The organism is Gardnerella bivia (assembly GCF_049262715.1).
GTDB lineage: Bacteria > Actinomycetota > Actinomycetes > Actinomycetales > Bifidobacteriaceae > Bifidobacterium > Bifidobacterium vaginale_A.
The window spans coordinates 1,326,444-1,384,114 of record NZ_CP058399.1; the positions used below are offsets into that span (position 1 = coordinate 1,326,444).

General features: G+C 38.4%; 48 protein-coding genes and 1 tRNA gene (2 of these 49 cut by a window edge). 5 read left to right on the plus strand and 44 right to left on the minus strand.

From position 1 onward, the window contains the following. Nucleotides 1-252 carry the start of a heat-inducible transcriptional repressor HrcA gene (gene hrcA, locus HXT27_RS05260; protein WP_103043059.1) on the minus strand. It extends 1,089 nt beyond the left edge of the window, so 252 of the gene's 1,341 nt are visible here — the first part of the coding sequence; its start codon is at nt 250-252; the stop codon falls past the left edge of the window. A gap of 294 nt (nt 253-546) precedes the next feature. Here hrcA and tkt point away from each other — a divergent pair, with 294 nt between their 5' ends. Both tkt and tal read left to right on the plus strand, forming a co-directional pair. Continuing rightward, nucleotides 547-2,646 (plus strand): transketolase, encoded by a 2,100-nt coding sequence (gene tkt / locus HXT27_RS05265; protein ID WP_103043060.1) that lies wholly within the window; start codon nt 547-549, stop codon nt 2,644-2,646. A gap of 222 nt (nt 2,647-2,868) precedes the next feature. Then, nucleotides 2,869-3,972, plus strand: a complete 1,104-nt coding sequence (gene tal, locus HXT27_RS05270) for a transaldolase (RefSeq protein ID WP_103043061.1) — start codon at nt 2,869-2,871, stop codon at nt 3,970-3,972. A 489-nt stretch (nt 3,973-4,461) separates the two neighbouring features. On the opposite strand, the gene HXT27_RS05275 is transcribed toward tal, so the two are convergent. From HXT27_RS05275 to HXT27_RS05410, 28 genes are all read right to left on the minus strand, one after another. Then, on the minus strand, nt 4,462-5,292 hold the full coding sequence (locus tag HXT27_RS05275; RefSeq protein ID WP_103043062.1) for an HAD hydrolase family protein: 831 nt from the start codon (nt 5,290-5,292) through the stop codon (nt 4,462-4,464). A gap of 57 nt (nt 5,293-5,349) precedes the next feature. Next, on the minus strand, nt 5,350-5,598 hold the full coding sequence (gene secG, locus HXT27_RS05280) for a preprotein translocase subunit SecG (RefSeq protein WP_075523332.1): 249 nt from the start codon (nt 5,596-5,598) through the stop codon (nt 5,350-5,352). A 53-nt stretch (nt 5,599-5,651) separates the two neighbouring features. Further along, the gene (gene tpiA, locus HXT27_RS05285; protein WP_103043063.1) at nt 5,652-6,437 is read right to left on the minus strand and encodes a triose-phosphate isomerase; all 786 of its coding nucleotides are present in this window, start codon (nt 6,435-6,437) and stop codon (nt 5,652-5,654) included. Nucleotides 6,438-6,551: 114 nt separating this feature from the next. Beyond that, a complete protein-coding gene (locus HXT27_RS05290) occupies nt 6,552-7,757 on the minus strand; it encodes a phosphoglycerate kinase (RefSeq protein ID WP_103043064.1) in 1,206 nt (401 codons plus the stop codon). Nucleotides 7,758-8,044: 287 nt separating this feature from the next. Continuing rightward, nucleotides 8,045-8,983: a DNA-binding protein WhiA gene (whiA, locus tag HXT27_RS05295; RefSeq protein ID WP_075523335.1), complete on the minus strand. Its 939-nt coding sequence runs from the start codon at nt 8,981-8,983 to the stop codon at nt 8,045-8,047. A 177-nt stretch (nt 8,984-9,160) separates the two neighbouring features. Beyond that, nucleotides 9,161-10,096: an RNase adapter RapZ gene (gene rapZ / locus HXT27_RS05300; protein WP_082266249.1), complete on the minus strand. Its 936-nt coding sequence runs from the start codon at nt 10,094-10,096 to the stop codon at nt 9,161-9,163. A gap of 80 nt (nt 10,097-10,176) precedes the next feature. Beyond that, nucleotides 10,177-11,397: a shikimate dehydrogenase family protein gene (locus HXT27_RS05305; RefSeq protein WP_103043065.1), complete on the minus strand. Its 1,221-nt coding sequence runs from the start codon at nt 11,395-11,397 to the stop codon at nt 10,177-10,179. Nucleotides 11,398-11,408: 11 nt separating this feature from the next. Continuing rightward, nucleotides 11,409-14,201, minus strand: a complete 2,793-nt coding sequence (locus HXT27_RS05310; protein ID WP_103043066.1) for a primosome assembly protein PriA — start codon at nt 14,199-14,201, stop codon at nt 11,409-11,411. Nucleotides 14,202-14,232: 31 nt separating this feature from the next. Further along, nucleotides 14,233-15,465: a methionine adenosyltransferase gene (gene metK / locus HXT27_RS05315; protein ID WP_103043067.1), complete on the minus strand. Its 1,233-nt coding sequence runs from the start codon at nt 15,463-15,465 to the stop codon at nt 14,233-14,235. Nucleotides 15,466-15,577: 112 nt separating this feature from the next. Next, nucleotides 15,578-15,862 carry a DNA-directed RNA polymerase subunit omega gene (gene rpoZ / locus HXT27_RS05320; RefSeq protein ID WP_075523339.1) on the minus strand — a complete coding sequence of 95 codons (285 nt, stop codon included), beginning with the start codon at nt 15,860-15,862 and terminating at the stop codon, nt 15,578-15,580. Between the two features lie 155 nt (nt 15,863-16,017). Beyond that, nucleotides 16,018-16,626 carry a guanylate kinase gene (gene gmk, locus HXT27_RS05325; protein WP_075523340.1) on the minus strand — a complete coding sequence of 203 codons (609 nt, stop codon included), beginning with the start codon at nt 16,624-16,626 and terminating at the stop codon, nt 16,018-16,020. A gap of 200 nt (nt 16,627-16,826) precedes the next feature. Then, complete coding sequence (pyrF, locus tag HXT27_RS05330; protein ID WP_075523341.1) at nt 16,827-17,723, minus strand: orotidine-5'-phosphate decarboxylase; 897 nt, start codon at nt 17,721-17,723, stop codon at nt 16,827-16,829. Between the two features lie 27 nt (nt 17,724-17,750). Next, nucleotides 17,751-21,137: a carbamoyl-phosphate synthase large subunit gene (gene carB, locus HXT27_RS05335; protein WP_075523342.1), complete on the minus strand. Its 3,387-nt coding sequence runs from the start codon at nt 21,135-21,137 to the stop codon at nt 17,751-17,753. Between the two features lie 19 nt (nt 21,138-21,156). Further along, on the minus strand, nt 21,157-22,380 hold the full coding sequence (carA, locus tag HXT27_RS05340; RefSeq protein ID WP_103043068.1) for a glutamine-hydrolyzing carbamoyl-phosphate synthase small subunit: 1,224 nt from the start codon (nt 22,378-22,380) through the stop codon (nt 21,157-21,159). A gap of 171 nt (nt 22,381-22,551) precedes the next feature. Next, nucleotides 22,552-23,046, minus strand: a complete 495-nt coding sequence (gene nusB, locus HXT27_RS05345; RefSeq protein WP_103043069.1) for a transcription antitermination factor NusB — start codon at nt 23,044-23,046, stop codon at nt 22,552-22,554. Nucleotides 23,047-23,288: 242 nt separating this feature from the next. Continuing rightward, nucleotides 23,289-23,852, minus strand: a complete 564-nt coding sequence (gene efp / locus HXT27_RS05350; protein ID WP_004130995.1) for an elongation factor P — start codon at nt 23,850-23,852, stop codon at nt 23,289-23,291. A gap of 130 nt (nt 23,853-23,982) precedes the next feature. Next, the gene (locus HXT27_RS05355) at nt 23,983-24,987 is read right to left on the minus strand and encodes a hypothetical protein (RefSeq protein ID WP_103043070.1); all 1,005 of its coding nucleotides are present in this window, start codon (nt 24,985-24,987) and stop codon (nt 23,983-23,985) included. Nucleotides 24,988-25,065: 78 nt separating this feature from the next. Further along, nucleotides 25,066-25,764 (minus strand): orotate phosphoribosyltransferase, encoded by a 699-nt coding sequence (pyrE, locus tag HXT27_RS05360; protein WP_103043071.1) that lies wholly within the window; start codon nt 25,762-25,764, stop codon nt 25,066-25,068. Nucleotides 25,765-25,807: 43 nt separating this feature from the next. Beyond that, nucleotides 25,808-26,776: a dihydroorotate dehydrogenase gene (locus HXT27_RS05365; RefSeq protein WP_103043072.1), complete on the minus strand. Its 969-nt coding sequence runs from the start codon at nt 26,774-26,776 to the stop codon at nt 25,808-25,810. Nucleotides 26,777-26,785: 9 nt separating this feature from the next. After that, nucleotides 26,786-27,682 (minus strand): dihydroorotate dehydrogenase electron transfer subunit, encoded by an 897-nt coding sequence (locus HXT27_RS05370; RefSeq protein WP_103043073.1) that lies wholly within the window; start codon nt 27,680-27,682, stop codon nt 26,786-26,788. A 180-nt stretch (nt 27,683-27,862) separates the two neighbouring features. Next, complete coding sequence (gene pyrF / locus HXT27_RS05375) at nt 27,863-28,897, minus strand: orotidine-5'-phosphate decarboxylase (RefSeq protein ID WP_103043074.1); 1,035 nt, start codon at nt 28,895-28,897, stop codon at nt 27,863-27,865. A gap of 30 nt (nt 28,898-28,927) precedes the next feature. Further along, nucleotides 28,928-30,340 carry a dihydroorotase gene (locus HXT27_RS05380; RefSeq protein WP_103043075.1) on the minus strand — a complete coding sequence of 471 codons (1,413 nt, stop codon included), beginning with the start codon at nt 30,338-30,340 and terminating at the stop codon, nt 28,928-28,930. A 60-nt stretch (nt 30,341-30,400) separates the two neighbouring features. Next, entirely contained in the window at nt 30,401-31,588 is a 1,188-nt protein-coding gene (gene pyrB, locus HXT27_RS05385; RefSeq protein WP_075523457.1) for an aspartate carbamoyltransferase, read from the minus strand. Nucleotides 31,589-31,760: 172 nt separating this feature from the next. Further along, a complete protein-coding gene (locus tag HXT27_RS05390; protein ID WP_103043282.1) occupies nt 31,761-34,907 on the minus strand; it encodes a bifunctional [glutamine synthetase] adenylyltransferase/[glutamine synthetase]-adenylyl-L-tyrosine phosphorylase in 3,147 nt (1,048 codons plus the stop codon). A 57-nt stretch (nt 34,908-34,964) separates the two neighbouring features. Next, nucleotides 34,965-35,282, minus strand: a complete 318-nt coding sequence (locus HXT27_RS05395; RefSeq protein WP_103043076.1) for a hypothetical protein — start codon at nt 35,280-35,282, stop codon at nt 34,965-34,967. Nucleotides 35,283-35,343: 61 nt separating this feature from the next. Next, nucleotides 35,344-36,111, minus strand: coding sequence for a trimeric intracellular cation channel family protein (locus tag HXT27_RS05400; RefSeq protein WP_103043077.1), 768 nt, complete (start codon nt 36,109-36,111; stop codon nt 35,344-35,346). Between the two features lie 51 nt (nt 36,112-36,162). Beyond that, nucleotides 36,163-37,314 carry a branched-chain amino acid aminotransferase gene (locus HXT27_RS05405; RefSeq protein WP_369803153.1) on the minus strand — a complete coding sequence of 384 codons (1,152 nt, stop codon included), beginning with the start codon at nt 37,312-37,314 and terminating at the stop codon, nt 36,163-36,165. Nucleotides 37,315-37,490: 176 nt separating this feature from the next. Continuing rightward, nucleotides 37,491-38,108, minus strand: coding sequence for a 50S ribosomal protein L25/general stress protein Ctc (locus tag HXT27_RS05410; protein ID WP_103043078.1), 618 nt, complete (start codon nt 38,106-38,108; stop codon nt 37,491-37,493). A gap of 326 nt (nt 38,109-38,434) precedes the next feature. Between HXT27_RS05410 and HXT27_RS05415 the strand changes: the two genes are divergently transcribed. Next, nucleotides 38,435-40,474, plus strand: a complete 2,040-nt coding sequence (locus HXT27_RS05415) for an AMP-dependent synthetase/ligase (RefSeq protein ID WP_103043079.1) — start codon at nt 38,435-38,437, stop codon at nt 40,472-40,474. A 92-nt stretch (nt 40,475-40,566) separates the two neighbouring features. Here HXT27_RS05415 and era read toward each other — a convergent pair whose 3' ends face one another. The 6 genes from era to HXT27_RS05445 form a co-directional block, all read right to left on the minus strand. Beyond that, the gene (gene era / locus HXT27_RS05420) at nt 40,567-41,562 is read right to left on the minus strand and encodes a GTPase Era (protein ID WP_233186124.1); all 996 of its coding nucleotides are present in this window, start codon (nt 41,560-41,562) and stop codon (nt 40,567-40,569) included. A 293-nt stretch (nt 41,563-41,855) separates the two neighbouring features. Continuing rightward, complete coding sequence (locus HXT27_RS05425; RefSeq protein WP_369803154.1) at nt 41,856-43,232, minus strand: hemolysin family protein; 1,377 nt, start codon at nt 43,230-43,232, stop codon at nt 41,856-41,858. 233 nt (nt 43,233-43,465) lie between these two features. Beyond that, on the minus strand, nt 43,466-44,005 hold the full coding sequence (gene ybeY, locus HXT27_RS05430; RefSeq protein WP_103043081.1) for an rRNA maturation RNase YbeY: 540 nt from the start codon (nt 44,003-44,005) through the stop codon (nt 43,466-43,468). Nucleotides 44,006-44,091: 86 nt separating this feature from the next. Continuing rightward, entirely contained in the window at nt 44,092-45,291 is a 1,200-nt protein-coding gene (locus HXT27_RS05435; protein WP_103043082.1) for a PhoH family protein, read from the minus strand. Nucleotides 45,292-45,294: 3 nt separating this feature from the next. After that, nucleotides 45,295-45,657, minus strand: coding sequence for a histidine triad nucleotide-binding protein (locus tag HXT27_RS05440; RefSeq protein WP_103043083.1), 363 nt, complete (start codon nt 45,655-45,657; stop codon nt 45,295-45,297). Nucleotides 45,658-45,748: 91 nt separating this feature from the next. After that, nucleotides 45,749-46,546, minus strand: a complete 798-nt coding sequence (locus HXT27_RS05445) for a 16S rRNA (uracil(1498)-N(3))-methyltransferase (protein ID WP_075523358.1) — start codon at nt 46,544-46,546, stop codon at nt 45,749-45,751. 87 nt (nt 46,547-46,633) lie between these two features. On the opposite strand from HXT27_RS05445, the gene HXT27_RS05450 reads away from it, so the two are divergent. Further along, nucleotides 46,634-47,707 carry a succinate dehydrogenase/fumarate reductase iron-sulfur subunit gene (locus HXT27_RS05450; RefSeq protein ID WP_103043084.1) on the plus strand — a complete coding sequence of 358 codons (1,074 nt, stop codon included), beginning with the start codon at nt 46,634-46,636 and terminating at the stop codon, nt 47,705-47,707. A gap of 88 nt (nt 47,708-47,795) precedes the next feature. On the opposite strand, the gene HXT27_RS05455 is transcribed toward HXT27_RS05450, so the two are convergent. The 5 genes from HXT27_RS05455 to HXT27_RS05475 form a co-directional block, all read right to left on the minus strand. Continuing rightward, entirely contained in the window at nt 47,796-48,530 is a 735-nt protein-coding gene (locus tag HXT27_RS05455) for a TIGR00730 family Rossman fold protein (protein ID WP_082266251.1), read from the minus strand. Between the two features lie 98 nt (nt 48,531-48,628). Then, a complete protein-coding gene (locus tag HXT27_RS05460) occupies nt 48,629-49,942 on the minus strand; it encodes a Na+/H+ antiporter NhaA (protein ID WP_103043085.1) in 1,314 nt (437 codons plus the stop codon). A 202-nt stretch (nt 49,943-50,144) separates the two neighbouring features. Further along, nucleotides 50,145-50,218, minus strand: a tRNA-Arg gene (locus HXT27_RS05465). Nucleotides 50,219-50,364: 146 nt separating this feature from the next. Further along, nucleotides 50,365-51,063, minus strand: a complete 699-nt coding sequence (locus HXT27_RS05470; protein WP_075523362.1) for an ATP-dependent Clp protease proteolytic subunit — start codon at nt 51,061-51,063, stop codon at nt 50,365-50,367. 5 nt (nt 51,064-51,068) lie between these two features. Beyond that, nucleotides 51,069-51,680 (minus strand): ATP-dependent Clp protease proteolytic subunit, encoded by a 612-nt coding sequence (locus tag HXT27_RS05475; RefSeq protein ID WP_103043086.1) that lies wholly within the window; start codon nt 51,678-51,680, stop codon nt 51,069-51,071. 205 nt (nt 51,681-51,885) lie between these two features. Between HXT27_RS05475 and HXT27_RS05480 the strand changes: the two genes are divergently transcribed. Next, complete coding sequence (locus HXT27_RS05480) at nt 51,886-52,800, plus strand: hypothetical protein (RefSeq protein WP_103043087.1); 915 nt, start codon at nt 51,886-51,888, stop codon at nt 52,798-52,800. An 84-nt stretch (nt 52,801-52,884) separates the two neighbouring features. Here the strand turns inward: HXT27_RS05480 and HXT27_RS05485 are convergent, their stop codons facing one another. The 4 genes from HXT27_RS05485 to HXT27_RS05500 form a co-directional block, all read right to left on the minus strand. Continuing rightward, the gene (locus tag HXT27_RS05485; RefSeq protein WP_103043088.1) at nt 52,885-54,309 is read right to left on the minus strand and encodes a chloride channel protein; all 1,425 of its coding nucleotides are present in this window, start codon (nt 54,307-54,309) and stop codon (nt 52,885-52,887) included. A gap of 233 nt (nt 54,310-54,542) precedes the next feature. Next, the gene (tig, locus tag HXT27_RS05490) at nt 54,543-55,901 is read right to left on the minus strand and encodes a trigger factor (RefSeq protein ID WP_103043089.1); all 1,359 of its coding nucleotides are present in this window, start codon (nt 55,899-55,901) and stop codon (nt 54,543-54,545) included. A 51-nt stretch (nt 55,902-55,952) separates the two neighbouring features. Further along, on the minus strand, nt 55,953-57,458 hold the full coding sequence (locus HXT27_RS05495; RefSeq protein WP_103043090.1) for an HRDC domain-containing protein: 1,506 nt from the start codon (nt 57,456-57,458) through the stop codon (nt 55,953-55,955). A gap of 182 nt (nt 57,459-57,640) precedes the next feature. Continuing rightward, nucleotides 57,641-57,671, minus strand: the 3' portion of a protein-coding gene (locus tag HXT27_RS05500) for a hypothetical protein (protein ID WP_103043091.1). 344 nt of this gene lie beyond the right edge of the window; the window shows 31 of its 375 coding nt (coding positions 345-375); its start codon lies off the right edge, out of view; its stop codon occupies nt 57,641-57,643.

Here is a 57,671-nt window from a genome sequence, read left to right on the forward strand (position 1 = left end):
AGAAAGAGGGATAATCGAAGCCAAACCGTCAACAAAATATCTATATCCTTTTTCAGTAGGAATTCTACCTGCAGATGTATGAGGCTGAACTAAATATCCTTCTTCCTCTAAAGCAGACATATCGTTGCGAATAGTTGCAGAACTAACACCTAAATGATGATTCTTAGTCAAAGATGCAGAGCCAACAGGCTCTTGAGAACGAATATAATCTTCAACGACCGCTCGAAGTACCATCATGCGTCGTGATTGCATTGACTTTCCTCTCATATTCAATTAGGTAATATAACTTCGCTTTTATTATGTTAGCAAAAAATACTACTATTTACAGTCACTAACTGTAAGTTAATAGAGTAAATAAATTCCAATAGATTATAACCAAATTATAATCAGATTATAATCATTAAAAGCAATCGTAAGAAATATTTCTTGACACACTTTATAACCTTTAGTCTGATGCAAAAGATAGGATGAAATCGCAATGTGAGGGTAAAAAGCCAGCGTGAGCTGTGCTTAAAAACCCGAATTATTGGAAGGAAAGTAGATCACATGACCGATTTCAACTGGTCTGCATTAGACGAGCGCGCCGTAAAAATGGCGAAGGTTCTCTCGGCTGATGCTGTTGAGCGAGCAGGACATGGACATCCTGGCTCCCCTGTTTCATTAGCACCAATTGCGTACACCTTGTACCAGCATTTCATTAAGCATGATCCAGCTGACCCAAAGTGGGCCGGACGCGATCGTTTTATTCTTTCTGGTGGTCACGCTTCACTTACGCAATACGTGCAATTGTTCTTCTCTGGATACGGCTTAACTCTTGATGATCTCAAGTATTTCCGTGGCGGTGCAGACACACGTACTCCAGGTCACCCAGAATATGGTTTAACTCCAGGAATTGAAATGACTACTGGTCCTCTTGGACAAGGTCTTGCTTCTGCTGTTGGCTTTGCTTATGGTCAACGCTTTGAGCGCGGACTTCTTGATCCACAAGCTCCAGCAGGCACTTCCCCATTTGATCACAAAGTTTGGGTTATTTGCGGCGAAGGCGATGTTGAGGAAGGCGTTTCTTCTGAAGCTGCTTCCTTAGCTGGAAACCAAAAGCTCGGTAACTTAACTGTTATTTTCGATGCAAACCACATTCAGATTGAAGGAGATACAAAGCTCACCTTCTCTGAAGATATTCTTGCTCGTTACCGTGCATACGGTTGGTACACTGATGAAGTTAGCTTCATCCAGCCAGACGGCTCCTACAAGGAAGACGTTCAGGCTTTGGCTGCAGCTATCGAAAAGGCTCAGGAAGTTACCGATAAGCCTCACTTCATTAAGGTTAATACTTTGATTGCTTGGCCAACACCAGGCAAGACTAACAACGAAGCTTCACACGGATCCAAGCTTGGCGAAGAAGCTGTGAAAGGCTTGAAGGAACTTTGCGGTTTCGACCCAGAAGTTTCGTTCCCAATCGACGAAGAAGCTTTGGCTCACGCTCGCAAGGTTGCAGAGCGCGGCTTGGCTGCTCATAAGGCTTGGGATGAAGCTCTTGCAAAGTGGGCTGCTGCCAACCCAGATAAGGCTGCTCTTTACGAGCGCATTAAGGCTGGCAAGCTTCCTGAAGGCTTCGACAAGGCTATTGACGACTTGGTTGCTGGCTTCGAAGTTGGCTCTAAGGTTGCTACCCGTAAAGCTTCCGGCGCAGTTCTTAACGCAATTGCTGCTGTTATGCCAGAACTTTGGGGCGGTTCCGCTGATTTGGGCGGCTCCAACAACACCAACATTAAGGGCGCTGACTCCTTCGGTCCATCCGAAGACGCAACCCGCACTTGGCCAAACGTTTCCGAGCACGGCCGTCAGCTTCACTTCGGCGTGCGCGAGTTCGCAATGGGTGCTATTACCAACGGTATTTTGCTTGGTTCTGACACTCGCCCATTCAACGGCACCTTCTTCCAGTTCTCTGACTACGAGCGCCCAGCAGTTCGCTTGGCTGCTTTGATGGAGATTCCAAACCTCTACGTTTGGACCCACGATTCCGTAGCTTTGGGCGAAGACGGTCCAACTCACCAGCCAATCGAACACTTGGCTGCTTTCCGCGCTATTCCTCAGCTTGAGGTTGTGCGCCCAGCAGACGAGTACGAAACTGCTGAAGCTTACCGCTACTTCTTCGAAAAGAAGAACAACTACCCAACTGCCATGATTTTGACCCGCCAGAGCGTTCCAACCCTCGCGCAGACTGCTGAAAAGGCTCGCGAAGGCGTGAAGCACGGCGCTTACGTTTTGGTTGATTGCGAAGGCACTCCAGACGTAATCATCATGGCTACTGGCTCTGAGGTTCAGTGGGCTGTTGCAGGCGCCAAGACTTTGGCTGCTGAAGGCATTAAGGCTCGCGTTCTTTCCATGCCATCCCTCGAATGGTTCGAAGAGCAGGACGAAGAGTACAAGGAAGCAATCCTTCCAAAATCCGTCAAGGCTCGCGTTTCCATCGAAGCTGGCTTGGCATTGCCTTGGTACAAGTATCTTGGCGATTGTGGCAAGGCTGTTTCTATCGAACAGTACGGCTTGCAGGGTGACGGCGGTCAGAACATGATTGACTTGGGCATTACTGCTGAGCACGTAGTAGAAGCTGCTAAGGCTTCTATCGAAGAAGCTCGCGCTTAAGCACAAGAAATATAAAATAAAACTTGATTTATCTACTATTTTGCTAATGCATTGTATTGATAAATCACAAAACTCGAAGTGCTAATTTAGCAACTTCACAAGAAGCAGCAAAGGCGTGTTGATGCCGAGCTACCGTTGGTTTGACATCAACCGCTGTTTCTTGTAAAAACGCCAAAATACCGACGTGCCCCAATTGGTGGAGCACAGTGTTAAGGAGATAACATGACTGAAGCAACGCAGCGCACTAGCGATTCCGGCGTTTCTATTTGGTTGGACGATTTGTCCCGCACCCGCATTGAATCCGGTTCTTTGCAGGATCTTATTGCTCACAAGAATGTTGTTGGCGTTACCACCAACCCATCCATTTTCCAGAAGGCTTTAAGCCAGGTTGGCCCATACGATGCACAGCTTAAGGAACTCGGCAAGGTAGACGTAGAAACCGCTATCCGCGAATTGACAACCACCGATGTTCGCAACGCAACCGATATCTTCCGCGAAATTGCTGAAAAGACTGACTTCGTTGACGGTCGCGTTTCTATCGAAGTTGATCCACGCTTGGCTCACGATACTGCTAACACAGAAAAGCAGGCTGAAGAGCTTTGGGCAAAGGTTGATCGTCCAAACGTTATGATTAAGATTCCAGCAACTTTGGAAGGTCTTCCAGCTATCACAGCTACCCTTGCTAAGGGCATTTCCGTGAACGTAACCTTGATCTTCTCACTCGAACGCTACGAGCAGGTTATCGATGCCTTCATCGAAGGTATTGCTCAGGCAGATGCTAACGGCCATGACTTGAAGCACATTGGTTCCGTAGCTTCCTTCTTCGTTTCCCGCGTTGATACTGCTGTTGATAAGCTCCTTGAAGCTAACGGCTCCGCTGAAGCTAAGGCTCTTGAAGGCAAGGCTGCTGTTGCTAACGCTCGCTTGGCTTACGAACTCTTCGAGAAGAAGTTCGCAGCTGACCCACGTTGGGCTGCTCTTGAAGCTAAGGGCGCAAAGAAGCAGCGTCCACTTTGGGCTTCTACTGGCACAAAGAACGCAGCTTACTCAGATTGCAAGTACGTTGACGAGTTGGTTGCTGAGCATGTTGTCAACACTATGCCAGAAAAGACTTTGAACGCTCTTGCTGATCACGGCAACGGCGCTCCTTCCATTAAGGGCACTTACGAAGAGAGCCACGCTGTTATGAACAAGCTTGCTGAGCTTGGCATCAACATCAAGGACGTTACCGACAAGCTCGAAGCTGACGGTGTTGCAGCATTCATCAAGTCTTGGGATTCCGTTATTGCTGACGTGCAATCTGGAATTGATCGCGTGAATGCATGATTTGATTAAATCATTAAATAAATAACAGAAGCCGCACATGCATTTGGATTTAATTCCATCGCATATGCGGTTTTTTGTTTAGCATTTGCGTCCAAAAAACAAGAAAACGTCCGTATTTTGTAGAACGCGTCCGATTCACTGCTATTTGCGTCTGATTTTGCACGTTTTCAGACATTCACTCAATACGGTTTCTGCGCGCGTAATATATGACACAGTTTATTCGTTACTTGCACAGTTTGTCTTTTGTAGATGCGGAAGTATGAGAACGTGCCTAACGCAATTTCTTTGTCGCTTGCTTAAAACTGTCGAAAACACCAAATCATCTGATGAAATAAACAAAAAGCAAGCCTAAACTGTCGAAAACACCAAATCGACCGATGTTTTCGACATTTTCTATCAACTGAGTAAGCGCACACGACAACCTGCTTTCACCCAGTAACAGCGTGTGCAAAAGATTCGTACGATTTTGATAATTAGGATAAATAGCCTCTAGAGTAATTCGTTTTGAAGCCAGCTAGCAACACCATCGTTGTTATTGGAATCGCAAACTTCGTCTGCAATAGCAAGAAGCCGCGGATTACCATTCGACACCGCTACCCCATATCCTCCGGCACGGAACATGTCAATATCGATAATATCGTCACCAAAAACAACAGTCCGGCTAGGCTTTACGCTCAAACGCTCACAAATAACATTCAACGCGTGTCCCTTGTTTGCAAGAGGATTTGTAAGCATCCACAAAACATCTTCGCTAATATGCAATGAAAAATCCTCAGGAAGAGCACTTTCCAAACGCAATTTTTCACTATCTCGCGGAACAATAATTATTTTGTCTGCAATACCATCTGGAATATCGCGAAAATCAGTGCGAATAAAATTACTTGACTTCCACAACGTATGTAAATCGAAATTAGTGTATCGAATATCATTCATAACAATACCTATGCGTAACGTAGGTATTGCGCAAAGTAGACTCAAGCAAACTTCGCAAGCGCGCTTTGAAGAAAAACCAAATCGAACTACTGAATCAGACTGATTTTGAGAAGTCAAAACAGATTCGCTTGAATTGTTAGCATCAAAATCTATTAGCGCACCATTCAAATAAGCGCAAACGTCAGCATTAAGAGACTTTATTATGTTAAGAGCAGCACAAACTGGACGAGCAGTAATAATAGCAAAAGGAACTCGAGTTTTTCTTTTAACTTCAGAAACAGCATCAATAGTTTGCTGAGTTAAAAACCTATTCTCGAAAGCGTCTGCATCGTGCAGCATCGTGCCATCCAAATCCGCTACTATAAGAGACGGACCGAACATCAACATTAGCGCACCACTTTTTACAAAAAAGCGCGGCCGAAACCGCGCTATTAAAAAACAATCTTAAATCAACATGAATTTACTCATCAAATCCAGAGCCACAATAATTGCAACCCAGAATAAAGCAATAAATACAGTCCAACGGTTCAAATTCTTTTCAGCGACACCAGAACTACCAGCGTTCTTTGTTAAGCCGCCACCAAACATATCGGAAAGACCGCCGCCTTTACCCTTATGCATCAAAATTAACAGAGTGAGCAAAATGCTTGCGAGCACTAATAATACTTGCAAAACAATCTTGACAGCGTTCACAACTAACCTCCCGTTATAGAGTACTTTGATTGAGCATAATACTAACCATTGACCTATTTATTTACAATATTCACAATATCAGCAAGTTCATGTGCATCTAAAGCAGCTCCTCCAATAAGAAAACCATCTACATCATCTTCTTGTATCAGAGTAGATGCATTTTGAGAAGTAACGGATCCACCGTACAGAATTCGCACATTATTTGCGACTGTTTGCGAAAAAGTATTTCTTAAATCTTCGCGAATAGCATATGCAGCTTCTTGTGCAGATTGCGCGTTCGCAACCATGCCAGTTCCAATTGCCCATACAGGCTCATAAGCAATAATCAAACGTTCAGCCTGCTGAGAATCTAAATCACGAGTAACATCATGTACTTGTCCAACTGCAAAATCTAATTCAATACCTTGCTTACGCTCTTCAAAACTTTCGCCAACACAAAGAATCGGTTGCATTCCAGCAGCTAGAACAGCTCTAACCTGATCAACAATATTTGCATCATCTTCAGGATGATATTTTCTACGCTCAGAATGCCCAACAATCACAAACGAACATCCAAGACTTGCAAGCATATCTGCTGAAACATCACCTGTGAAAGCACCTTGTGCTGTTACAGATACTGCTTGAGCACCATAAAGTATAGGAAGTTTATTTGATTCAACTAATACTTGCACGCTTCTAATAGATGTAAAAGATGGCATTATAGCTACATCACATTTGCGATAATCAAAATGAAAATCATGTAAAAGTAAAGCAAACTTGTGAACAAAATAAGTAGCTTCACGATGATTAAAATTCATCTTCCAATTACCTACAACAAGCGGCTTTCTTCGTTGAATCATATTCACCCTTAATAGCAATTCTCAAAAATGCTTAAATGATTAAAAATTAACAGTGTGCCGACCCTATATTTAAGAGTCGACACACTATCTACAAATAACTTTATTACAAGAATACTAGTCGAGCACGCTCAAGCCTGGAAGAGTCTTACCTTCCAAGAACTCGAGTGAAGCACCGCCACCAGTTGAGATGTGAGAGAAACCATCTTCTGCAAATCCAAGATTACGAACTGCAGAAGCAGAATCGCCGCCACCAACAATAGTGAAAGTACCATTCTTAGTAGCATCAACCAATCCTTGAGCTACAGCGCGAGTGCCATCTGCGAACTCTGGAACTTCAAACACTCCCATAGGACCGTTCCAAACAACTGTCTTAGAATCAACAATCTTGTCGTGGAAAAGCTTCTGTGAATCTGGACCAATATCTAAGCCCATCTTGTCTGAAGGAATAGAATCAGCTGGAACTACTTCTGGAGCAACTGGAGTATCGCCTGCTGGGAAACCTGCGTTCACAACAATATCAGTTGGAAGAACAAGCTCAACGCCATTTGCTTTAGCTGTTTCAATATATCCTTTAACTTTCTCAAGCTGATCCTCTTCAAGCAAAGAAGTACCAACTTCATAGCCTAAAGCCTTCAAGAATGTGAATACCATACCTCCGCCAATAACTAAACGATTAGCTTTAGAGAGCAAGTTCTCAATAACACCAAGCTTGTCGGAAACTTTAGAACCACCAAGAACAACAGTCAAAGGACGCTCTGGATTTTCAGTTGCACGAGAAAGTGCCTTAACTTCCTTTTCAACAAGCAATCCTGCAGCTGAAGGAAGATCTGCAGCAACATCGTAATTAGAGCCCTGAGCACGGTGAACAACACCAAAACCATCAGAAACAAATACTTCACCAAGAGACGCAATCTTCTTAGCGTAAGCTGCACGCTCGGAAGTATCCTTGCTGGTTTCTTCTGCGTTAAAGCGCACGTTTTCAAGCAAAACAACGTCACCGTTGTTCATTGCGGCAACTTTAGCTTGAGCATCTTCACCATAAGTGTCTGCAGCCAAAGCAACTTTCACGCCAAGAAGCTCACCTAAACGATCTGCAACTGGAGCTAAAGAAAGCTCAGGAACAACTTGTCCCTTTGGACGTCCAAGATGAGCCATCAAAATAACTTTTGCATTCTGCTTGCGCAAAGCATTGATTGTTGGCAAAGCTGCACGAATACGGCCGTCATCGGTGATAGTCGTACCCTTGAGAGGAACATTAAAATCAGCACGAACTAAGACGCGCTTACCGCTCAAATCTCCCAAATCCTTAAGTGTCTTCATTGGTATCCTTTCAAAACCATGATGCAAGTAATATAAATCGAAGCATGTTTAATTTGCCTCGAAAATCTACAAATGCCAAGTGTGATTATATCGCATAAACCCAACAAAAAAGCATTTTTATTTGTAATAAAAAACGAATACACATTGCAATTGCATCACAATAAAATATATAAAATTGGGGTTACAAGCATTTCGCTTATAACCCAATAATTTTTGTGTCTTTACGCTCGAACACAGAAATAATTTGTAAGATCATTTACAAATCACGTGCAAATTTAAGAACTATCTTAAGAACGAGATTTTTCAACTTTATCTGAAAGCTGCAAAAGTCTTCTAATACGTCCTGCAATAGCATCCTTAGTAATAGGAGGATTAGCTAAATGTCCAAGCTGTTCCAAAGTTGCATGAGCATGCTCTAAGCGCAAACGTCCAGCCATCAACAAATTATCTGGAATATCATCGCCTAAAATATCAAATGCATGACGCACTTTCTTACAAGCTTCAGTCGCAGCACGAGCACTTCTACGCATATTAGCATCATCAAAATTAGCTAAACGATTAGCTTTTCCGCGTGCTTCACCATCAGATCGCTTACCAGTCCATTCTCTAGCAGAATGTGGAGCTCCAATAAGATTCAACATACGCTCAATAGCATCTGAATCTCTTAAAGTAACTCTTTCAGAACTACGAACTTTACGAGCTTTGGCACTAATTCCTAAACGAGCTGCCATTGTTTGCAAAGCTGTAGCAGCTTCAGCTGTAGGGCAAACAATTTCTAAATAACTCGCTTTACCAGGATCTGAAATAGCACCGTGAGCCAAAAAAGCTCCTCGCCAAGCTGCTTTAACTTGAGCAATACTTCCACCAACAATCTCAGGAGCTAATCCAGCAACAATACGCATACGACGATCTAATAAACCAGATTGCAATGCTAATGCTGTAGCGCCATGTTCAACAAGAACGTCATAACGAATTACAGATCCGTTAGGTGTTTGACGAGTGACCTGAGAAACACTAGCATCACGCTTGCACTGTATTCGTAAAACATCGACAAGCCACTGAGCAGCGCTCAATGAGTCGAATTGGGCACGAATTACAGCCTTATTATTAACTGGTCGCAAACCGCCAGCAAAGCGCATCATCGCAGCCGCTTGAGCCATAATGACAGTCGGGAGCTCGTTGTCGTTTGATACGAGTTCATTTTTGACGTCGTCAAGAAGAGCCAAGAGACAACCTCCTACTTTTGTTCTTCTTCAAGTATGCGTTTTTTGATTCGTGCATGATGCGCAAAACATCGACATGCTCGGCTTTCTGTGATACCGAATGACTTGGACATTTTCGAACAAATCTCAATAATTTGCACATCAATAATTGCTATGCATCAAGATATTACAACACTATTGTTATATTCTACGTGCTAACTCGCGAGCAGAAACAGTAACTTGTAAACCATGAATACGCAATCTTCTTGCTAACTCAATGCTTACAGCTACAGAACGATGTTGACCACCAGTACATCCAACAGCAATCGTAACATAATGTTTATCTTCTTTTGCAAAACCATCAATTGCAGTACGCAATGCTTTTTCATAAGAATCCAAAAAAGAAACAGCTTGAGGATTAGATAACACGTAATCTTGCACAGCTTTATCTTTACCTGTTAAATCTCTTAATTCTGGAACCCAGAAAGGATTTGGCAAAAATCTCATATCAGCTACAAAATCAGCATCCATAGGCATTCCATATTTAAATCCAAAACTAAAAATATGAACCGATACAGTGGATAAGCCTTTTCCAAGAAGACTTTCATAAAGTTTTGTGGAAAGCTGATGAATGCTTAAAGTTGAAGTATCAATAATAATATTCGCACAATCTTTCAAATGACTTAAAAGCTCTCGTTCTTCACGAATACCATCAATAAGACGTCTACCACGTTGTAAAGGATGTGGTCTACGAACTGATTCATAGCGCTTAATAAGAACATCATCATGAGCATCTAAAAACAGTATTTGAGTCTTAACACCCAACTCATCAACATGAGCTAAGACAGCGAAAAGATCGTCAAAATATCCTCGAGATCTAACATCTATAACAGCAGCAAGTTTATGAACTTTAGAGCCAGAAGAAGTCATCATATCTACTAAAGGAATAAGCAGCTTAGGCGGTAAATTATCAATAACATACCATCCCATATCTTCTAAAGCATTTGCAGCATGAGATCTTCCAGCACCACTCATTCCAGTTATTAGCATTACTTCAAAATCAGCTAAAGAACTATTACGTGCATGATTATGCGGAGTAAAAGAATGATTTACAAAATCATCTTCATTATTTTTAATATTAGCTGGAAAATTTTCACTCTTAACACTATCGCTATGCATATCAACATCATGGCAATCATTAAGCAATGAATCATCATTCATAATGCTTCCTCCAACTCTTTACGCATATAACTGCTTAGCTTATCGTAATCTGTAGCCTTGTCAGAATCTTTTTTTGAAGCATTTGCAAAACAATTGTCGCCACAATTTGCAAAACGATTTGCAAAATTTTCTTTAGAATTCCGGTAAGCAGATGTCATAAGCTTTACTTGCTCTAACGCTTGGTATAAAAGCATTTCTTCGCCGCCAATTGCCAATCCGTATTGACTAAAAGCACTAAGAAGCATACTTGGGCGAGGATCATACACAACGTCAAGCAATACTCCCAGACTTTTTACGCACCTATTTTGGCAGTAAGCTTTTAGAGCTAGAGCTATTAAATCTGCAACGTGCGCTGGAACAGTGCTTATTACTATGTCTGCTTCTGATATTGCTCGAATTGCGTCTAGTGAACTTAAAGATTGCAAAATAAGAGATTCATCATATTCAGATAATTTTTCCGCGCACAATTTTTTCGTACTATAGTCAGCAAATTTCGCTGTAACATCTTCACTAAATATTGGGAATTCAATGCCTTGAACCGATTCGTAGTTTGCATTATTTTCGTTACGTTGAATTCCTCCAGGTTGAATCTCGTTACTCTTAAACTCGTTACTTTCTAAGCACGGCTCTATGTTTCTGCTATTTGGAAAATCAGCACAATAGGTACGCAAAATATTATTAAAACGTTCAACGCCTTTTACACTACCATTATTGTCAGTTCTAGCAACAACTTGCACTTTTTCAAGTTTTGAAGCTTGCGCGATTTCTATAAGTGCAGCCATTGCAGATGATGCAGTATTACCACTACCAATAATAACAGCCTTTTTTACTTGACTTATGCGCTCTCGCAAAGCTCGAATAAAAACTGTAATTATGCCATTTACATCAGTGTTGCACAGTTCAATTTGAGAGGGTGAGGCTGTTGCAGGATTTGTTGTAAAAATCGCTGTGTTTGCGACTCTAAGTGCGCTAGACCAATAATCGCAAGGAGTGCCGAGTTTCATTACGGCTTTTTTAAGCGGCATTGTAAGGCTTAAGCCTTTCCAAGAATCGTCAAGTTTTAAAATAAAATCAGCTAACTCTGTTTCACTCACTTTTTCTTTGCTATATTGCCAATTTGTTAGACCTAAAGCTTTATAAGCAGCGTTGTGCAATACAGGAGAAAGTGAGTGAGAAATAGGATCTCCTAATACTGCACAATGAAAAATCTCACACATATTCTCTCCTATCAATAAGCCAATAAATCCTTAGCGTCAAAACTAAAACGCAATTCTCCTTTATAATTAAATGCGCTATGTTCAGATAACTCTTTACGCAATCTTCTAACTAATTCCCCTCTAAATTCTAAAGGAACTCTTACTACTGCTTTAACACGATCATGCAATTCTTCGAAATGCAAATTGTGATCGCTAACAGGCGTATGCATAGGTACTATTCCAAGCAAAGGCGAAATGGCAACATTATCAACAAAAATATTAGGAAGATCATTATTTTTAATATCTTTATTAAATCCGCTAGAAATATAATGATCAGCATTGTTATCATTATTTTTTATTTTACTAGACTCAATTTCATCACAATAATTATGAATAGCACCAATATTTTTTAATGCTCTCATAACAGCTTGTCTACTACCCCAAACACATGCAGCACAAACTGTTGGAGGAAGAGCAGCTCGCTTTCGCTCAGAAAGCTCATAAGATGCCAAAATAGATGAATCCCACGATTCAAGTGACTTAGCAATTGCACTATGAGTTTCACCTAATATCATCACACATCCGCCACGAGATTTTGCAGCGCAAGCGCAAGAAGCACGCATCCATGATTCCAATACATCGTATGAACCATCTAAATTAGTCAAATATAAACTCGTCCACGCGTCAAGTAAAGCAACTACTTGATATTCTCCAGTAAATGTTTCATATGCAATAGAAGAAATATTAGAAATATTATTGTGATTTTTATCACTTTTTTGACTTCTATTTAGATATACAACATCTGACGCATTACTTTGAAGATTACTTTGAAGATTTTCGCCTATATTTTCTACATCACTTACGCCATTGATACTATTATCACGATCACTGCTATCAACAAAATCATCGCCTGCAGCACGCTTAAAATCAGGTTCTAAATCAATATCTTTTCTACTATTTTCAAAAGAATAATTGTTATTTAAACGTTTAACTCTAGGCTCTGCACCCGGAGTTGCAACTACAATTACAGCTTCCTCGTTAATCCAATGCACAATACCGTTTGAACAATGAGGTGATGAAACAATCAACTTAACACCAGGAAATAGCATTGAAAGCTGCTTAATCGTGCCAGATGCACCGACACGAATTGCGCGCAAAGACTTACCTGAGCAATAAGTACACGACCAATTCGCTAAACTATTACCACACCATGCGCACCTTGAATGAGCGCCATCTATACCAAAATCAATTGGACCTGTACAACGACGACATCTAGCTTGATGACGGCATTTAGTACAAATAACTGACTGAGTAACTCCATCTTGAGGAATCGACATTAGCACAGGCTTACCAATGCTTAATGCATCTTTTATAATCCTAACTGCTGTATCTGGAACTCTTAATCCTGCACTTTCATCGCCAATTTTTTCTAAAGTCTCACGATTAAGCCATCTTACCCAAGCTGAAGCTTCATATCTAACAGAATTAAAAGGAGTAATAATCTCACTTTTTCCAGAAACTAACGATGAATTTTGGTAATTATTTGAATTATTGGATTCATTTAATTTATTTGATTCGTTTGATTCATTTGATTTAAGAGAAGATCTTAAATAATCTTCGCTATCAATTTCATATTGGCTAACTAAACTCCTCGCAAAAGACATAGATATGAATACACCGCCATGACTTTTAGCGCGCAATCGCATAACACCTCTAGCTTGAGCATACGGTTGCATACCGTCAGCCTGCTGATAAGCACAATCTTCAACAATAACGAAAAGAGCAGCTCCTTCAACTGGCGCATACATTGCAGCCCTAGTTCCTAATACACACGGAACAATCCCCTTGGAAATTGCAATCCAAGACCTATATCTATCTGCTGGAGTGTCTGCAGCACAAAGTCGCACAACATCACCAGAAAATTCTCCATTTTTTAACTTCTTATATGGTTTAATTCCGCAAACCATAAGCGCTCGCATAACATCATTCACTTCTCGCAATGTAGGCAATACTACTGCAACTTGTCGCCCAGAGCCGATAGCTGTTGTAATAATCCATGCCAAATCTTGCGTCCAACGTCCAGAGCCCGGCAAAGCATCCAAAATAAAAGAAGAAGATTGACTAACGTTATTAACTTCATTAGAAAAATCACGAAGCTCATTGAGTTCATCACAAGAAATATAAGAATATGGATTATTAACATGACATAATGCTTTCTTCAAAGATAAAGCATTATTATAAGACGCTATCATCCTGTCATCGCTTGTACGAAATACACGCTCTGAGCCGTTATATTCAACTAAATTACTTGATAAGTCTTCGTGAAATTTAAGTGATGGAAGAATTTTTTCTCGAAGCGTTTTAATCCTAAGTTTTTGAGAGCGATTACAAAAATAAGCATCTTCTTCAACACTTGCTATTCTTTGAGGAACAGCCAACCTAATAATATTTGCAGGAGTTCCACCATAAGCATCAGCTATAGATAGAATATCTGCTCGCATTGAAGAAGATAATAAAACTCCACTTGACAAAACACGATCAATAAATCTCAAGGAATCTTTTGTAGTATGAGATTCATCTGACCTAGACCAAATAATTCCATTAACACGTCTTGCGCCAAAACGAACTCGAACTAATACTCCAGGGCGCGCAATATCATCATATTTTTCTGGAATAAGATAATCAAAAGTATGACCTAAATGCGCAGCTTGAACATCAAGCATAACATGAGCAACAGCATTAGAATGTGCAGACACACTATAAGATGCGCTTTTTTTACGCTTCTTCTTGTGTGCTAAACCTTCTAATTCAGGTTGTTGCAGCATAAATCACACTTTCACTCTTATGCTAAATAGTCTAACAATTCTGCTGATGAATAGACGAAATAGCATGTTTCAAATCTTCAACACGATTCAAATTCTCCCAAGGGAATTGCACATCAGTTCTGCCAAAATGACCATAGGATGCAGTTTTAGCGTAAATTGGACGCAATAAATTAAGCTCGTCAATAATTGCTGCAGGGCGCAAATCAAATACCATACGAACAGCTTTAGATATATCGTCACAACTTATTCCAGAAGTTTCAGTACCGAAAGTTTCTATATTTACACTAACTGGCTCAGCAATACCAATGGCATAAGCTACTTGCACTTCTACTTTATGAGCTAAAGATGCCGCAACTATATTCTTTGCCACCCATCTAGCAGCATAAGCAGCAGAACGATCTACTTTACTTGGATCCTTTCCAGAAAAAGCACCGCCACCATGATGAGCAGCTCCACCATATGTATCGACAATAATTTTTCTGCCTGTCAAACCAGAATCTGCAGCAGGCCCTCCTAATACAAATGAGCCAGTAGGATTAACTAACATCCTATAATTTTCGTAACTAACTTTATCTTCAAGAGTTTCTTTAAAAACAGGATTAACAACATTTTCTACTAATTGCTTTTGAAGCCAATCATGCGAAACATTTGGATCGTGTTGAGTAGAAATAAGAACAGTATCAACACGCTTAGGACTACCATCTTCACCGTATTCAATAGTGACTTGAGTTTTACCATCAGGACGCAAATGCGGGATAATACCATCTTTACGAACTTTTGCTAATCTATACGCAAGCTTATGAGCTAAATAAATAGGCAAAGGCATATAAGAATCTGTTTCATCGCTAGCATAACCAAACATAACACCTTGATCACCAGCACCTTGAGAAGAATAACGATCTTGTAAAGAAACTGAATCATTCTTAGAATCTATACGCTGTACACCTTGATTTATTTCAGAACTTTGCTCAGTAAGCGATACCATAACACCGCATGAATCTGCATCAAGACCAATAGTAGAACTCGTATATCCAACGTTTCTAACAACTTTACGAACTATTCCAGGAATATCTGTATAAACTTCTCCACGAACTTCGCCAAAAACTACGAATTGACCTACGCAAGCACACACTTCTACAGCAACATGAGCACTAGGATCTTGGCTGAGCATATCGTCTAAAATCGAATCAGCAATTTGATCACATAACTTATCTGGATGCCCCTCTGTCACAGATTCTGCAGAAATTAACTTGCGTTCTTTCATGTACCCTCCATATTTTTAAGCAAAATCACGCATAAACTAACAAATCGCAGCCATATAATCACTCAAGGAGCTACCTTATATGACTGCGATCGTTCTAACAAAGAAATAAAACTTAATTGCCTTCACTCATATCATCGTCACCAAGAGTTTCCTCTAACAAGCCTTCGTTGATTTCACGGAAAGCAATAGAAAGAGGCTTTTCTTGATTTTGATACTCAACAAGCGGACCAACATTTTGCAATAAGCCCTCATTGAGTTGAGTGAAATAAGAATTAATCTGCCGTGCTCGTTTTGCGGCAAACAAGGCAAGCGCATACTTGGAGTCCGCATGTTCCATCAAATCGTCAATCGGCGGATTCGCAAGTCCCGTAGGTGTTGGCTGAGTGCCCAATGCCATAATGTTCTCCATATTCTATGGTGCCACAATAGTTCCAAGTTGCTTATTATATGCTACAGCTTGGATATTGCAAGCATCGATTTCCTTTTAAATAAAAAATTTTAAATGTTCTATACTATTATGCTCTAAGACTAAAGGAGAAAAACAGCTTTCGCTCACTTCAAATCATATTCTTGAGCAATTATATTCCATAACTCGTTAGCAGCACGATTTACATCATCATTAACAATAACTACGTCAAATTCGCTAGCAGCAGCTATCTCTACTTTCGCAGTTTCTAAACGCCGCTTTTGCTGCTCAGGAGTTTCAGTACCGCGACCAATCAATCTTCTTTTAAGTTCTTCAAAACTTGGCGGAGCTATAAAAACATAAACAACTTCTAATCCTAAACGAGAAGCTTCTTGCTTAACTCGCCTAGCACCTTGCAAATCAATCTCTAAAAGAGTAGGAATATTCTGCTCTAAATGATCTAAAACAGGCTGAAGAAGAGTTCCGTAATAAGCCATTCCATGAACTAGTGCAGTTTCTAAAAATTCTCCGTTACGCTGACGGCGCTTAAACTCATCTTCATCTAAAAACCAATAATGAATGCCATTAAACTCTCCTGGGCGAGGAGATCTAGTAGTTGCAGAAACAGAGAGCCAAATATTAGGGTGTTTTTCACGCAATACGCCTTCAACAGTACCTTTTCCAGCGGCAGTAGGACCAGTAAGAACAATAAGCCTACGCTTACGAACACCGTATGTATAAGTTGTATTGGCCATCGTAACATCGTGCTCCACTAAAATCATGTTTTGTTTACTATAGCTTACGTAAAAATACATTACATAAACATATAAACACGTTACCACTCTTACATGAATTATAACTTCGTTTTCTGTTAATGCCTTATTGCTGATTTTTATTTGCTCTTAAATCCAACAATTTAATTTAATATTTTCGTCAAGCTTAATGTTGAGAATCGTCAATCCATTAAAGCTTGACGAATATCCCAAGCAATACGCTCAGTAGCAGCTGAAAGAGAGCCGATATCTGGACCATGAGAAGCAATAGATCTAGAAACAGTAACTAAAACATTTCCGTGAGTTCCAGCAAATACAGTTTTCAAATCGTTTGCTTCAGCTCCTTGCCAACCATATCCAGGAGAAAGAATTGGACCTGTAAAACTAGTAAGATCAACATCTCCACCATTCATCCAATCTCCAATAGTAGCTCCAACAATTAAGCCAACCGAACCCATGCCTTTAGTGTGCTCATTAAAGCTTTGAGCAGTTTGAGCAATACCATGAGCAACAGTATGCCCGCGATAACTTCCACTTTGACGAATAGCTGTTTGAAGATTAGCTCCTTCACGATTAGATGTCAGGGAAGCCATGAAAACTCCACATCCATTATTCAAAGCTTCGTTTATAAGACTACTCATAGAGCGAGCGCCATAATATGGAAGAAGAGTTATAGCATCTGCTCTTAATGGTGCTCCAGGCTTAAAATATGCATCTGCTAAAGCTGAAATAGTTGTAGATAAACCACCGTGACCGCAATCAACAATAGTAATAACATCCATTTGACGAGCCGCATAAAGAACACGTTCAAGCGCTGCGAAACCTTTAGATCCGTAGCGCTCAAACATACTCGATTGGAATTTAACTGCAGCAGCACGACCGTTCATAGATTGAAGCATTCGCATAGAGAACAATTCAGCACCTTGAGCATCCATATTGTATCCCCAATTAAGCAACATTTTCCTATGAGGATCAATACCGACACATAGAGGTCCATATTTTGCCATTGCATTTTGTAAACGCAAACCAAAATCAGATCTTTGTGCTTGTAATTCTTGATCGCATATGCTTTCAGTCATATGATTTTACGCTCGACTTTCTTAAAGCTACTTCTGGTTTTCAGCACATTCTATTGCAAACAGTTGCTTAGCATGCTCCTGTATACTCATAACCTGATAATCATTGTTTTTAACAGCTTCAATAGCCATTAAAACAGGTGCGAACTCAGTAATTGTAGTGAATTGAGGAAGATCTGCAGCAACAGCAGCAGCACGAATTGCATATCCATCAGTGCGAGATCCTCTAGAATTCGGTGTGTTCAGCACCATATCAATCTTACCATTCTCAATAAGTTCTACTACGTTTTTGCCAATTCTTTCTTTAGAATATTCGCTATCACGCACATCTTTAGCGGTATCACCAATACTAGAAATTTTATCTACAATAACAGAATCAATACCGTATCTACGCAATACAGAAGCAGTACCTTCAGTAGCCCAAATAGTAAAACCAAGTTCCACTAAACGAACAGCTAATAATGGCAATTGTCTTTTATCTGCATCACTTACAGAAACAAATACATTTCCGCTTGTTGGCAATCCTCCCTTATATGCAGCAAGCTGGCTTTTAGCAAAAGCGTGTGGAAAATCTCTATCGAATCCCATAACTTCACCAGTTGAACGCATTTCAGGTCCAAGAAGAATATCAACAGTACGTCCAACAGGAGTGCGGAAACGCTTAAAAGGCAGCACGGAAGCTTTAATAGCAACTTGTTGACCTTGATGAATATCACCGCCGTCACCCTTAGGAAGAAGAAGACCACGTTTACGTTGCTGTTCGATTGTTTCACCAGCCATAATTCGTGCAGCAGCTTTAGCAAGCGCTACACCAGTTGCCTTAGATGCAAACGGAACTGTGCGCGATGCTCGAGGATTTGCCTCAATCACGTACAAAGTATTCGCCATAAAAGCGTACTGAACGTTAATAAGACCGCGAACTGAGCAGCCGCGAGCAATCGAAAGCGTGCCCTCACGAAGGCGGCGAATCTGATCGTCCGAAAGTGTGCTTGGAGGAAGAGTGCAAGCTGCGTCACCAGAGTGCACGCCAGCTTCCTCAACATGCTCCATAATTCCGCCAATATAAAGCTCATTGCCGTCATAAAGCGCGTCAACATCGATTTCAATAGCGTCTTGCAGGAACTTATCAATCAAAAGAGGAGAAGGAAGCCTGCCAGAAACAACAGTGTCTGCACGAGCCTCATTCAATGCGCGCTCAACATATTTTGCAAGCTGAGAGTCATCGTACACGATTTCCATGCCACGCCCGCCAAGCACGTAGCTTGGTCGCACAAGAACCGGGTAACCGATTGCGTGAGCAGCATCCCTTGCTTCATCTAAACTTAACGCTGTACCGTATCGAGGAGCATTCATTCCTTCTTGACGAAGAACTTCACCGAAAAGTTCACGATTTTCAGCCAAATCAATAGCTTCAGGAGTTGTTCCCAAAATTGGAACTCCTGCAGCTTTCAGACGAGCAGCAAGCGAAAGTGGAGTTTGACCACCAAGCTGCACAATCACGCCTTTAACTGGTCCAAGTTTCTTTTCAGCTTCATAAATTTCAAGAACATCTTCGAAAGTAAGAGGCTCAAAGTAAAGACGATCAGACATATCATAATCTGTAGAAACAGTTTCAGGATTACAATTAACCATAATAGTGTCGTAATCCTTACCCAGTTCTTGAACAGCATGAACACAAGTGTAATCAAACTCAATTCCTTGTCCAATTCGATTCGGACCAGAGCCAAGAATAATTACTGCTTCACGATTGCGCTTCTTCAATTCACTTTCATCAGCATAGCAAGAATAGTAATAAGGAGTAATAGCATCAAACTCTGCAGCACATGTATCTACAGTTTTATAAACAGGATGCAATCCATAAGCCCAGCGAAGCTCGCGGACCATATTTTCACCCTCATCACCAAGAGAACGCAAATGTGCAATTTGAACGTCCGAAAGACCTGCAAGCTTAGCATTCTTCAAAACTTTAGGAGTTAAAGTTTCAGCGTTTTTAACATATAAAGCTGTTTTATTGATTTGTGCAAGTTGATGAATAAACCATGGATCAATTTTAGTTGCATCGAAAATCTGTTCAGGAGTAGCTCCTCCCCACAAAGCACGCTGAATTTGCAAATATCTATGCTCTGTTGGAGTATGAATCTCATTTAGAAGATCCTCAACTTCTTCTTTACTTGGACATTCACCATCCCAGCTAAAGCATGCATGACGCTTGTCAATTGAGCGCATTGCTTTACCAAGAGATTCCTGGAAGTTTCCAGCTAACGCCATTGCTTCACCAACTGACTTCATAGAAGTAGTAAGAGTGGTATCTGCTCCTGGGAATTTTTCGAAAGCAAAACGCGGAATCTTAGTAACAACATAGTCAATCGTTGGCTCAAAACTTGCAGGAGTAGAACGAGTAATATCATTTTGAATCTCATCCAAAGTGTATCCAAGAGCAAGTTTCGTTGCAATTTTCGCAATCGGGAAGCCAGTAGCTTTAGATGCAAGAGCAGAAGAACGAGATACGCGAGGATTCATCTCGATTACAATTATGCGACCCGTTTGAGGATTGATTGCGAACTGAATATTGCATCCACCAGTATCTACACCAACACCGCGAATAATAGCAATACCAATATCACGCATCTTTTGATATTCGCGATCTGTAAGAGTAAAACATGGAGCTACAGTAATAGAATCACCTGTATGCACTCCTACTGGATCAACATTTTCAATAGGGCAAACAACTACAACATTATCCTTTGAATCTCGCATAAGCTCAAGTTCAAATTCTTTCCAACCTTCTATTCCTTCTTCAATAAGAACTTCATTAGTTGGAGAATAATGTATGCCTGCTCCTGCAATACGATGCAACTCTTCTTCATTATGAGCAATACCAGAGCCCAATCCACCCATTGTAAAGCTTGGACGTACTACTACTGGGTATCCTAAAGTTTCAACAATTTTGTCTACTTCTTCTATTGAATGAGCAATAAATGATTTTGCGCTTTCCGCTCCTGCTTTTTCAACGACTTTCTTGAAAAGCTCACGATCTTCTCCTCTATCGATTGCTTCCAAAGAAGCGCCAATCAGCTCAACGTTGTACTTCTCTAGAATTCCTGCACGACCTAAATCCATCGCTGCATTAAGCGCAGTTTGACCGCCTAGTGTTGGCAACAGCGCGTCTGGCTTCTCTTTTGCAATTATTCTCTCCAAAATTGACGTGTCAATCGGCTCAATATAAGTAGCATCAGCAAGCTCAGGATCAGTCATAATCGTAGCTGGATTAGAGTTGACTAAGATTACGCGAATACCCTCTTCATGCAAAACTCTACAAGCTTGAGTTCCTGAATAATCAAATTCTGCAGCCTGGCCAATAACAATAGGACCAGAACCAATTACCATAACAGACTTTATATCAGTACGTTTTGGCATAGTAAATTTCCCCTTATTATTACTTTTCTGATTTAACGCAATTGTTATTATGCAAGCGCATAAGCTCTACAAAACGATCAAACAAATAAGATGCATCATGAGGACCAGCAGCAGCTTCAGGATGATATTGCACAGAGAAAGCTGGAATATCTAAACATTGCAATCCTTCAACAACGTTATCGTTCAAATCAATATGAGAAACCAAAACTTTACCAAATTTACCATTCTCATAAGGAGATTGAACCGGCTGACCAATAGGAGCATCCACAGCAAAACCGTGATTATGCGCTGTAACTTCAACTTTTCCAGTGGTTAAATCTTTTACAGGCTGATTTACTCCGCGATGACCAAATTTTAACTTATAAGTATCGAATCCTAACGCTCTACCTAAAAGCTGATTCCCGAAGCAAATTCCAAAGAATGGATATTTTGCATCCAAAACTTTACGCAACAACTCAACTTCACGATTAGCCTGAGATGGATCTCCAGGACCATTAGAGAAAAATACTCCATCAACATTAAGATTTTGAAGATCTTCAAAAGAAATTCCTGAATTTACAACATATACTTTGCATCCGCGCTCAGCTAAACGATGCGGAGTCATTGCTTTAATTCCAAAATCAACAGCTGCAACACTGAATAACGGTTTCTTGCCCTCATACTCTCCAGATGGCTCAATAGTACAAGTAGTTTTAGTACTTACTTCATCAGTTAAACGCAAGCCTTGCATTTGAGGAGTTTTCTTAATTTCATTAACAAACGATGCAACTGTACGTATTGCTCCAGTTGTACTGTCAATAAGCGCATCACTAGAAAAAATGCCGGCACGCATAACGCCTACCGAGCGTAAATGACGTACCAGCTTTCTAGTATCAATACCACTGATTGAAACGATACCTTGTTTTTCTAAATCATCTTGCAAGCAACCAGTAGATCTCCAATTACTAACAACCGGGCTTGGAACTTTAACAACATATCCAGCAACCCAGATTTTTGAAGATTCTGGATCTTCAAGGTTAACACCTGTATTTCCTATGTGTGGGAACGTTTGAACGACGATTTGTTGATCATAACTTGGATCAGTTAGTGTTTCCTGATAGCCTGTCATACCTGTTGAGAACACAATCTCAGCGCATGTAGAACCTTTAGCACCAAAAGGTTTACCAACGTAAACCTGACCATCCTCTAATACCAATACTGCATCGTCACTGTCGAATCCAGCAAAGGTGTCATTGTAGTCCACCTTAACCCCCTTATGGCTTTAGGTTATTCGTGGCAAGTCTACTCAGATTGTAGGACCGCGACTCGCCGAAATTGTGGATATAAAAAATCCGCTTAAGCAAATACTTTAAGCGGATTAACAAAATTTCAATTATTCAACTACATTAAATCTAGAAAATAATTTACTATTCTTCTATTCTTGCAAAGATTCACTAGTTTCAGATTCACTAGTTTCCGTTTCATCAGCGTCTTGTGAAACTACATCACCATTTAATCTAGCTAAACAATCATCTTTAGAAGAAACAATTGCACTCAACAACCCATGAATGAAAGCAATAGCATCATCATCACTATAAATCTTTGCAAGTGCAATAGCTTCATCAATAGCTACTTTATCTGGAACATCATCGTTCGCAAGAATTTCCCATGCTGCGATTCGTAAAATGTTACGATCAATAACAGCCATTCTTCCAACTTTCCAGCCGGTTGAACAATGATTAAGCACTTTATCAATTCTATGGCGGCGCTCACCTACACCGCGCACAATCTCAACTGCATATTCTGGAAGAGGCGTTTGAGCGCCAGGCTCTTTGACGCGCTCATCAAGTAAAGAAAGAATATTCTGACTTTTTTCATCTGCTTCGTAAAGCGTATTCAAAGCCCTCTTACGAGCTGTAGAGCGTGCCATAATAGAGTCCTTCGTTTTATATGTAATTGTATTTAACTAAATCTTTATTAAGTTTTACTTTAACATTAAACTTAATCGTTTATCTAATAAAGCATTTTAATAATTAGATTTTCTATTCTTAATAAAATTTTCAAACGCTAAATATTTAGAAAATAAAGAAAATCTATATTAAAAATCGAAAAGAACGACCCAGCAACGCTTAAAATATATCGTTACTAGGCCGCCCAATATTGAAAATTTAATTAGTTCTCACGACCAAGATAAGATCCATCACGAGTGTCGACCTTAACTTTTTCACCTTCGCCTACGAAAAGCGGAACCTGAATCTCAGCTCCGGTTTCCACAGTTGCTGGTTTAGTTCCAGCATTAGAACGATTGCCTTGCAAACCAGGCTCTGTATGAGTAATAGTCAAAATCACAGATGCTGGAAGCTCAACGCTTAAAGGAGTGCCGTCATGGAAACTTACTATGCAATCAGTACCTTCAAGCAAATACTTGCTTTGATCTCCAACCAAGTCCTTAGGAATATAAACTTGATCATAAGTTGTCATATCCATGAAGACAAAATTATCTCCATCTTCATAAGAATATTGCAAAGTACGATTGTCAACAGTTTCAAACTCCATCTTCATTCCGGCGTTAAAAGTCTTATCAACAATCTTGCCTGAGAGCACATTCTTAATAGTAGTGCGCACAAAAGCAGGACCCTTACCTGGCTTTACATGCTGGAACTTAACAACAGTCCAAAGCTGACCTTCAAGGTTTAAAACCGATCCATTCTTAATATCATTGGTAGTCTGTGCCACGAGTTACCTGTTTCTTTCGCTAAATAAAGCTGCAAACGCAGCTTAAGAAATAAACCTTGCTTATTATGCCACAAAGCGTCAACTAATTAAAATCCCAAGACAATGCTCAAGAAGAAATAGCATATTTTGCTTAATTTTGACCATCTTGACCACTTTGACTATCTTGACTATCTTGAGTGTCAATATAATCAGGATCAACAGAGTCTGAATTATCATCACGACCAGATGGGACGTATCCTCCATCATCATCTTTTTGATGTTGAGAAGAAAGCGGATATCCATTACCATCGCGATTTAGAAAATTAGAACTCAAATTTTTAATTTTCTCAAGATATTGATCAAAAGCTTTCTTCAAATCGTCAATGCATTGCTTCATCTCTTTAATATCATTGTTATTGCTATTATTAAGAGCTTGATTAGCTAAATCAACGATTTTCTGTAATTCATCTTTAGCTTGAGATAAAACAGGAATATTTTTAGTTTTATTTATAAGATCTTTGCCTTGAGAAACCAATTTCACTAGCTTTGCTGAAATAACACTCTTAGCAGCTTTAACAGCGTTATAAGCAGATTTTTTCAGAGAATCATTATCTTGACGGAAATTTTCAATTTTCCCAGAAAACTTATCTTCCACAGAAGGAGAATTACTAGAATCAGCACCAACTGGACAATTTTGAATCTTCTCATTTAAATCCGTTTTAACATAATTTAAAGAAGATTCGAAATCATCAAAAGCACTCTTAGCTTCATCAGAATTCACTACGAAATCATATGTTTTAATTTCTATAGCATTACTAACATCGTCACTAGAAAGAGTTGCTTGAAGATTTTTTTGCTCAGAAAGCAAATCTTTACGCAAGCGAACGCAATTCTTAGTAGGCTCGCTAACATTATCATGTTTTGCGCTATTAGAATTAGTAGTAAACAAGAAAAACACAATTGACGCAACAATAGCAATTGCAATAACGCAAACAGCAACTACAGCTGCAATTTCTCTTTTACCACCAAATAATGAATTATCAAAATCATCATTATAACTAGAACCGTTTTCGCTCGTGTCTTTATCATAATCAGCAGGTATAAATTCAGGAGGCATATCTTCCGGGTTATCGAAGTTGCTATTTTGATCATTCATAATCGGTCATTTCATAGTAAAATTCACACAACAATAACGTAAATAATATAACTATATAAAGAAATTTAATTTCTAATGCTATGCGCGCGCTCCATATTCTTGTAAATACTTTTTTGCGCTTCTTACAAGATTTTCATCCATAACAGCACTTCCATCACTATTTGTAAGCTTTTGAGCTGCATTAAAAATTTCACTTACGTTAGCAATTGGCAAAACAGGAAAACCAAATTCTTGCTCGACTGCTTTTACCGCGGAAAGATCGCTATCTTTTGTGCGCTCCATTCTATCAACTGCCAAAATCAAACCGACTACTTCAACTTTTGCTTCAGAATTTAATTTTGGTAAAGTTTCACGAACAGCTGTTCCTGCAGTCATAACATCGTCAACTAATAAAACTTTCATGCCATCTTTCAAAGGCTTTCCAACCATAACACCGCCATCGCCATGATCCTTTCTTTCTTTACGATCGAAAGTAAAACCAACCGGCATATTATAATTATTAGTCAACGCAATAGAAGTAGAAACAGCCAAAGGAATTCCCTTATACGCTGGACCAAATACAGTATCAATATCTTTCGGGAGCTGACTGTTATTTATTGCTTGTACAACTCTTTTAGCGTAATAATCTCCAAGAGTTGCAATTTTCATTCCATCGTCAAATGCTCCAGCGTTTATGAAATAAGGCGATTTTCTACCAGATTTCAATGTGAAATCACCAAATTTAAGAGCTCCTGAATCAAGTAAAAACTTAGTAAAACGTTCGTCTAACTGTTCCATTATTAACTCACTTTCTTAATATTTTTATAAGTTTTGCAAAACCTTAGCGCCAAGTCTTACCTTCAGCAAGCAAAGATGCTAATTTCGGTCTAGAATCAAGCAAATCATCTAATTCTCTAGCAATACGGATTGGAGCTGTAGGATCAACTAAAGCAGCAGCACCAACTTCTATTGCATTAGCACCAGCATACAAGTATTCAAGTGCTTTTTCTCCAGAATCAATTCCGCCAATACCAATAATAGGAATATCTGGCATAGCTTGACGAACTCGCCAAACAAATCCTAAACCAATTGGGAAAACAGCAGGACCAGAAACACCACCAGTGCGATTCGCAATAATTGGTTCACCAGTTCGAATATCAATACGTAATCCAACTAAAGTGTTAATCATACTAAGAGCGTCGGCACCAGCATCAACTGCAGCTTTACAAATTGTCACAATATCTGTAACATTCGGAGTCATCTTCACAATCATCGGCTTATCTGTCATTGCACGAAGACGAGTAATTAAGCGGTGTAATGCCACTGGATCCGTGCCGACACTCATACCACCGTGAGTGACATTTGGACAACTAACGTTAATCTCCAACATATCTGCAGAAGAATCTGCAAGTTTAGCTACAACCTGAGCATAGTCATCGTCACTATGACCTGCAACATTAGTAATTACAAGCGCTCCCATCTTTTTAAGCTTAGGTAGCTCATCTACTAAATAATGGTCAACTCCAGGATTTTGTAAACCAACTGCATTTACCATTCCAGAAGGAGACTCTGCTGTTCTAGGAGCAGGATTTCCTTGCCAAGGCACAGGTGAAACACCTTTAGTACATATTGCACCAAGCTGACTAACATCATAAAAACGACGACATGCTGCAAGCTGAAAAGTTCCAGAAGCAGTTCCAACCATGTTTTTCCACTTAACACCTGCAACTTGAGTTGGATGTTTCCACACGTGGCTTGTGTCAAAACCTAAAGTTGCAGCGGAATTTGTAGCGGAATTTGTAGCGTTCATATTTACTTCTTACTCCCAACCCAATCGCTTAGAATCAAAAACTGGACCTTCATTACAAACTTTCAATCGACCTTCTAGAGTATCTACTACACAAGCAACACAAGTGCCATAGCCACAACCCATACGAGCCTCTAAACTAAGTTGACATTCAATACTACGCTCATGCGCCCAATGAGAAACAGCTTTCATCATTGCAAGAGGACCACACGAAAGAATTACAATCGGCAAATTATCATTAAAATTAAAATGATTTTCTTCCTCTAATTTATTAAGAAGCGTAATAACAGTTCCTTCAGAATTAGTAATACTATGAACATCACTAATATATTCTTTCATTAAATCATCCGCAAAACGCTTATCTCTATATCCAAGAATCGCGCTTACAGTAGAATTCTCACACTTACTTAATGCTTGAGAAGCACATATCAAAGGAGGAACTCCTAATCCTCCACTTACAAGAATATAATGAGCAGATTTAGAAATATCATACCCTATTCCTAAAGGACCAAGCGCATCAACACTATCACCTGCACGAAGGCGAGAAAAAGCTTTCGTACCGACTCCTACAACAGCGAATATTAAAGTAAAAGTATCACCTTCAACACTTGCAACTCCAAAAGGTCTAGGAAGCATAGTTGTTGAATCAGGAGAATACAAATTTACAAATTGAGCAGGAAGCGCACATTCAGCTATAGCAGAATCTCGCAAAGTCAAACGATATACACCATCATCAAGTTTCTGATTGTCTATTACTTCTATAGCACGTCTTGCTAAAAGAGGTGAATATTTTGCGTCATCATTAGATTTTGAGGGACTACCACCTATATCATCAGCATTATTATTACGAAAAGTAAATATGGAGCTTTCCAAAGCTTTTCGCGTATGCATAAACATGCCATCACTCATGTGATACCCCTACTCTTGTAGTAATTGCTATCAATTTTTATTTTTAAATCTAAAAAGCTTAAATTTTAGTTATTATAAACAATTTATTAAGCTATCTTTTAAATTATTCTTAAGTTATATCAAATTACTATTATTTGCACTTAACAGTTTCACGAATATTCACCTTTTAATCAACATATTTTAGCGATACACAGCTTGACGCAAGTTATCGCGCATATCACATGCAGATTCATAAGCACAATCTCTAACAATTTCAAGAACACTATCTATAGATAGCGAACCCTTATTTTTTATATATGATTCTGATTTTTTCCACGATCCTATAATTCCACGAGAAGAATTAACTATAGCTCCAGAGGCAAATTCGTCAAACATGCCAGCAACATCTTGAGCTGTGCCGCCTTGAGCACCATATCCTGGAACCAAAAAGAAAGTATGAGGCATAAGATTGCGTAAATGTCTACCTTCTTCAGGATGAGTAGCTCCAACTACAGCACCGACTCTAGAATAACCATGCTTTCCAATATTTGACTCACCCCATTGTTCAATAAGATCAGCCATATGCTCGTATACAGCTTTACCATCTTGTACAACAAGCTCTTGCAACTCTTTACTAGAAGGATTTGACGTTCTAAGAAGAACAAAAATGCTCTTATTATACTTAACAGCATTATTTATAAAAGGCTTCACGCCATCTGAACCCATATAAGGATTAACAGTTAATGAATATTCATGCCAAACATCATTATTTTGTGATTTTTCTAAAATTTTTGTTAAAGAATCATTCAATAATTCATTTTTTGAAGTCAAATAAGATGTAATATCTGTAAAACCGCTTATATGAGCAGCATACTGAGCTGCAGTAGATCCAATATCTCCTCTTTTAGCATCCCCTATTACAACTAATCCTTTAGATTTTGCATATTCGCAAGTCATAGTGTATGTATCTATTCCAGCAGGACCAAGCGCTTCATACATAGCTATTTGAGGTTTTACTGCTGGAACAACATCTGCTATTGCATCAATAATCGAACGATTAAATTCGAAATACGCTGTAGCCATAAGAGTTGAAAGAGCCTCAGAATCATCAACTTCTTGTAAAACTTCATCAACAAGCCCGTTAATAATCTCAATAGGAACAATATCGGCTTTAGGATCCAAGCCTACAACGCTAGGATTTTGTTTAGATTCGATTGCTTCTATAAGTTCATCCATACAATTCCCCCTAAATTAGATAAATTAAATTCACATTCTTGAAAACGCAATTTCAGATCCAATAATTGTAGCTACTGGACGTCCTTTAACATCCCATCCATCGAATGGAGTGTTACGAGCTTTTGAATGGAAAGATTCAGCGTTCACTTTCCATTTTTCCTTTGTGTTAATCAAAACTAAATCAACATTTTCAGGATGCTCAGTTATACTCAATCTCAAAGTACGCTTCGTGTCACATCTAGAAGATACGTTAAGCAATGCAGCAATATCAGTTGGCCTTCTACTCATCAATTGCATAGGATTAACTGACATCAACTCAATCAAATGTTTATCATCTGTGTATCCTGCATCTACTAACACTTTTCTGCAAACAGCATATGCACATTCAAGACCAATAATTCCGTTAGGAGAAGCAGCAAAATCACCAGACTTTTCTTTTTTAGTATGAGGAGCGTGATCTGTTGCAATCATGTCAATTGTTCCATCTGCAATAGCAGCTAGCGTTGCTTGACGATCTGCTTTTGAACGAAGAGGAGGATTCATTTTTGCCATTGAACCGTAACGCAATACATCTTCATCACATAATGCAAGATAGTGAGGAGCTGTTTCACAAGTAATAGGCAAACCTTCTTTTTTAGCTTTACGTATAGCTTCAAAAGATGCAGCAGTACTTACATGCTGAAAATGAACATGCACACCAGTTTTACGAGCAGCGTCAATATCTCTTTGAACAATTGATAATTCTGTAGAAGATGCAATACCTTCAACACCAAGCATTTTCGCAACAGGACCATCATTCATACATCCACTTTCGTGATGTTCGCAATGTTCTACGAAAGGCAAACCAGTTTTCTTAGCCATATCAAGAACATCTAACAAGATAGATTCAGGTACAGCAGCACCATCATCACTTATTGCAGTAACAGGATGCTTACGCATTGGAGAAGTTTTTTCATCATCGCTTATTCCAAGAACATATTTTTTCCAATGCTCTATATTGCTAGGCTTTAATCCTTTACGGCCAAGAGAAGCGCAAACAGCTACATCGTAGCGAACAGGTAATTTCACTCCATAGATACATCCGTATCGTTGCAAATAATCTATAACATTTTCAACATCAAATGGAGCATCAACCCATTTCTCACCATCAACTGCAGGAATCGTATTTGGCATGATTAAAACTTGCGTATAGCCACCGGCAGATGCAGCTTCGCTTCCTGTTTGCATAGTTTCTTTGTCAGTTTGACCAGGATCTCTAAAATGCACATGCGGATCAGCAAAACCAGGAGCGACAATCATATCACTTGCATCAATATCTCCACTTAATCGCGCATTAGGCTCTATCAAAGCATCTTGGCGAACACCATCAACTATAAGATCTATACGTTCACCAGTATCCCACACAGAGATATTGCGCAAATTTAAGGTACGTGCCTCGTCCATATCACTCCTAGTTTGCGTAAATTTTTATACTTAATATATTGTAATAGATTTTATTTTTCTTTATGCCTTATTATCACAATATAAGCAATGATATTCATGCATTCCAGATTCTGATTTGTAGAATTTTTTAACTAATGTCAATTCACTATTTGTAATACAGCGAGGATTTGAACAAGTCATATTTTTTGGAGCATTCATATCATTATTGTGGATTCTTGGAAGGCTCAGAGAAATTCCATTAGCATCTTTAGATTCATTCTCTTCTAAAGGTACTCTTACAAAATCTGTAGGCTCATAGCCATCAAGTTCATCTCCAAGAACAGAACTTTCCAACGCCATACGCATTAGCATTCCATTCTTTACTTGATCAAAGTATGCAGCTCTAGAATCGCAATCAACATCAACTGAAATCTCGTTAATTCGAGGAAGAGGATGCAAAACAGCAGTATTTGGCTTTGCTTTATTTAATTTTTCTTCAGTCAAAATATAAGTATCACGAAGTCGCAAGTATTGATCTCGATCAGTAAAACGCTCTTCTTGCACACGAGTCATATAAAGAACATCAAGTTCGCCGATTACTTTCATCAAGTCACGAGTTTCTTCATACGTGCAAGAAGGAGTATCTTTAATTCTGTCGATTACATATTGCGGAGTTTTAAGCTCATCTGGGCTAATAAGCACAAAATGAACGTTTCCAAAACGACAAAGAGTTTCAATAAGTGAGTGAACTGTGCGTCCATATGTTAAATCTCCACACAATCCAACTGTTAAATTATTTAATCTACCAAAACGCTCAAGAATCGTTGCTAAATCTGCAAGAGTTTGCGTAGGATGCATATGTCCGCCATCCCCTGCGTTAATAATAGGTGTATTAACAGCTTGCGTTGCAACGAAAGCTGCACCTTCTTTCGGGTGGCGCATTGCTACAACATCAACATAATTAGACACGACTTTCAAAGTGTCACTTACTGTTTCACCTTTACTAGCACTAGAAAGACCAGCACCAGCGAAGCCGATAACCTTACCTCCTAAACGCAACATTGCAGTTTCAAAACTCAAACGAGTTCGAGTACTAGGCTCATAAAAAAGAGTGGCTAACAATCTGCCATCGCAGGTGTGAGCCACTTCTTTACGGTGCGAATCAATGTATCGCGCTTTATCTAAAAGCATTCTAATTTGCGCAGTCGAAATATCATCCAACGTAACAACACTTTTACCACTTAAAGACTGAGAAATATTTGACTCAATTGGAAGAAAACAACCAGAATTTTCGGATTGGGCATCTGATACAAGCAATTTAGCGGAAATTTTCACGGGCTTTCCTTTCTCTGTAGAAAGACGGCCACATATTGCGCGACCTTGTAGATTGTACAAGATTTACAAGACTACGACACAAAATACTTTCAATAAAGCGTTTAAACTAGCAACCATAAAATATTCTAGACATAGCTTCACGGCATTGACGCATTATTGCTAACAAATCATTTTCGAATACTCTACCTTGATTTGACTCATAACCAAGATAAGTTGCTATTCCACCAAGAGAATAAGAATCAGTTGGAATCACATCAGCTCTAGACATAGACCCAGACCATAAAAAGTTTGCATTGCGCACAGAAGAACACATATGCCAACAGCGGCGAAAAATTTCAGCATCTTCTTTGCTTATTAAATTCTCATCTTCTAAAGCTTTCAAAGCTTTAATTGTTCCAACAACTCTTAAAGATTCAAATTTATGAGCATATTGCAATTGAAGTAGTTGAACAGTCCACTCAACATCACTTAATCCTCCACGACCAAGTTTAAGATGACGATCTCTACTAACACCTCTAGGTAAACGCTCAGCTTCCATACGTGCTTTAAGCCTACGAATTTCAGCTATTTGCGATTCATTAAGTGGATTCGTACAGTATCGCAAATCGTTTATTACTCCGTTAAGAAGTAAATCTGCTAAGTTTTTAGAACCTGCAGCAAAACGCGCTCGAAGTAACGCTTGATTCTCCCAAATACTAGACCAATTACGATAATAATTTTCACAAGACTCTAAAGAGCGAACAATCGGCCCATCTTTTCCTTCAGGACGCAAGTCTAAATCAAGCATAATTTTTGGCTCAAGAGTAATAGATCCTTGCAAAATATTTCTTAAAATATCGACTGTAGTTTGAGCAAAGCTAAAAGCAAGATAGTCTGAATCAGAATCACCGTGAGCATAAGTTGGCTCATACACAACGATAATGTCTGCATCAGAACAGAAATTAACTTCTCTACCACCATAACGACCCATTGCAATAATAGCAATAGAAGATACAGGAGAGTCTAATTTCATTTTTAAAGCTGCCTGATGCATAGACCATTTCAACGCTGCATCTAAAACAGCATCAAAAACATCACTCATAGCACTCATAGAAGTGTCATCATCAATTAAGCCGCACATCCAAGAAATAGCCAAACGCTCGATTTCTTGCCTACGCAAAGAGCGCAAAGATTGAGCAAAATCTTCAATATTTCCAGCGTATCTTGCCAGCATAGCGCGAGTTTGCATATCTAAACTATCTCTATTTCTAGCAGCTAATAAATCATCATCTCCAAGCCACGTAATCGATTGCATTGATTGCATCATAGCGTCACCCAAATAACGAGAATCAGATAGAATATGACACAATCTTTTTGCAGCTGAAGGAGAATCACGCAAAAAACCGAGATACATGTTTTTACCACCGAAACGCTCAGAAAGCTTTCTAAAAGCAAGTAATCCCATATCTGGATTCTGACCATCCCCAAGCCACTTCAAAACAGCAGGCAATAAAATCCTATGTATTTTAGCAGCTCTTGAAAGTCCTTCTGTAAGCGCTTTAACATGCAAACTAGCAGCTTTAGGATCCGCAAAACCAATTGAAGCAAATCTGGCTCTAGCAGCTTCAGCAGAAAGCACAATTGGATCAGAATCTGTTTGAGCGTTTATAGGCAACATTGGTCGATAATAAATATCTTTATGTAAATGACGAATTTCACGGCGTGCTTTATCGAAACGCTCAACTAATTCTTCAGGACGCAATCTCACAGCTCTGGAAAGCCTGCGAATTTGCTCATTGCTGTTTAACTTTTCAGTTGAAATATTTCGCGTGCGATCTAATCCACCATTGCCTTGAGGACCTAAATCCGGAAATAAATGAGTGCGATGCATACTCCACATCTGCTGCCGATGCTCAAGAACACGTTCAAAACGGTAATGTTCAGCTAAAGTTGAGGCTTGAGATCTTGAAACGTATCCTCCAATTGCTAACGCTTGCAAAGCAGAAAGAGTATCTCGAACACGCAATGACTTATCGTCACTTCCATGAACAAGCTGTAACATTTGCACAGTAAATTCAACATCTCTTAATCCACCTTTACCAAGCTTCATGTCAAGATCACGCTCCGATGCAGGAATAAGAGATTCTACGCGCTGACGCATATGTTGACAATCTGAAACAAAATGATCTCTACTAGAAGCCTTCCAAATTAAAGGCTCAACCATATCACAATAAGATTTACCAAGCTCTAAATCGCCAGCAGACGGACGCGACTTCAGTAATGCTTGAAATTCCCAACTACTAGCCCACTTTTCATAATATTCTCTGTGAGATTCAAGAAGTCGCACAAGCGGACCATCTTTACCTTCAGGTCTAAGTGCTGTATCAATTTTCCACAAAGGTGGCTCACTAGATCCAAGAACTACAGACTGGCAGACTTTTTGCAGAACCATTGCGATTGAAGTACCAACACGAATAGCATAGTCTTTTTGATGATTTTCAACAGGAGCAACAACGTAAATTAAATCAATATCTGAAACATAGTTGATTTCTTGAGATCCAAGTTTTCCCATTGCAATAATCGCAAACTTGCAAGATGAAGATCCTTCTACTTGTCCTCTAGCAATAGCTAGCGCTGCTTCTAATACAGCATCAGCAGCATCAGAAAGTTTATGACTAATATCTGGCTGAACTTCTACACAATCAGCACTAGCTAAATCAGCAGACATGATTGCAGCTACATGTTCACGATATCTAGATCTTAAAGAAGAAACAGCTTGAGCAAATCCTAAAGAAGTCAATGGAATAGTTATCGAAGAATCATTATTTTCTGCTACTACTACAGTTGCACTATACGCTTGTATTGCGTTCAATAAATCTTTACAACGCTCTTGACGAGTCATATGAAGCAAGTGTTCAGGATCACTAGCAGCAGCTTTTATAAGATTAGGATGCGTTCTCATTAGCATTGCAAAAGCATTAGAAGCTCCAAGTACTTGTAATAGAGAAGTAAAATCATTAGATTGCAAATTGCGAGAAAATATGTCTTTTATAACATCTGGATAAATATTAGCTAGATCCCTCAAAGATAAAATCGCTGCATCCGGATCTTCAACTACGTTAAGACAATTAAATAATATTTCATAAGATATGCATTCGCATGATTTTAAAATTGATTCTATTGCATCTCTCGCTGAATCCGGTCGCAAAAATCCTGCTCTAATAAGACTTCTCGCGCTAATAAACGAATCCTGGGAAGAATCACTATTACCCATATAAGCAGAATCACTCAGAGAATCAGCAGATTTTCTTGCCACAATCTTCACAATCAACTAATTTTTACGTCTAGGATCATTATTACTCAAAAACATATAAGGGAATTGACTTAGAAGCCAACTATGAATTGGAGGAATCTTTCCAACAAACATTCCAAAACACAACGCAAAAATCACGCATAATGTTGCAATTTTCATATTCAACATAAACAAAACTATTGCAAGCACAATGCAAACAACACTCAAAACTTGCTGAATAATATTTTGCATTTTAGTCATTTGTGACATTCTTAAAGGTATTCCAGCGAAATAAATTCCAATAACTAAAGATAATACAAAAACAATCACTGTTATAAGAATCTCTATTAGTGACATGACTGTTACCTTTCACGCACAGCAATAATATCTTTAGTTTAGCATTTAACTAGCATTACTATCATATGTTTTTAATATTGCTATTCTTTTTCTCATCTATTGATTCGCTATTCTTATGAAAACGAATCTTATGCGCATGCATCCTAATTTTAGGAGCGCTCACTTTAATAGCCTCAGTTCTTTTAACAGCGCCTAATAAAGTTAAATCAAATTTTACAGAAATAATTCGCATTAAAACAACAATAATCACAATAAAAGTATCTAAAATCATCTCTGTAGTAACATCAAACGCTCTAGAATGAGCAAACTTCCAAACAAAAACAGTTAATACACATCCAATTGCAGCAGGAAAAGCGTACCAATGTTTATCTCTTACAACAACAGGCACTTGATTAAGCATCATATCTCTGATTAAGCCTCCTGCTAATGCAGTAAACATGCCTAAAAATACAGATGCCATACCAGACATACCATAATCTAAAGCTTTAGCAGTACCATTAACAGCAAAAAGACCTAGAGCGAGCGCATCTAGAGTAAGCATAAACCATTTCCATTTTTCTATTTCAGGATGAGCAATTGCTACTATGACACCTGCTAATAGACCTGTTAAAACAAATCCGCGATCTGAAATACCAACTGGAGGAAGCGCGCCTAATAAAACATCGCGCACAATACCTCCGCCTAGAGCTGTAATCCAAGAAGTTGTAATAATGGCAAAAAGATCATATTTTTTGCGTATCGCCCACATTCCACCAACCATTCCGCAACATCCCATTGCCACATACTCAACAACAAGGAAAAAGATATTATCGCCTAATGCCCCTTCCACAAATTTCCTTTCGCAATAATTTTTTAGAAAACAAATATTATTAACTTAAATCTAATCGCAAACTTTCCACATCCAATTATGCTTATCTTCAACTTCTCCAAGTTGAATACCAAGTAACTCATCTCGCAATGATTTAGTTAATTCACCAATCTTTCCTCCAGAAACTTCAACTTCTCCATCTTCTGATTTAAATTTTCCGATTGGAGTTACAATAGCAGCAGTTCCGCAAGCAAATACTTCACTAACTTTTCCGCATCGAATATCATTTAGCAATCCATCTAAAGAAATCATGGTTTCAACTACTTCAAGACCACGATCTTTAGCAAGTTCAATAATTGAACGACGTGTCACTCCAGGCAAAATGTTTCCAGTTAAAGAAGGAGTTTTCAATATACCATCTTTATAGAGTACAAATACATTCATTCCGCCGAGTTCTTCCAAGTATGTTTTCGTAGCAGCATCAACGAAACATACCTGTTCACAACCATGCTCAATACCTTTATATTCTCCAAGCAATGATGCAGCATAATTACCACCACACTTCGCGAAACCTGTTCCTCCTGGACCGGTTCTAAACCATTGATTTTCAATCCAAATGCTTACAGGTTTCAAACCACCTTTGAAATATGGTCCAGATGGAGAAGCTATAACGCAATAATCAACTTCTTTGGCTTCTCTAACTCCTAAAAATGGTTCAGAAGCAAACATGAAAGGCCTTAGATAAAGCGTGTATTCCCTTCTTGAAGGAACCCAATTTCTATCTTTTCTAACTAAAGCTGCAACTGAACCAAGAAAATCGTCAATAGGAAGCCCTGGAAGATAAAGTCTGCGAGCTGAATTTTTGAATCTTTCAGCATTTACATCAGGTCTAAACAGCCATATTGACCCATCTTTGCGCTTGTATGCTTTAAGACCTTCAAAACACTCTAATGCATAATGTAAAACAGCAGATCCTGGATCCATTTTCAAAGGAGCATATGGCTCAATTCGCCTGTCTGACCATCCTTCTCCTTTAGTCCAAGACATGTGAGCCATACTATCAGAAAAAACTTCTCCAAAAGAAGGCTTATCTATGAGTTCATTTCGCTTGGAATCGCTCACAAGATTATCATTATAAAGGACAGTAAATCTGCTTGCTAAATCGTCTAAATCACAAGCATTATAATGATTTTCTTGAGACAATAATGAGTTTGCTTCTATCATTGAATCAGACATTTTCTCCTCTTTCGTTAAAGCTTTAAAGCACATGAATCCATTTCTAATAATTCTATAAATTATTGTGAAATTTACGAATACTCTTAACAATAAATTTAGACTTGCGTGAATTAATCATGCAAGCCTAAATTATTCTAAAAAGTATTTAGATTACTGTTATTAAATCACTTAGCGTCAGATGCTGTAGCATCAGATGCTGCAGGGGCAGAAGCCGGAGTTTCAGCTTCTTCACTTGTAGCAGCATCTTCAGGAACAGTAACGCTTACAACAGATTCTTCGCCGTCCATATCAAGCACAACGCCTTCAGGAAGCTTTACATCTTTAGCGAAAACTTTAGTTCCATCAGTTAATCCATCAACATTAACAACCAAGCGCTCTGGCAAATTAGCAACATCTGCGCGAACTTTAAGTTCCTGAACATCAACGAATGCAACAGCAGCACCCTTTGGAGTTCCTTCAACGAAGACTGGAACTTCAACATCAATCTTTTCTCCAGCTTTAACTTCATAGAAGTCAACGTGTTCAACGATGCGCTTTACAGGATTGCGCTGAACATCCTTAACAACAGCAATACGAGATTCATTGCCAAACTTAATTGTGAACAATGCATTTGCGTGACGCAAAGCTAAAGTTGTTTCCTTCATAGGAAGAGTAACATGTGTAGGTTCAGCTCCACCAGCATAGATACTAGCTGGAATCAGTTGAGCTACACGCAAACGGCGAGCAACACCCTTGCCGAATTCATTACGTACGCTGCCTTCAAGAGTAATTTTTGTAGCCATATCGGTCTCCTTATGGTCTGGTTATTATTCCAGCTTCAGGCGCACCGACGCGCCGAAAACCACCATAAGTTGGCTATCAGCCCAGTCGATAACGGAACTTGTTAAAACGCATACATTAAAAATACGCGCACTATTCCCTCGCCAAAGCAACTTTGTAAGTATAAACATAAGCTAAGACTAATTGTTTTATAAAATATAAAACAAAATATTGTAACAATTGACAATAGTACTTGAGCACTGGAGCTATTATCATAGTTATTAACAATACAAGCGCACAAAACAATGCGCTTACAGGGAGCCGTTTTCGGCATGATGAAGGAGCAGACGTGTCCGTCCTTAATAAACTCCAACAACAGGCATACGATCTAGCGAGAAAAGCACTCAGAATCGGAAGTAATTTTGCACATCCTGTCAGCGATGACCGTGCTGGAGGTCCAGACTATCCAGAATTACACAACACATCAGAATCTAATGGCAACCCACTTCTTCCACGCGTTGATGAATGGGGTCCAGATATGCCAACTACAACAATGTTAGATCCTGAAACAGGCTTATTAACTACATGCACTCAAGGAAATCCACCTCTTGACGAAGGCACAAGCATATATGATTTGTATGCAAATAGAGCTTCAAGAATGGGAGATGAACCACTTTACACTTATAAAAATTCAGATCAATGGGTTACTAAAACAGCGAATGAGTTTCTTTCAGAAGTAAGAAAAGCTGCTAAAGGTTTAATCCATTATGGATTACAAAAAGGTAATTCTGTTTCTCTAATGTGCAAAACATCATACGAGTGGGATGTTATTGACGCAGCTGTTATGGCATGTGGAGGTGTGTTAGCTACTATTTACGACACTGACTCTCCTGAACAAATTCGAAATATTGTAAACAACTCAGATTCCAGATTCCTTATTGTTGGAACTACGGAAATGAGAGATAAAGCAGATGGAGCTATTGAGGATTGCCCTACTCTTGAAAGAATTATTTGCGTTGAAACAGGAGGATTAGCAGAACTTCAAGCTTTTGATTATTCTGTTAGCGACGAAGAGCTTGACGAGCGCATAGATTCCGTAAAAAAGACTGACTTGTGCTCTATTGTTTACACTTCAGGTTCTACTGCAGCTCCTAAAGGCGTGGAAATGACGCATGAAAACTATTGCACTACAGCATTGAATTTGCCAACATATTTACCTGAACTGTTAAGCGAACCAAACGGATCTGTGTTGTTGTTCTTACCACAAGCACACTCATTCGCTCGAGCAATCAATTACATAGTTGTTGCAAGTAATTTACGCATCTATATTGCTCAAGGTATTTCAACTCTTATATCTGATTTACAAATTGCAAAACCAACTGTAATGATTGTAGTTCCTAGAGTTCTAGAAAAAGTTTATAACGCTGCATCTCAAAAAGCTGGACATGGCGTAAAAGGACTTGCATTCCAAGGAGCTGTTGTTACAGCTCAACAATATATGAAAGAAGTTGCGAAGTACGGTAGCGCTAAAGCTCTTACTAAAGCAAGACGCGCAGCATATGATCCTATGGTCTACTACCCTCTTCGTCAAGCTTTAGGCGGGCGCGCTCGCTGGATTGTTGCAGGCGGAGCACCACTAGATCCAGAACTTCTTTCATTCTTTAGAGGAGCAGGAGTACCTGTATACGAAGGATATGGATTAACAGAAACAACAGCTCCATGCGCATTCAACCCTCTAGAAGTGCCTTTTAGAGAAGGCTCAGTCGGAATCGCATTCCCTGGATTTACTTTGAGAATCGCAAATGATGGAGAAATTCAGATTAAAGGCGCATGCGTATTTAAGTGCTACCACAAGAACGCTGAAGCAACTGAAACATCTTTCACGCAAGACGGATGGTATGCTACAGGAGATCTCGGAAGAATTGATAATGAAGGTTTCCTTTACATTACAGGGCGAAAAAAGGATTTGATTATCACAGCAGGCGGAAAGAATGTTGCTCCAAGTCCTATTGAAGAAATAATTAAGCGTTGCGAAATCGTTTCTCAAGCTTTAGTACTTGGAGATAAACGTCCATTTATTTCAGCATTAGTTACTTTAGATGAAGAAACGTTGCGTAGATGGCTTAAAAATAAGGGTCTTGATGCAACTATGAGCATGGAAGACGCGTCAAATAACGCTGTTGTAAGAGCTGAAGTACAAAAGTTTATAGATCTAGCTAATGAAGGTGTTTCTAGAGCTGAATCTGTGCGCAAATTCATTATTTTGCCAGAAGAATTCACTCAAGAAAATGGTTTATTAACAGCATCTATGAAAATAATTCGCCCTCGTGTTATTAAAAGATATTCAACTCTTCTTAACACAAAGATGTATACTTCTCGTAAAAAATAAATATTAACATTTTCTAATACAAAATAGAGGAGCAAATAAGTTATTTATCTGCTCCTCTATTTATTTGCAAAACACTTTATTTTGCAAAACACTTAGAATCCGAGTCGCTCAAGTTTCTTCGGATCGCTCTGCCAACCTTTAGCAACTTTAACATGCAACTCAAGAACAGCTTTAAAACCTGTAATACGATTAACAGCTGTACGTAAACGCTTCTTAACGCGCACTAAATGCTCAGCACGATGACCTATAATAATCGGTTTTTGTGAATCACGTTCAACATATACAGATACGAGTACGTGAGCTTTAGAATCATTGTATTTAGTTTCTAAATCTTCTCCTGGATACACAATATCGTCAACAACTACAGCCAACGAATGAGGCAACTCGTCATCTAACTCTTCAAGAAAAGCTCCACGAATCAATTCTGAAATCATCTCTGAAGGACTTTCTTCGCTAAGCTGATCTTCAGGATACATTTGTGGACCTTCTGGAAGATTATCAATCAAAACTTTTTTAACTTCATCTACATTGTCATTTTCAATAGCGCTCACAGGAACAATATCTGTAAAATCAGCAAATTCTTGAACTTTTATTAGATGAGAAACGAGCTTACTACGATCCAAAGTATCAATTTTCGTAACTATACCTATAACAGGGATTTTCCACGACCATTTAAGAGAATCATCTTTTTTCGCAAAATCAGCACGTAGACGACTTAAAATTCTTCTATCTCCAGGTCCAATCTCTTGATCTGCAGGAAGTAAAAATGCAATAACATCAACATCTGAAAGTGATTCATCTACAATATCATTCAAACGCTGACCTAAAAGCGTGCGAGGTCTATGAATACCAGGAGTATCAACTATTACCATTTGAGCATTTTGTGTAGTTACAATTCCGCGAATTGCTTTACGAGTAGTTTCAGGTCTAGATGAAGAAATTGCAATATGAGTACCAATTAAAGCGTTCATAAGAGTAGATTTACCAACGTTTGGGCGCCCAACTACTGCCACAAATCCTGAACGATATCCATGAAAATCATTATTAGAAATAGTTACATGAGTAGAAGAATCAAGATTAGATAACATATCATCGTCATCAACAATATTATTATCGGATTCATCTAAATTATCACTAATAGAATCATTTGAATAATTTGAATCAAATGAAGTTAAATCAGTTGTTTCATTAGACTTTTTATCGTCTAAATAATTTTCATTATTCATATAATCATCTTTCACACTATCCATCTAATACACCTTACATAAATACTTAACTTAAGTTAATAGACACATTACTTAAATACATTACTTAAACACTTAACTTATACACAAACTATTACTTATTTACAGTTTTATCAAAACTATTACTTATTTACAGTTTATATCGTTTTATCTTCACTATTATCTTGTTCTTCGTTAGTTTCTTGCAAACCTTGAACATCGCGTTCAACTAGGATAGTAGACACTTTTTTACGCCTGCCTGCAGAATCAACAGCAGTTAATTTAAGACCCCTAGTTACTGCGCTTGAGCCAACAATAGGCACATTCCCAAGCAATTTAGTAAGCAATCCAAAAACTGTATCAACATCATCTTCATCAATATGAACTTCAAACAAATCTTCTAAATCTGCAATAGGAGTACGAGCAGGCATACGCCACACACCATCGCTTACTTCAACAGGATCAGCTTTTTGATTGCGATCATGCTCATCTTCTAACTCACCAACTATTTGTTCAATAGCGTCCTCAATTGTAACTAAACCAGCGATACCGCCATACTCATCTACTACAACAGCTACGTGTTGACGGATACGTTGCATCTCATGGAACAAATCATCAACAGGCTTAGATTCAGGAACAAACATTGGTTCACGAATAATAGTAGAAACAGGTCTTAATGAAGCAGCGTGATTAAATACTGTAGCACGCACAGCATCTTTCAAATATGCAATCCCTACTAAATCATCCACAGAATCGCCGATAACAGGAACTCTAGAAAATCCTGAGCGAGAACATAATTTAAGGAAGTTTTCCAAAGTTTCATCACTTTTTACACAAATCATATCCGTACGAGGAACCATGATTTCGCGAGTTAAAGTATCTGAAAGAGTCAGAACATTCCTCATCATTTCTGAAACTTCTGGATCAAAATCATTTGCTTCAACTAGCCGATCGATACTTGCTTTAGCTTGATCTCTCTGTATGTCTTCTAATGCTTCATCTTCTGAAAGATCCGTATGTTTTTTTCGCGAAATATCTACATCATTGGTAATTCGAACAAATGGATTTAATGCAATCGCAATAGAAACAATACGAGATAATCGTATAAGCTTTGCAACAGGCTGAGCTGCTCCAACAGTTCTAGGACTTACAAATAAAGATATGATAGCAACTAATATTGATGCAATAACACCTAGCAGAACAGTAAGCCATAATGGAGAATCAAAAACACTAGCAAGGGACGCAATCAATACTCCATCTAAAACATTACAAAAAATTCTTACAAAAACACACGCACTAGATGCAGCATAGCGATCTGAAATTAAACGCTTTACTCTGTGTATTCTCGCAATTTTACGCATACGAACAATAGCACTAATTTCATCTTCATTAGTTTGAATTTCAATCACCATATTGTTCAAACTTGCACGAGTTACTCGCGGTATTGCACCCTCTGCAGCAGCCATTGAAAGTGAAAGCCACACGAAGCACACAGCTATTACAACACAAGTAAAAACTATTATCCACATATTCATAGATAGCGTAGGAAAAGCATGGAATGTAAGATTTTTCAATATGCTCATAACTGTTATCATCGCCTAGATTAAGTAAAATTATTTTATTATTATATTTTATTTTAAGCTTTAAGTATTTTATTGATTTATTTAAATCCTAGTAAATCGGACGAAAAACAAAAAATTCGAAAAATCAAAAAATCAAAAAGCGCTTACTATCTTTTACTATCGTTTACTATTCCTATTATCGATTACTATCTTTTACTATCTTTTGCATGCTCAAGCTCGTATCGTTCTAACTCATTTACAACGCCATCTGGAACAGTAGCATCATAAAGTTCTCCAGAACGAGCAGCAAAAAAAGTCAGCAATAATTGACGTTGCAAACCAAACATTTGCTTTTCTTCATCAGGCGTAGTGTGATCATATCCAAGTAGATGAAGTATTCCATGAATAGTTAATAGCAACATTTCTTCCATAGTGCTATGACTTGAAGCTAAAGCTTGTTGCTGTGCAACCCAAGGGCATATCACTAAATCACCAAGCATCCCTTCAGATACTTTATCATCACTTCCAGGAGTCAACTCGTCCATAGGAAAACTCATAACATCTGTTGGACCTTCTAAGTTCATCCATCTTTCATGCAAACTTGCAATAGGCTCAGGATCTACGAAAGTAATTGACAAATCAGATTGAGTACTTACTTTCATTTTCTGTAAAACCCACATGCCTAAATCTGAGAAAATCTTAGAATCAATATTCCATACAGTTTCATTCATTACATCAACGCTCATAATAATTTACTATCCTCTCAAAAGTAGCAAAATATATCTTTGCAACAAACGACTCATTAGATTCCTAAAAATAATTTTAGATTCTTTTAGATCCCTTTAGATTCTTGTAATTCGCTTGATTCTTTAACTTCTTTAAGTTCTTGAGATTTCTGACGTAGCTCAATCTTCTTACGCTCTAAAATAGAATCATAACGATCATAAGCTTCCACAATTCTTCCAACTAAAGCATTGCGAACAACGTCTTCTGAACGTAAATGTACAAAAGAAATATCTTTCACACTATTCAAAATTCGTTCAATTGAAAGCAAACCAGACTTAGGCACAGCTAAATCAACTTGCGTAATATCTCCAGTAATTACCATCGTAGTATTAAAACCAAGACGAGTAAGAAACATTTTCAACTGTTGAACAGTGGCATTTTGTGCTTCATCTAAAATCACAAAAGCATCGTTTAACGTACGCCCACGCATATAAGCAAGAGGAGCAACTTCTACAACATTCTCATCAAGATAACGCTTCAATTGAGTAGCACCTAACATATCAGAAAGAGCATCATAAAGAGGTCTTAAATATGGATCAACTTTATCGTTAAGAGTACCAGGCAAAAACCCTAAACTCTCACCTGCTTCTACAGCAGGCCTAGTGAGAACAATTCTACGAACACGCCCATCTTCTAATGCTCTAACAGCTTTAGCTACAGCCAAATACGTTTTACCAGTTCCAGCAGGACCAATACCAAAAGTTACAATATTAGAATCCATTGCTTGAATATAAGCCATTTGACCTTGAGTTTTAGCTCGCACAGGATAGCCACTTGCAAAAGTGATTACACCTTTAGACATTCTAGCTTTGCGATTCAAAGATTTCCTAGTTGAGTCATGATCAGAATCAAATAAATCACTTTTTATGTAAGAAAACTCGTTTCTTAAAGATGGCACAAAAGAATTATCTAAAACACCACCATTATGACCAATATGAGCTAGACCAACATTATGCTCAGAATTTTTAAGTATATCTCTCTCAAGCATACGCTTAACAGAATAAGCATCCATTGGACGCTCATACGCAGCATCAATCATTCGCTGTATAGCATACTCAGCTTTTGAAGCATCTTCTTCAAAAGCTGCTTGGCGAGAAACAATTTTCACACTTTTACCATGTACACTAATATCTAATTTAGCAAAAGCATGTTCAACTTCTCTTAAACCAGCGTCAGCAACACCAAGAACAGCAACAGAACTTAATTCATCAGGAATTTGCACTATTCGCGTTGTAGTATGTACCACGATTTACAAACTACCTTCTACAAGTTTTTCGCCAGTCAACACATGTGCATGAACATGGAAAACAGTCTGACCAGCAGCTATACCAGTGTTAAACACAAGACGATACTGTCCATTAAAAGCATCGTTTGCAATATTTTGAGCTACTTCAACAATATGCGCCAAAGTTGAAGAATCATTATTTGCAAGCTGAAAAACATTCTCATAATGTTTGCGAGGAACAATCAAAACATGCACTTTAGCTTGAGGATTTATATCTTTAAAAGCCACAACACAATCATCCTCATACACTCTAGTACTTGGAATTTCTCCAGAAATAATCTTACAAAAAATGCAATTATTGTCATTATTGCATACCGAATCGCTCATAACTCTCCCCTATAGATTATTTTCATATAACAAATACTTAATAATTATGCTATTAGCACACTTCTTACTATTTTACACAAAAACATGCCATTTACTCATATCTTCCTAATGCATAAGAAAGCAGAGATAAAGCTACTGGACCAGCAGTAGATGCGCGCAAAATATTAGATCCCAATACGCAAGTTTTAGCACCAGCGTCAACAAAACTATTCACTTCATCATCACTTATTCCGCCTTCAGGACCAACCAGCACATAAACTGAGCGCTCGCGACCATCACAAAGACAACGTTCTGTAAGAGAATTAACATATGACTCTATTTTATTCCATGAGCAAGTTGCATCTTGATGTAAAACAACAACTAAATTACCGTAAACGCAAGCTCTTCTACATATTGACAAAATATTCTTACTAGAAACACAATCTTTAAGTTCAGGGATCCAAGCTCTTCTAGATTGTTCGCTAGCAGATTGTAGTACTTTACTCCAACGCTTGTCACTTCGACCTTGCTTCCACTTTGCAATAGATCTATCTGCACACCATGGAATTATTTCATCAACACCAATTTGAGTAGCCATATCTATTGCTTGCTCATCAGATCCGCTTTTAGCTAGTGCTTGTACAAGAACTAAACGAGTACTTGTACGAGGCTGGCGCAAAAAAGAATTAACACGAACTAAACCATTTTCTTCATCCGTAACAGTAGCACGAATTCGCAAGCCTTTACCATCTGAAAGTTGCAAATCATCACCAACACTCAATCTCATAGCGCTAATAGCATGACGTTTTATGCGATCAGGCAACTTCAAAGTCCAACCTTCTTCAATGCCATTTGCAAGCATAGGTGCATCATCGTGATCAATATCTAATAAAAATAAAGCGTCAGTCATAGTTCAAGCCTAACCTGAGGAGCAGCCAAGGATTTATTCTGTGCAACGATTGTGGCAAACTAGAAATAGAATAAGGAAGGATATTAGATGTGCAAAGAGTACAATCGCAAAACTATTCAAAGCGAAGATAATAATGCTTTGGTACTTACTTTGCGCGTATCTCGTTTTACACCTATAACATCTAATTTCGAAAATCAAGAACATGTAAAACAAGAGTTTTCAAATACACAATCCACAAATAAAGTACATAAACGAAAACATAAGGAAAACCCATTCGCAAAAACAAAGCACAATAATCCTTTTTCAAAATTAGATGAGTCTGAAAACAAAAAGCTTCAAGGAAAACATTGGATTCAAGACTACACTATTTGTGCTCATGAAAATGATACGATTTTAGATTGTCTTCTTAAAATTAAACGTACTTTAGATCCAACTCTAGCTTTCAGATACTCATGCGGTCATGGAGTATGCGGTTCAGATGCTGCAAACGTAAACGGAATGCCAACGTTATTATGCACTGCAACAATTAGAGAACATGCTAGAAACACAATTGAAAGCTCAACAATTAAATCTCATGGATTTAGAAAAACAGGATCTAAAACCACTAACTCAGCTAACAATTCAACCATCGACTCAAACACTAATTCAGCAGATGATTCAATCACTAATAAAAAGCTTTATTTAAAGAATACGCATAATAATTTTGGAATTATTGAACTTTCACCACTTTCTGGATTTACAGTTCAAAGAGATTTAATATGCGATATCACACCAATGATCTCTCAAATAAAACGCTTAGAACCCTACTTACAAGCAAATAATATAGGAAATATTAACATTCTTGAGTTTTTGCAAAATCCTCAAGAACTTCAAAAATTTGAGCTTTTAAGTAATTGCATTTTATGTGGAGCATGCGAAGGAGTTTGCCCTATATATGCAAGCGGAGAAGCATTCATTGGACCAGCTGCTTTAGTTAACGCTGCACGATTTATTTACGATTCGAGAGATAATGCTGGAAAACATCGATTGGATTTAATAAATAGCGCAGACGGAATAAGTGCATGCCAATCAGTAAGAGCATGCTCAAAACAATGCCCTAGAGGAATCGATATAGGCGAAGAAATTTGGCAATTAACTACACTCGCAAACGAAAAATCTTAAAAATCAAAGATCAACTAACATTCTCGCATCTGTAATAGTTATAAGCGATAACAAAAGGCTCAAAGTTAAATACTCAACTTAAAATAATCTAAGCTCTACATGCTATACGTACTGCTTGTAAAGGATCATCTGTAATAGCAAAAAGATTAGGATCAATAGAAGAAATCAAACCTCTTTGCATAACGCTATTTTGTAACCAATCTGTAAGTCCCTTCCAATATGAACTACCAAACAACACTACTGGAACACTAGCTACTTTGTGAGTTTGAACAAGAGTTAAAGCTTCAAACATCTCATCCATAGTTCCAAATCCGCCGGGGCAAACAATAATCCCAGAAGAATACTTCATAAACATTGTTTTACGCACAAAGAAATAACGAAATTGCATACCAAGATTTACCCACTTGTTAAGACCTTGCTCATGAGGAAGTTCAATACCAAGCCCAACTGAAGTTCCACCAGCCTCGTTAGCTCCACGATTCGCTGCTTCCATAATTCCAGGTCCACCACCTGTAATAACAGCAAAGCCACGCTTTACAATTTCTTCGCCCATAATACGTGCAGCATTATATTCCGGCTCATCTTCCTTAATACGAGCAGAACCAAATACGCTTACAGCAGAACCTAACTTAGAAAGCGCGTCAAAACCATCAACAAATTCTGCTTGTATACGCAGAACTCGCCAAGGGTCTTCGCAACGCAAACAAGATTCGTCATTAGCTTGAAAATTCGAATCGTGCTTTAACAATGTTTCAGTACTACTTTCACTAGGAATCATTGGACCTTTTAACACAGATGCACCTCTATAATACGCTTTATCCATTTGCTCAACACCATGAGATTTTTTAGCTATCAAAAAATTCACTCCTTAAAATAACAAGCTAAAACATTACTTTTTAACTTCATTACTTTTTAGCTTCATCACTTCGCAACTTCATTATTTCTCGAAACTTCGTTTTTAGCGCCAGAATTATTATCTTTTGAATTTTTTAAGCTCCTCTTATGCATTGCCTTTGATTGCACAGAAAGTAAGTATCCAGAAACTCCAGCAGCAATAAGAGAAGCAACCAATACTCCAAATCTTGCTTCTCCTGAAAGGTCAGCATCACTATAAGCTAAGGATGCTATTAACAAAGATACAGTAAATCCAATTCCACATGCACAAGCTGTAGGCAATAAATCGAATACTCGTAACTTATCTGGAACTTTCAATCCAATAAAGCTTTTAGCAACCCAAGCTGTAAGCATAATCCCAAGAGGCTTACCAATAACTAAAGCAATCGTGATTGCAATAACAATAGGAGAAATAAACAATTCTAATGTAAAAGTTTCAAAATGAACGCCAGTTGCAAAAAGCGCAAACACAGGCAAAGCAAATAATGAAGAAAGAGGCTGAATTTTCTCACGATATCTTTCAGCGCGCAAAGTTTTTTCACCATGAACTAGATGAGCAGGAGTAAATAATCCAACCATAACACCAGCTAGAGTTGGATGAACTCCAGCTTGATACATCATAATCCATGCGAAAATACCAACTATCGCAACAAGAGGCCAAGGTACTCTTTTCAATCGAACTAGCATTGTCCAAAGCAATCCACAAACAAGCACGCCAACAAACCAATACCAATCATTCAACGAAGAGAAGAAAAGCGCAATTAAAGCAATACCAAGCAAATCATCAACTGTAGCTAAAGTCATTAAAAACGCTCTTAAGGATTTAGGCAAATATGCAGCAAATAACGCTAATACAGCTAAAGAAAATGCTATATCGGTTGCTGTAGGAATAGCCCATCCATCGCGCACCATTGCAAGAGAAGGCAACGCTCCAGAAGTCAAGCGCATAATTTCTTGACCTGCATGAAATTCAGAAAAAAGTGTAACTGTTCCTACAAATAATATTGGAGGCATAATCATACCACCAACTGCACAAATCATAGGCATAGCTGCAGCTCTAGGATCTGAAAGAGAGCCAGCTACTAATTCATGCTTTAAATCAAGTCCTACAGTAAGAAAGAAAATAGTAAGAACACCATCTTGCACCCAATGGCCAATAGACATGGAAATATTAGTGTAAGGTATGCCAATTTGAGTATGAGAAACAGATTCAAATATAGTTGACGTAAAAGGCAAATTAGCAAGCAATAATCCAGCTAAAGCAAAACCAAGCATAATCAAGCCAGATATTCGCTCATTATTAGCTATATTGCGAGCTTTTAGCAAACTGCGCCGTATCATATCGTAAATATTTCCTCCACAAAACCATTATGCAAAAAGCAATATGGGAAACACTTTAATTTTGCATTATTTAGTATAACTTAGAGGGATAAACAGAGCGAGTTGAAATAAAGGTTATTCGGGCTATTCCCCAAAATGAGAATTGAAATAAGAATTGAAATAAGAATAAAAAAAGACGCAGTCAAAATCTACGTCTAACGCGTGCGCCAGACAGGATTCGAACCTGCAACCTTCTGATCCGTAGTCAGATGCTCTAATCCGTTGGGCTACTGGCGCATATTACCGAACTCAAACACATTGTTCTCGTTTCCGGCAACTTGACTAATATACAACTTATAAGATAAAAACACAAACTTCGGCGTGTCGGCAAAGCTTGTGTTTTTATATGTATATTTTTCTAGATTTCTTCTACTTATATTATTTTACAAATTCTGCTGCGTATAAGTTTTATCTCTATGCTTCAGAACTTGGTCAACAATTCCATATTCCTTTGCTTGAGGTGCAGTCAAAATAGTATCTACCTCAATATCTTTGCGAATACGCTCAACATCTTGACCAGTATGTTTAGCAAGAGTATTTTCCAACCATTCACGCAATCTAAGCATTTCTTTAGCTTGAAGCTCAATTTCAGTTGCTTTACCAAAATCTTGTCCCATAGCTGGTTGATGAATCAAAACTCTAGCATTAGGTAAAATCATGCGCTTGCCTGCAGTACCTGCAGCGAGCAAGATTGCAGCAGCAGAAGCAGCCTGGCCTAAGCACACAGTTTGAACATCAGGATTTATATATTGCATAGTGTCGTAAATAGCAGTCATAGCAGTCATAGATCCACCAGGAGAATTTATGTACATCATAATGTCACGATTAGGATCCATGCTTTCTAGCACAAGCAATTGAGCCATGATATCATCGGCAGACGTATCGTCAACCTGAACACCCATGAAAATTATTCGATCATCAAAAAGCTTAGTATACGGATCTTGCGTTTTCATTCCATAAGGAGTTTGCTCACCAAATTGAGGCAAAACATAACGGTTATTAAAACGCTGAGCAGAAGAAATACCCTCATAACCAGCTAAACGCTGAGCGCGATACACAAACTTTGCTTCTTCACTTGCCATAATATTTACTCCTCACCTCGCATTGAAGCTGGTGTGGTTACAATCTTATCTACGAAACCATATTCCAAAGCTTGTTGTGCATTAAACCAATGATCATATTCATTGTCACGGTAAATTTCCTCTACAGTATGACCAGTTTGCTTAGCTGTGAGTTCAGAAAGTGTTTTCTTCATATCCATAATCAATTCAGCATTGATTCTAACATCAGTAGCAGTTCCACCAACTCCACCAGAAGGCTGATGCATAAGAACACGAGCATGCGATGTAATAAAACGTTTACCAGGCGTTCCAGAACTTAACAAGAACTGTCCCATAGAAGCAGCCATGCCAACAGCAATAGTTGCAACATCTGGCTCAATAAGCTGCATTGTGTCGTAAATAGCCATACCAGCAGTGATAGAACCACCTGGAGAATTTATGTAAAGCCAAATATCTTTCTTAGGATCTTGCGCAGCAAGCATAAGCATTTGAGCGCATATGATATTAGCATTCTCATCTTTAACTTCAGAGCCAAGCCAAATAATGCGATCCTTTAACAATCGATTAAAAATCGAATCTGTTTGGGCTGGCGCTTCATCCTGTTGCATAACAGTAGAAGACGTAAACAGATTATTCACTTTATCTCCTTACATTTGTCAATTGTTTCTACATTATCGTGTGCGCGTGACTGTATAGAAAATATTGCGGATATGAAATCAGCGAAATATTCCACACTGAATTTCTACATACAATACAAATAATTATTTAACTATTATATAGATTTAGCATGAAATATTTAGTATATTTTTTTATGACTGTAAATTCACTCATAGAGGAGAAGTCATGGATTCTAGCAACTTGCAAAACAACAATTATCCTCAATATGCAGAACAAAATAACAGCGATAATAGCAATATCTACACTAATAGTTCAAGCAATACAAGCAACGCTAACAATACCGACAACGCAAGCAACACTGACAATACTGACAATACAAACAACACTAACACTTACAACGCAAGCAACTTGAATCCAACAAACACTTATCAGAGCAACTCTTACCAAAATAACGCTTACCAAAATAGTGGATATCAAAACAGCGGATACACGAATAACACTTATACGAATAACAGTTATCAAAACAATAACTATATGAATAACGGATATCAAAACAACGGATATCAAAACAATAACTATATGAATAACGGATATCAAAACAACGGATATCAAAACAATAATAATCCAATAAGCACTTATATAAACCGAGATAATCTAATAAGAACATATAAAAACGTTATTCAACGAACAACAAGTTTAGTAAATGCGATACTAATAGATAAACATAAAAAAATGATTGCTTTAATTGTCGCTTCTGTTTTAGCTCTAACGCTTATTGGAAGCGCAATCGCAAAAACTTTTAAGCCACATTACAATTGCTCTGCAGAAAAAAGCGCAAATATTGAAGAATATTTTCATTGTCACCCATCAAGCTTTGAAAAGAGGGGTGATGATGACGTATCCGCAACATTTGACGCTAAAGGAGATGACCTAAATATAACTATTAAATTCACAGAGCGTGTACCTGACTATGGAATTTCAAAGACTCAAGCTGAGTTTTCTGACAGACTATTACTAACAAATATGTTTCCAGAAGTTGAAGAAGCTAAAAATAAAGTCATTTCCCCAATACATTTACACTATACTTTCTTAAATAATGATGACAGTGTTATTTTTAAAGATGACTTTATCGATAACTAAATAATAAGCAAATATGCGCTTTTGATAATCATTAAATAAACTTTTTATAATCATTGAATAAAAAAATATCAAATGCGCATATTTTTATTTTCGAAGTTTTGCGAACAGAAACGTTATACTTCTAGAAACAGCACAAGCAACAGCCATAGGAACAATCACAATAAGCGAAACGTTTACTAATTGAGCTACAAGTAAAAGCGCAAACCATAATGACTTTCTACTAGCAGTTAATAGGCTTGCAGCACCAAAAATAGCAGCCAAAATCAATGCATTAGGCTGACTTAATACTAAGCTAGAAATAAATGGAAGTTTCATGCTTACAATGCCTACAATCAGCCCAATACAAGCTCCAGTTGAAATACTCGGCTGAAGAATGCCTCCAGAAGCACCCGCTCGCAAAACAAGCAAAGTAGCAGCCATTTTCATTATTGCAAGAATCAGCAAAATAATCATAATATTCGAGAAAGCTAAAAAATGCGGAAAACTAGACACAGAAAATGCAAGTTGGCAAAGTGATCTACCATTTCCCATGATATGTGGAAACCAGCAAGCTGCAATACCAATAGTTAAGCCGGCTATTGGCATAAAACACAACATTTTTATGCCACGCAAAGCATGAGTACGACACCAAATAATACACAAGCGAAAAACGTAACCAACTAAACCGCACACTAAACCTACAACAACAGCCAAAACGCAAATTTGCCAAGAAATATCGCACGAAAATTGAGAAATATTGTAGTATCTAGAATGATGCATTAAAAATTCAACAACAAAAGCAGCAACGTAATTCATAGAAAGCGCAAAAGGCAAGCAATACAAACGATCAGAGCGCAAAATATGCTTAATTACATTAGCTACTACAGAACCATTTTCACGATTTAGCCATGCGTAAAAACCAAAACCTTGAGTTTTACTAAGTAATCCTAAAGCAAGCACGCTTCCAGCTAAAGGAGCGTGATACACTGCAGCCAAACCAGCGCCAGCAGCAGATGCAATAAGTACGCGCTGAGTTTTAGAAGATATATGAAAAACACTGCTGTAACGCTGAGCAATAAGCGCAGCTAATTCTCTAGGAGCTACTTCCCTGCCTATTGAAATTCCAGAACCAACAATTCCGATTTGCAACAAAACATGCGCAATAGTAGAAAAAATTGGCATAACACTTCCGAAAACAGCTTGAGGGATTGTGACAATACGAGGAGGATTTTCTCTTTTGCGAAGAAAATACCAAGATACGCCAGCAATAGTCATCGAAATTGTGCAAGATAGCACGTAACGATACCAAGGAAGAGATGAAAATACAGTATTTTTAGCAGATTCGATTGATCCAAAAGCAATGTATTGTACTGCATAAAGAATGAATGTAAGAAAAGTCGCACCTAAACCAGTGAGAATGCCAATAAAAATAACAGATAAAGCTAAGAAAGCAAAATTTAAAAACTTAAAAAGCACTGTTCTACTATTGCAACTGCGATTCTTTGCATTAGTTTTGATAGTACTTTTCATTACTTATACTTTCACTAAATTATATGAGATCAAATTTAAGATCACATTTACATGAGATTACATTACAAATATACGAAAACAAATATACGAAAACAAATATATAAATAAATAAAAATAAGTGTTATAGGGAAAAATAAATAAAAATAAGTAAAAAATAAGCAGACCCAGCAGAAAATAATTCCGCTAGGTCTTACTTAAAACAGTTACTTTAGTAACTTAGAACTTAGTTACTTCTACTTAGAAAGCTCATCAGCTACTTCAGCCGCAGCAGAAGCAGCTTTAACACTCTCTTCTTCAGAAGAATCATCATCTTCAGTAAGGAAAGCACTCAAATCAATCGTTTCACCATTAGAAACGAACTTTACTGCGCGCATACCAGCGATTAACGCCTTAGAGCGAGCAACTTCTTGAACAGCTGAACCGAGCTGACCATTGCGCACAATCGCGCTAATGAACTGACTTGGATCCATACCATACTGCTGTGCAACTGAAATAAGGAAATTAGTGACATCAGCTTGTGAAACTGATACATCCAGTTTCTCAGCTAAAGCATCTAACACCATCTGATCGCGAAGTTCCTTTTCGGCAGCCTTTTCAGCTTCTTCTTTCTGATCCTTAGTAGCTTTCTCAGGATCTGGAGTCATACCCTTAAGATGCTCAGCAACAGCCTTTTCTTTTACGCCCTTTGGTACAGGAATTTCAACTTCTTCCTGAATCTTAGCAATAAAAGCATCACGAGCAATAGTTGCTTGACGACCTTCATTAGACTGTTCGCAAGCCTTACGTACATCTTCTTTAAGCTCATCTAAAGTATCAAACTCAGAAGCTTCTTTAGCGAAATCATCGTCAAGCTCTGGCAATTCCTGTGTCTTTACAGAATTAACTTTAACCTTAACTTGAGCTTTTTCGCCTTCATGCTTGCTGTTCTTGTACTGATCGGTTTCAAAAATAGCTTCTTCGCCAGCAGAAAGACCTTCCAAAGCCTCATCCATTTCATTAAGAATACGGTGAGCTCCAACCTCAATGCTTTCACCTTCACTACTTGCTACTACTTCATCTCCGAATGAAGAAGTGTAGTCAATATTGGCAAAATCACCCTTCTTAATTGGACGATCGACACCAACAAGAGTTGCGAAACGATGACGCAATGCTTCAAGACGAGCATTTACATCTTCATCAGTTACTTCAGGCTTTTCTACTTCGATATCTACACCATCAAACTTATTAAGTTTGAATTCTGGGCGACGCTCAACAGTAGCAACGAACTTTAACTTTTCTTCGCCAGCAGCTGATTCAGGCACTTCTTGCACTTCAAACTCTGGCTGATCCATAGGACTGATCTTCTTTTCTTCCAAAGCTTGAGAATAAAGCTCTGGAACAGCAGAATTCACAGCTTCACCGGCAACAGCTGCGAAGCCTACACGCTGATCTACAATCTTTCCAGGTACATGACCTTTACGGAAACCAGGCACGTTGATTTGCTTGGCGATTTCCTTACGAGCCTTATCTAAGTAAGGCTCGAATTCTTCGAGTTCTACGGTAATGGTGAGCTTAACTTTAGTTGGCTCAAGATTCCTGACGCTGATTTTCACGCTTGCGCTCCTGAAATTACGTTTTCTTATATCTGCCGTACGGCACAACCGTTATATGATAACGCGAGTCACGGACTCAGAAATTAAATCCACTTGCCAAACTCTAGCTCCCTGCTCAATAAGGAATAAACGTACATCAATATTTTTTATATCATCATTCCAGCAAAGATTTCGAATTATTTGCGGTTTAATCAACACATCCATAGGCGTATGAGTATCCTCAGCGATTCTCATAACAACAGCTTTCACTTTTTGCAATATTGCAAAACGATTAGGATGATGCTCACGCCAGTATTTCATTGATTTTGGAGCACATTGACAATCCTGCTCAAAAGAATTCTCAAAATCACTTATATTTTTATGCTCAATATGCTCGCAATCCGCAACATTCTTAATATTCTCATTATTCTTAATATGATCTCTAGAAGATTCAGAATCTTTAGAATTTTCGCTATCACCGTAAAATCTAGTATCAGAATGATCAGCATGATTGCTAGAAGAATTTACTAAACATCTATGAAAGTTATTAGAGCTACTACAATCACTTGAATCATCGTCAATAGACATTGCATCTATGCCACTTTTAGCTTTAGAAATAGCTTTTTCAATAACAAGTTTCCAAACATTTGGCTTAATTTTACGCTGAATTGGAGCATATCGCTCAAACATCTTATCTTGCTCACAGCCAGTATGAATTCGAACTCTCTCATTAAGAATACGGATTGAGCGGAAAGACCTTGAATTATTTGGCTTACGCTTACTTGCTTCAATAATTGCAGCATCAGATAGCAATAGAGTTGGAGCAATATCGTATTGTCTAGCAAGCTCATCTCTTTTTTGCCAAAGCTCTTTAGCTATCATTAAGCCGATTTTATCATGCATAAGAACACTAATATGAGATATTCGAAGCCAAGGACGAGGATGCTTAGCTTTCTTTTTTGCTCCAGCTATCAACAAGTGTGCAAATTCTTCTTCAGCCCAAGAAAGCTTACCTTGTTTCTTTAATTCCGCACGCATCACTTCTTCTAATTCGATTAGCAATTCAACGTCTAAAGCCGCGTAATTTCGCCAATCTCTAGGAAGAGGACGATAAGACCAGTCAGCTGCAGAATGTTCTTTTGCGAGTGTCAAACCCAAATAATATTCAGTTACTGAACTTAATCCAAAGCGCTTTCTACCAAGTAATTTAGCTGCAATTTCTGTGTCAAATAAAGCACGCGGACGCAAACCAATGTCGAAAAATCCTGGCAAATCTTGCATCGAATCGTGAATAATCCAAGGCACATCCCCCACAGCCTTGTTAAATTCATTCCAATCAGCTCCAAGTTTTGTAAGTTCTATTGGATCTAATAACCCAATTCCTGCACCTTTGCGTTTAAACTGAATCAGCCAATCTTCATGACTATATCGAAAACCGGAAGCTCGCTCTGCATCTGCAGCCAAAGGGCCTGAGCCCGATGCCAGTAAACTACAATAGTCTTTATATGCTTCAAGCGTATCAATGACTTCTGGAACTCCTTCTCTAGGCTCTTTTAAAAGCTTTGGTTCCTCGAACAAGTGCGCCTCCCGATTTGCACGCTTTAGCTAAATTCTTACGCTTTTTGCATCTTACTTTGCAATTTTTTGCAAAATATCCGTAAAAAATATTTAAGCCGTGTTATAGATTATGCATCTTCTAACACGGCTTCAACTTTCGCACACAACTACGACTAATCAAAAATAAGTAATCAATAAAATAATCAATCTGTTTTATTGTTTGCTATTTCGTCA

Excerpts from the sequence above, each read along its gene's own strand:
- tkt (WP_103043060.1), top strand. The coding sequence starts at position 547 with ATGACCGATTTCAACTGGTCTGCATTAGACGAGCGCGCCGTAAAAATG.
- tal (WP_103043061.1), top strand. The coding sequence starts at position 2,869 with ATGACTGAAGCAACGCAGCGCACTAGCGATTCCGGCGTTTCTATTTGG.
- HXT27_RS05275 (WP_103043062.1), bottom strand. The coding sequence starts at position 5,292 with ATGTTGATGTTCGGTCCGTCTCTTATAGTAGCGGATTTGGATGGCACG.
- tpiA (WP_103043063.1), bottom strand. The coding sequence starts at position 6,437 with ATGATTCAACGAAGAAAGCCGCTTGTTGTAGGTAATTGGAAGATGAAT.
- HXT27_RS05290 (WP_103043064.1), bottom strand. The coding sequence starts at position 7,757 with ATGAAGACACTTAAGGATTTGGGAGATTTGAGCGGTAAGCGCGTCTTA.
- HXT27_RS05305 (WP_103043065.1), bottom strand. The coding sequence starts at position 11,397 with ATGTGTGAGATTTTTCATTGTGCAGTATTAGGAGATCCTATTTCTCAC.
- HXT27_RS05310 (WP_103043066.1), bottom strand. The coding sequence starts at position 14,201 with ATGCTGCAACAACCTGAATTAGAAGGTTTAGCACACAAGAAGAAGCGT.
- metK (WP_103043067.1), bottom strand. The coding sequence starts at position 15,465 with ATGAAAGAACGCAAGTTAATTTCTGCAGAATCTGTGACAGAGGGGCAT.
- rpoZ (WP_075523339.1), bottom strand. The coding sequence starts at position 15,862 with ATGGCATTGGGCACTCAGCCAACACCTACGGGACTTGCGAATCCGCCG.
- gmk (WP_075523340.1), bottom strand. The coding sequence starts at position 16,626 with ATGGCCAATACAACTTATACATACGGTGTTCGTAAGCGTAGGCTTATT.
- pyrF (WP_075523341.1), bottom strand. The coding sequence starts at position 17,723 with ATGACTGAAAGCATATGCGATCAAGAATTACAAGCACAAAGATCTGAT.
- carB (WP_075523342.1), bottom strand. The coding sequence starts at position 21,137 with ATGCCAAAACGTACTGATATAAAGTCTGTTATGGTAATTGGTTCTGGT.
- nusB (WP_103043069.1), bottom strand. The coding sequence starts at position 23,046 with ATGGCACGCTCTACAGCTCGTAAGAGGGCTTTGAATACGCTTTACGAA.
- HXT27_RS05355 (WP_103043070.1), bottom strand. The coding sequence starts at position 24,987 with ATGAATGATCAAAATAGCAACTTCGATAACCCGGAAGATATGCCTCCT.
- pyrE (WP_103043071.1), bottom strand. The coding sequence starts at position 25,764 with ATGGAACAGTTAGACGAACGTTTTACTAAGTTTTTACTTGATTCAGGA.
- HXT27_RS05365 (WP_103043072.1), bottom strand. The coding sequence starts at position 26,776 with ATGAACGCTACAAATTCCGCTACAAATTCCGCTGCAACTTTAGGTTTT.
- HXT27_RS05370 (WP_103043073.1), bottom strand. The coding sequence starts at position 27,682 with ATGAGTGATGGCATGTTTATGCATACGCGAAAAGCTTTGGAAAGCTCC.
- pyrF (WP_103043074.1), bottom strand. The coding sequence starts at position 28,897 with ATGGATGAACTTATAGAAGCAATCGAATCTAAACAAAATCCTAGCGTT.
- HXT27_RS05380 (WP_103043075.1), bottom strand. The coding sequence starts at position 30,340 with ATGGACGAGGCACGTACCTTAAATTTGCGCAATATCTCTGTGTGGGAT.
- HXT27_RS05390 (WP_103043282.1), bottom strand. The coding sequence starts at position 34,907 with ATGGGTAATAGTGATTCTTCCCAGGATTCGTTTATTAGCGCGAGAAGT.
- HXT27_RS05395 (WP_103043076.1), bottom strand. The coding sequence starts at position 35,282 with ATGTCACTAATAGAGATTCTTATAACAGTGATTGTTTTTGTATTATCT.
- HXT27_RS05405 (WP_369803153.1), bottom strand. The coding sequence starts at position 37,314 with ATGATAGAAGCAAACTCATTATTGTCTCAAGAAAATCATTATAATGCT.
- HXT27_RS05410 (WP_103043078.1), bottom strand. The coding sequence starts at position 38,108 with ATGGCTACAAAAATTACTCTTGAAGGCAGCGTACGTAATGAATTCGGC.
- era (WP_233186124.1), bottom strand. The coding sequence starts at position 41,562 with ATGTTATCTAATCTTGATTCTTCTACTCATGTAACTATTTCTAATAAT.
- HXT27_RS05425 (WP_369803154.1), bottom strand. The coding sequence starts at position 43,232 with ATGAATATGTGGATAATAGTTTTTACTTGTGTTGTAATAGCTGTGTGC.
- ybeY (WP_103043081.1), bottom strand. The coding sequence starts at position 44,005 with ATGAGCGTTGATGTAATGAATGAAACTGTATGGAATATTGATTCTAAG.
- HXT27_RS05440 (WP_103043083.1), bottom strand. The coding sequence starts at position 45,657 with ATGAGCGATTCGGTATGCAATAATGACAATAATTGCATTTTTTGTAAG.
- HXT27_RS05445 (WP_075523358.1), bottom strand. The coding sequence starts at position 46,546 with ATGACTGACGCTTTATTTTTATTAGATATTGATCACGATGATGCACCT.
- HXT27_RS05450 (WP_103043084.1), top strand. The coding sequence starts at position 46,634 with ATGTGCAAAGAGTACAATCGCAAAACTATTCAAAGCGAAGATAATAAT.
- HXT27_RS05455 (WP_082266251.1), bottom strand. The coding sequence starts at position 48,530 with ATGGATAAAGCGTATTATAGAGGTGCATCTGTGTTAAAAGGTCCAATG.
- HXT27_RS05460 (WP_103043085.1), bottom strand. The coding sequence starts at position 49,942 with ATGATACGGCGCAGTTTGCTAAAAGCTCGCAATATAGCTAATAATGAG.
- HXT27_RS05470 (WP_075523362.1), bottom strand. The coding sequence starts at position 51,063 with ATGGCAAGTGAAGAAGCAAAGTTTGTGTATCGCGCTCAGCGTTTAGCT.
- HXT27_RS05480 (WP_103043087.1), top strand. The coding sequence starts at position 51,886 with ATGGATTCTAGCAACTTGCAAAACAACAATTATCCTCAATATGCAGAA.
- HXT27_RS05485 (WP_103043088.1), bottom strand. The coding sequence starts at position 54,309 with ATGAAAAGTACTATCAAAACTAATGCAAAGAATCGCAGTTGCAATAGT.